Genomic DNA, 48,648 nt, shown 5'->3' on the forward strand with positions numbered 1-48,648 from the left:
GACAGAATTCCACATGGCACGAACCGGATAGTCATTTCGGCCATGTCCACGCCTTTGTTCAAGCGTCCTCATAAGTTCCTCATCCGGCATATATTCGAGTACAAGACGAAGTCTATCCAAATCTCCAAGTTCATCAATTTCTTTCCAGGAAAACAAACTCAGTTGTGGTATAATAGCCATACAGGTGAACCTCCTAACTGGAAATGTTTGTTTGGTTACTTACATTTTAACCCAGTTATGGTGCAGTTTCACCTGCTTTCTTTTTTTGGGGTGGATTTTGCCTTTTTCCGCATTTCCTTTTCCAAAAAGCCCAGTTTTACGCGGTTTTGTTGGGGGAAAATTTTTTTATGCCTTCGTTCTAGCCCTTGGACTGTTTGGATTTACGAGACATCGCAATTAGCTTCTTTACACCTTTGCAAAATCAGCTTATCTTTACCTTCCCCATTAAAAAAGAAAATAAAGAGGACAATCGCCTTCACGGCTTGGTTTTTTATACATAGACTAATGCGAAATGGTAACTGGGAGGTGAAACAATGAGCAAACAAGAAAGACAATTTTACGGACCTTCTTCCATGGGCTTTGGCGGTTATCCCGGTTATGGAGGCTACGCAGGGCCAGGTGGATTTGGAGGCATGGGAGGTTACGGCGGACCATCCGGTATGGGAGGCTATGGCGGATATCCGGGATATACCGGTTATGGTCTACCGGTGCATCAATTTCCTTACCAAGGAGGATACCCTGGAGGCAGCCCTTATGGTTATCGAAAAGAATCTGAATAATTTGGATTTTTCCCCTCTTTAACTTATCCCGCATGAACTTGTCTGCAGACCAGTATCTCCGCTGATATAAATTTTACTTATTTCCAATCAAGGGTTCTTTCGGGTAATATATAGTTACGATATTTTAACAGGGGAAGATCTTATGAAAAGTGTTGGCATTATTGCAGAATATAATCCATTTCATAACGGGCATCTGTATCATTTGCAAAAAACGAAAGAAGTGTCCGCGGCAGATGTGGCAATTTGTGTAATGAGCGGAAATTTTTTGCAGAGGGGTGAGCCTGCGCTCGTTTCAAAATGGTACAGGACAAGAATGGCCCTTGAAGCAGGACTGGATATTGTTGTGGAACTGCCATATGCATTCGCCGTGCAAAAAGCGGAGATTTTTGCTTATGGAGCTGTCTATCTGCTCAATGCGCTAAAATGCGACTCCATTTGTTTTGGCAGTGAATCGGGCGAAGTAAAACCTTTTTTGAATACGCTCGAATATTTAAATAAACATTCTGATACATATGATCATTACATCAAAGCTTACATAAAACAGGGAGTCAGTTATCCGCGTGCCCTCGCCCAGGCATACAGCTCCCTTAAAGACGGATTGCGTGATGGTGTCGATTTATCGAAGCCGAACAACATATTGGGCTACCAATACATACGTGCGGCACATGAGATGAACAGCAAAATCCATTTTTTTACGGTAAAGCGCAGCAAAGCGGGGCATCATGACCAAACCTTCCATCATGAAAAAATTGCGAGTGCCACATCGATTCGGAAATCATTAAGCGAAAATCCGGACCTTGATCAAATTCGTCCCTATGTTCCCGAATCGACACTTTCTGTGCTCGCTTCCTATGTACAAAAATACAAAAAGCTCCATGGATGGGAAGATTATTGGCCTTTTTTCCAATACCGCCTGCTGACAATGAGCGAGGATGAGCTTCAGGAAATATACGATGCCGAGGAAGGACTGCCTTACCGGCTGAAAAAAGCTGCCAAAAGCGCCAAAAGCTTTCACTCTTTTATGCAAAGCGTTAAAACAAAAAGGTATACATGGACAAGATTGCAGCGAATTTGTGTGCACATCTTGACAAATACACCGAAGAGCGTAATGGTTCCTGCTGCCGAAAAGCCGCAATACATCCGTTTGCTCGGAATGAGCCGGACAGGCAGGGATTATTTGAACAAAAGAAAAAAAGAGCTGGAGCTTCCGCTTATTTCGACCGTTTCCTCTTGCCCTGAAGATTGGCTCGTGTTGGACCGAAAATCTTCGCAAGTTTATGCACATGTATTGCCGGAACCCGAAAAAAGCAGCCTGTTTTCGCTTGAATTCGCACAGCCGCCCATTATGATCGGGACCCGTTATTAGATTGGGGCCACCTTTTAATCGCTTCGTTTATTTCGGGCAATTTTAAAAGAGTGGCCTCTTCACCTTTATCAATAATTTCTTCAATATTTTTAAATGCCCTGGCATTTACATGTTCTACAGGAGGTAAAATCATAATATCTGATTCCATTTCCCGTGCGGCAATGATTTCCATTTGTAATATATCAATGCTTTGCATAATCACGTCATAAATCGTTTGAATGTCAGCTCTTGGATTAACCCTTGAAACATCAACGCCAATGACAATATTGGCCCCCATTTCCCTTACTGTCGAGATCGGCACCCGATCTGAAACCCCGCCATCAATCAACAGCCGCCCGTTTATTTTTTCCGGTATGAATATTCCCGGTATTGAAATACTTGCCCTAATGGCTTCTGCCGCCTGCCCCTCCATAAAAACCACTTTCTCCCCCGTATGCAAATCGGTGGCGATCACGGCTACAGGGATATTTAATTGTTCCAGTTGTTTCCCCTGCATAAACAGCCGAATAAAGTTTTTGAGTCGTTTTCCTGAAATAAAGCCCATTTTTGGTACGGTAAAATCCAAATAATGTTTCCTGCGAAATGCCTTTGAAAGTTGGATCAGTTTTTCAACATCATGTCCGAATGCGTAAAAACAGCCTACGAGCGCTCCCATGCTGCTTCCGGCAATCATGTCAACCGGAATGGAATTTTCCGTCAAAGCTTTAATGACCCCCAAATGGGCAAACCCCCTTGCACCGCCCGATCCAAGCGCCAGGCCAATTTTTGGCTTCTCCATTGCCATCCCTCCCCATCCCATTTTATGGTCTAAATGAACAGCCTATGAGTATATTGATTATGTAGGGATGTTGGACAGGGAGGTCAGGAATTGAGCTTATCAAAAATAAAAACAATCTTACTCGCCGCAAGCATATCATGCATGGCTGCTTCCATGATCCTACTGCCGGAAAAGTCGTTTGAAGCTTCCGTTCGGGGGTTAAATATGTGGTGGGAAATTGTCTTTCCATCCCTTTTTCCTTTCTTTGTACTTTCCGAATTACTGATCGGTTTCGGGGTCGTGAAATTTGTGGGAATATTGCTTGAGCCTTTTATGCGCCCGTTATTTAGAGTTCCCGGGGTTGGCGGATTTGCATGGGCAATGGGTATGGCTTCAGGTTTTCCGGCAGGGGCCAAAATCACTGCCAGGCTTCGCCAGGAAGGCCAGTTGACCAGGGACGAAGCCGAGCGGCTCGTATCGTTTACAAATTGTTCCAGTCCCCTTTTTATTTTCGGGGCGGTATCGGTCGGTTTCTTTCACAACCCGAAACTGGGGTTTATGTTAGCGGCTGCCCATTATTTTGGCAATTTCTGCGTTGGGGTCATCATGAGATGGTATGGAAAAAATGAGTCCGGGGAATATAAACGGGCATCCTCCCGCTCCGTTTTTGCCGAGTCATTATCAGCATTGCACCACACAAGGCTTGAAAATAAAAAGCCAATCGGCAAGCTGGTTGGGGACGCAGTGATCACTTCCATCAACACGCTGCTCATGATTGGCGGCTTCATCATCTTATTTTCGGTGATTAATAAGCTTTTGTTTCACCTTCATATTACGTTGCTGCTGGCAAAAATCGCCAAGGGATTATTGACAGTTTTGCAATTGCCGGCGGACTTGAGCATTCCTTCAATCGCCGGACTATTTGAAATCACGATCGGGTGCCAAATGACGAGCCAGACGGATGCAGCCCTGATGCACCAGGCAGTATTGGCCAGTTTTCTTTTGGGTTTCAGCGGCTTTAGTATCCAAGCCCAGGTTGCCAGTGTTCTGGCCGAGACAGATATACGGTTTCTCCCGTTTTTTATTGCCCGCATCTTTCAAGGGTTTATATCCGGGCTGTTTACGTTTCTTTTATGGGTCCCATTTGAACAAAAATTTTTGTTGCGCTCATCAGCCGAACCGGTATTTTTGCAGTTCCAGGTTGATTGGTGGGAAAAAGTGTTGGCCTGGCTTGGCCATATCGGCCCGATTTGTACAATTTTCATATTAATGGTTGGCATCGGTTTTTACGTTCGAAAGATGAGAACAGCCAATTAAGCCTCTTTGTTTTTTTGCAAAAACTTTTCTTTTAGCGCTTTTTCAACTTGTAACGGAACTAAATCCGAAATATTGGCTCCGTATTTGGCCACTTCTTTTACAATGCTTGAACTTAAAAATGAATATTGGTTATTCGTCATCATGAAAAATGTTTCGATGTTTTCATTCAACACCCTGTTCATGGACGTAATTTGCATCTCGTATTCAAAATCAGAAACGGCCCTCAGTCCCCTTACGATCGCGCTTGCACCGATGCTCTTTGCATAATCGACAAGCAGGCCGTTAAAGGAATCGACCTTCGCATTATGTATTTCTTTCGTTACTTTTTTTAGTAAATCTGTTCTTTCATCTGTTGAAAACAACGGGCGTTTGGAAGAATTGCTCAAGACAACGACATATACTTCGTCAAATACCTTCGCCGCCCGGCGAATGATGTCCAAATGCCCGTTTGTTACGGGATCAAAACTTCCCGGGCACACTGCAATGCTCTTCATTCTGTTTCCCCCTCTTTAGAATGTTGAATGTTATATAACGACAAACTGCTCATTCCATAATGAGTTTGTTTTGCTTGTACAAGCTTCCCGACAGAGGCGGGAAGCGTTACTTCCGGAGCGTGTTCACAAACGATGGAGCCCGTCTCCTTCAGCAATGAATGTTTATCGATCTCTTCGAGCAATGCAGCGATTTTTTGCTTTTGGTATGGAGGATCGATAAAAATTACATCAAACTGCAAGCCTCTCTTTCTGACGGCTTTCAAAGCCCTGCCTGCATCGTTTTGATATATTTCGCCTTGATCGTCAAAACCGCATAAAGACACGTTCGCTTTCACCGTTTGGACGGCAAATTTGTCATGATCTATAAAGATTACCCGGTCGAGGCCCCGGCTTAACGCTTCCAAACCGACCCCTCCGCTTCCGGCAAATAAATCAAGGCCAAGTCCCCCGCTAAAATAGGGGCCAATCCAGTTAAAAATGGTTTCTTTCATTTTGTCTGTCGTCGGCCGTGTTGATTTTCCTGGAACCGCTTTTAATTTTCTGCCTTTGCAGCTGCCTGATATGATCCTCATATTCGTCACCATTCGATCTTTTTCATACTTTTTTATACTAACACAAAAAAAAGGGACAAGCCAGCAGGCAAAAACTTTTGCCAAGCAAGAACCTGCGGGTAAAAATATGTATAAAACTCTCCCGGCAGGCGATAATATGGATAACAACATCGCAGCAGATGTTGTTGCCAACCGCGGAGAAGACTTACGTTTCCCCATAAGTTCTTCCTCCGGTTTCTCCTCTCCCTTTGCCTTCTATCCGCCAAGGCGGAAAATAGAAGGACCCTGCAGAAATTCTGCAGGGTTTTTTATTCTTTTAGATGGATTTGGTTGCTTGTTTCATTTATGTTTACCCCCAAGACAGGAAGGAGCAGCTCGGTACGGATATATGTCTCCTCTCCGACTGTGAGAAAAGGATTGCCGGAAAGGCCAAATGGGCGTCCATTTTTATAAAATATTTTCCTTCCATAATAAAAATGGTAAGCGCCGTCTCCCCTTTTGATCATTACCTCATTCGTTCCCGATTGGACTGCAAACCCGAGCTGGGCAACAAGTGGAATGAAGGAAATATACGGATGTTCGCCATGGTACAAGATTGTTATCTCATCCGCCGCCTTCCCATTGACCAGAACAGGCCTTTCATCCAGTACATAATACGGGATAAACGGCTTCTTTTCTTGGGCGTTTATTGTAAAAAAATTCGTCTTTATGCCTGCCGTTTCCCATATATATTCATCCAAGTCCCGTGCCGATATGACCGTTTTGCTGGGCAGAACCTTCGCCAACCAGCGGTTAACACCATCTTTCTGTAATTCACGCTCCAACTCAAGGTACATTTTTTGGGCTTTTTCACTTCCGAAAGGCCGCTCAAAAAACGCTGAAATCATCACATCAAGCAACCATTCTTGCTTTTCTTCCATCAATAAAGTTTTTTTGAGGATCGCCAGCAAAATGGCTTCCTCTCCCTGATTCGGAACAAGGATCAAATCGTCATGATCATGAAATTTTTTTTCTTTTTTCGTCATGACGGCCAGCAGCTTCCCACTTCTATCCAGATCTTTTAACTTTGAAAAATCCGCCGGTACGCTGCTTTCCGAATAAATCGCCACATGCTGATCCTTGTATATTTCCTGCAACCTATTCGCATTCCAATAAAGAGCCGGGCTTTCATGATTCGTCTCAAACACATAATAATCGATGGCATCCATTTTTTTCTTGCCTATGGAATCGGCCGCTGCCAACCATTCTCCTTGCCGCCATTTTTCTTCCGTAAGTTGAATCCGGCTAAAATGACAAGTGACATCCTCCACTTGAAACAGCCAATTGTCCAATACAAAGTGATCACGGTTTTCCGCTGATGAAAGCTGGTAGGTAAAAGTAATCTCTTCTTCTTTTCCAAAAGCGATTCTTGTTTTTTCCTGATTCAGCCACACACACGATTGATGGCGGCTGCTTTCACAAGAAAACGAATCCAGTTTCTTGGGCTTGCGAATTTCGTAGCTTCCTTCCGGCATCTGTTTGATGGATTGCTTTACTTGAAAGTGGTTCTGCATATGCCGGACAGCCACATTTTGTTCAGGCTTTTTCCCGCTGGAAAAGGTGGAAATGGATACAGTGTTCCATTGAAAAAAAAGCAGACCACTTATTAATATCATAAGTATGGAAACGGCCAGCAAGACATTTTTCGACATCGTATCAAATCTCCCTGATCTTCCTTTTGCATGTTCTCTCTATATTTAAAGACGGCCTCTTACCCGGCCGTCTTCTCATTAAAGACCAATTCGATAGTCATATTCTTTTGCTTTATCCGGTTTGGCATTTTCAAACTCGGTCTTTAAAAAAGGCTTGTATGATGGCTCCACTTTGGTTACAAATTGAAGCTGCCGCAGCTTGTCCGAAATCATCCCCAATTCTTCCTGGTTGCAATAAAGAACGGCATACTTCATTCTCTTGGAAACATAATGTATATTGCCGAATCGCCTCAATGTCTTTATGTTTTTCGTATGGGTCATCCATACAATCAATCCCTGCTTTTTTGTAAACATGTATAATCTCCTTTTTTACTTTAGGCAGAACAGCCGCATCCGCCGCCCGTACCGCATCCGCCGCCGCAAGCGGAACCTGCTTCAAAAAAGGGATTGCCCGTTGCCACCTTGATATTGGCGGAGACCGCTTTTCCAATTAACATGCTAATTTCATCTAAAATGGATTGGATTTCATTTTCCGCTTTCCGAAAATTAGCCACATTTTCATCCAAATCCATATCCCTTTTTAATTCGCGAACCTTTTTCATGATCTGTTTATAATCGGGATGGAACCGTCCAAACCGTTGAACTTCTTCATATATTTCTTTCATTTTGACAAAAGCTTCTATTTTTTCTTTTGTCGTTTTATCTTGATGCAATTTATGATAATAAAACCGGTACTTTTCGGCAATATCGGTGGCATTGATCATCTTCCCGAGCATCTCGGCTTTTTCAATAATTTCAACTCTTTCAAGTGTTGCAAGCAAAAGGTTCACCTCCACAACCTATTCTACCATGTTTTTATTTGCCATGCGACTGTGTTAGGGAATTGTGACTGAAAACTGCTCACTTAACCCTACCGGCTCACTATTGAGATTTACAATTTCTATTTTAATGGCATGTACGCCTTTGGGAAGATCCTTGACAATAAAAGCGGCCGTTTCATGCTCGCTATGAAATTTTCCGTTCATATATAATCGGGCTTTCCCCTTATTTTTTACCCCTGACTGATTGGAAAATGAAATGGACGGGACAAAACATTCTATAAATAAGGTGTTTCCTTTTACATTTCGATGAACCGTCAATGTTTTTTGGGTCTGGCTTTCCTCTGAAGCCTTTGCTTTCATTGATTCCGGTTCCGGCAATCTTTGGGCACAGCCGCCGGCAAATAAAAGCACCATGAAACAAATTGCCATGATTTTCAATATAATCACTCCTTGTTCATAGCTTTTCTCCAAACAATATCCTTCATGCAAAAAAATAAAGAACACATGGAATTTCGTTTCCATGTATTCTCTACTTTGCATTCATTGCCTGAAGCATGCCCATAAACATGTTTGCCATTTGCACTCCCTGTGAAAATTTTTCCACTTGATGCGGAATGGTTTTTTTAAAGTAATGAAGGGAGGCTATTTCAAATTGCTCCAATTGTTTTGGATCTCTGGACAATTTTCGATACCATTGGGGCTGTTCCCGGATAAATTGTTTTAGTTCATGATTGGAATAAATGTACTCCAACACATCGGCTCTCATCCATCCTCCTCCTTACGTCAGTCTTTTCTAAAAGCAAAAGGATTGCGGGGTGCCTCTTGGACAGGATTGCTTTGTTGCTGGCTGCTTCCTTGGAATTGGGAGAGAAGGCCTTGGATCGCACCGATTGCCTGGCTTAAATTATCAATATGGTATTGCATTTGATTCACATCCATTTTTTTTAACAGACCGGAAAATTGATGAACCCATTTTTTTACATCATCCTTGTTTTCGTTCGTTTCCGCCGTATTCCCCTTCTTATATTTTTCCCATTTGGGGTCATCCTCGCCAAGCAAGTACCATTCCTCGTACAGTTCTTGCCAAGTGTTTTCCTCGGCCCTGACCAGTTTGACAAGGTTGGGATGTTCCCTTACAAATTGCTTGAATTGTTCGACTGACGGGTGAAGTTTTTTCCTTGTCATCCCTCAATCACCTCAAATGACTCGATTATCCGTCCCTTCATAATATATGTTGAAGAATATATAATGCCACTCGGTTACATTTCATTTTTTCCCCACAAAGTTTTGGGTGTAATTCTTTTTATAAACACCGATCCCGATAAAGGAAAAACCTTTATCCAGCATTGTTTTCCTGTGATTCTCCGAATTAATCCATCCTTCAAACGCTGCCGGCCCGTCAATATATTCGGCTGCAATATTTTCTGCAGCCGACTGAAACTCCACATTTCCTTCCGTCAACCGCTTTTCCAAATCACCGTATTTTGGGGATTCATGGTCAAAGTAATCATTCAAATTCATATCTTTGCTATGACCGTAAGCAACTTCCGAAATCTCCTCATCCCATTTTAATGATTCCAGACCAAACCTGTTTCGAAAAATATTCGTTAAATCATATATTTGACGCTCGCTCCCGCTTTCAATAGCCCTCCATTCCTGATCGCCGGGCTCTTTTGTCTGAATCAAATCTCCCCTATATACAAGTTCGTACGGCCTTTGGGCAACGAGCGTATCCTGATCAAGGAAACGGACACTGAACAACCTGCCGGTAAATTTATCAATGGAAAGTTGTGCGAAAATATCCCCAAGCCGGATCAGAGGCCTGATGTTTAAATCTTCTTCTGAAAGTTCGAGCCGATAAGTTCCTTTTTCTGAAGTGATGACAATTTCTGTCTCCAGCATATTCGCCCGGTATATGTCCTCGACCGGCTGGCCTATTTTATAAGGGGTAACATTCAATTGATCGCCTAAAACGTATAATGTCACAATCATTCCATCCCGGACTCCCGCTTGCATGTATTTGCCGGCGTGCTTATTGTACACCCACCATTCATAATCGTAGGCAGACGGTTCTTTTCTGTCAGGTTTTCCATATTCTTTCAGCAACTGTGCGGCGGATTTTCCGATATAAGAAGCCAATCCGCTTTCAGGCTGGGTTTCATAATCCGGAACATGATCATCAGGAGGGCTTTCTTCGTCATATTTAGGAGGATGTACATACGTATGATCTTTTAAGGGGCCTGGTTGTTCAGGAGAATATGTATAAAAGCTGATAAACAGCAAAATGATTGCCAAAATGATGACTCTGATGAACGTACGCAGATTTTTTCCTCCTCCCCGGAAACTCTTTCTATAATTAGTTTTCATTATACCACTTCCCCCGGCATGTACAATAAACTACAGCAAGAAAAAACCCTGTAATACAGGGTTTTTAAAAAAACATGACTTGTGTTTGTAAAATCAATGAAAGGATTGTTCTTCATCCGGTTCGGATATTTCGGATAATGCCGTTTTTGCCTGACTATCGGTTAAATCGCGGACAGCCAGGTCTCCAAGGGCAACAATTCCGACGAGCTCACCGTTTTCAACAACCGGCAGCCTGCGAATTTGCTCTTTGGCCATTAATCTCGCTGCTTCCTGTGTCGTCGTATCAGGAGTTACAGTAAACAAATTCTCACTCATGATGTCTTCAACCTTGGAAGAAGGAGGGTTTTTCTCCGCAATGCACCTGAGAACAATATCACGATCCGTCAGAATGCCTACAAGCCTTTTTCCTTCTACAATCGGGATCACGCCCACATCCCATTCTTTCATTTTTACCGCAACTTCATAAATATTGTCATTTAATGAACACGTTTCAACTTCATCCGTCATAATATCCCGAATATGCGTCATGATTTTTCCTCCTCCTAAAATATTTCATTTACACGTTTCATATGTTCACCAACAGTCCGCAAATTATACACAATTGTTACATTTGGAGGAGGGCTTTGTTGCAACCAGGTGCTTTTTCGACTATTATAAAACATGGGGAATTATTCATGTAGTATTCGGCCTGTATTATTGAGGAGGGATTGAAGATATGAAATTCGAAAATAGTGGTTTTGAATCGATTAAAATTGATTTAAACCGCCTGAACGAAATCATGAGCAAACACAGAATGGTCCTTGCAGGACAGTGGGATTATGAGCGGGTTACTTATGATCATAAATTCCAAGTAAAAGAAGGTACATACTACTTGCGCATCCCGGGCTATAGCGTTGAAGGGGATGTAGGCAGCCGGAAGGCGCTCATTCAACTGATGGCACCGCTTCTTGGCAAGCATTACTATCCTCACGGGGTAGAGTACGGAGACGATGAATATTTTCCGGAGCATCTTGTGAAGCAATGCCAGAAAATGCTGGAGAACATTAAAAAAGATTTGGAGCTGTATTCTGAATAAAAGGACACGGATTTTCCGTGTTCTTTTTGCTGTTCGCCTGCATATTACTACCGAAAAGGCTATGGACATTATATAATAAATAAATATCATGAAAAAGGAGAACCATTTTGCGAGGAATGTTTAGAAGAAAGCATATGATTTTTGCCGCCCTTATCGTGATTCTCGGCTTGGCCGCCTTTTATATTCTGCCTGTATCTGTCCCGCTGATCGCCGCATTGATTACGGCACTTTTGCTGGAGCCGCTCGTAAGAATGCTGCAATCAAGGGTTAAAATGAAAAGACATTATATCGTTATAATTGTCTTTACTGTATTTACACTGGTTATGGGGACCGGCATTTATTTCACAACCACCAAAGTCATCAGTCAAGGGGTTAAGCTTGTCGAAGATTTGCCGCAATACGTGAACAATGTTTCGAACATTTGGGTTCATTATGAAGAACAATTTAAAAATGCTGCCCAAACGTTTCCGCAAGAAATGGTACATGCCGTTACCGAAGAAATAAATAGTTTTATTAATACAATCGTAACGAGCATTCGCAATTATATCAATATAGAAAATATCAGTACGGTATTATCATACATACCAAATTTTTTAGTGAGCTTTCTCGTATACTTGATCGCGTTATTTTTATTTATGCTGGATTTGCCAAAGATACGAAATGGGATTCACCGCCATTTAACCGATCAAACTTCGGAAAAAGTAAACTTCATGACGAAAAGGATATCAACGGTTGTTTTTGGTTTTTGCAAAGCACAGTTTTTAGTCAGTTTGTTGATTCTCGCTGCATCATTAATTGGCCTGCTAATCATTTCTCCCAAAACAGCCATAATTATGTCCATTATTATTTGGATCATCGATTTAATACCTATCATCGGCTCTATAGTCATACTGGCTCCCTGGTCGCTTTACCACTTGTTATCCGGCAATGTCGTCCTTGGGACAAAGCTGGCGATTCTTGCGGCTGTCTTGCTTATTATTAGAAGAACAATTGAACCAAAAGTAATGGGAACCCATATCGGTCTGTCCCCGCTTGCAACTTTAATTGCCATGTACCTCGGTTTAAAATTATTTGGATTTCTCGGATTTTTTATAGGGCCATTGCTGCTCATCGTTTTCAAAACAGCACGAGAGGCCGGGATTATCAAATTAAACTTTAAAATATAAAAGTTCGGGCACTTTAATCGATGTGCAATGACCCGAAAACCATGTGCACCGGAGCCCACGCGCCGTTGTCTACTATAAACTGCCGAAGCTTCCTTTATACTGTCGCTTCGCCTCTTCAGATTAAAAACAACATGCCAGGAAATACCCGGCATGTTGTTTTTAATTTCCCAATATCGCTTTGATAAGGGAAGTCGTTTCACCCCCCTGGTAAATCACATACAGCAGCAAATATACAATGACACCCGTTATGCCGCTTCCCAGCCATACGACACTCGTGAATGGCCCGATCTTGCGGTGAACTTGCCGCCTGTCTTTATATCCGGTCCATAAGGAAATGATCCCGAGGACAGCCCCTGCAGTTGCCAATGTAATGTGAAAGAATAGGAAAATCGTATAAAATAACTTTAATTCATCCGGACCTCCAAAGGAGGTATTGCCAATAAACACTGTTCTCGTTGAATAAATGGCAAAAAAGATTACGGCAAATACAGCGGCGGCCATCATCGTTTTTCGATGGCTTTCAATTTCTCTTTTTTTGATCTTTCCCCAGCCGATTGCTACGAGGGCGGCGCTAATCACGATACATGCCGTACTGATCGTCGGTAATATTGGAATAGACATTTCTTTCGCTTTCCTTCCTTACTTATAGATTAAACAAATGAAAATCCCCTTGTATCCCCATTAATCTGCATGGCGGGGTTCCTGGTGAACAAGTGATCCTGCCTCATCAACACGTTCCGAATCGCTTTGTTCTTTTTTGTACCAATCAAAAAATACTTTTGCCAAAATGGTGGCAAGGACAATTTCCTGAATAATCTTCATCAATACGCCGCCCAACTGCTGATCTTCCCTTGCCGGAATGTTTGTGAACAGTTCAGGACCGCTTATGTCCAGTCCGGACAATGTTGTACCGGGCACACAAAGGGCCATCGCTTTTAACCACAATTCGCCGTCGGTATATGTGGCATACATGGCTTCCGGGGCAAAAATAATAAGACCGCACGCAGGCGTGAGAAGGACTCCATCCCCGAGTATATAGCCGATCTTTTTCAATCCATGGAGCTGGTATTGATCCGGAAGCGAATTGACTAACGGCCACCATAGAAAGATGGCGAACACGAATAATAATACCGTATAAGATGCATGCAAAAGCAGATGCATTTTAACGAAATCCATTACAAGCGGAATATGATAAACCGAAAATAATCCATTAAACGCAACAAGGGCAATAAGAGGTTTTGTAAAAAAACGGAACATTGAACGGATAACCGGCCATTCAATGATTTCCTGCCAAAGCCAGTTCGGCACGCCGGCAATAAAAAGCGGCGGTATGACAAGGTAAAGAAATGCCATCTGCACCATATGAAAAGAAAACATGATATGTGCTAACAAGTCTACAGGGGATCCTTTAATGATATAAAGGAGGACCATGCTTGTGACAAAGAGGATGCCCTCTTTCTTTGTTAACGGCTCGCTGCCGGCGAACTGATGGCGCTTTTGAATTGTCAGATAAAAAAAGCCGGCAATCAGCAACAGGACAAAAATCATAAAATAAGGGCTCCAAAGCGCCCGAAATCCAAATATGCTTAACGTGCCAAAAGGCATTTGCCTTCACCTCTTTTGAAAAATACGTACCTATCTGCTTTTATTATACGTTTACCCATTATCCCATTCAATGACAGCGATTGACAAGTTCATGACAAAATAAACAAAATCGAAAAGCCAGCCGTAAATTTCGGCTGGCTTTGCATTACAACCAAACAATGGTTACGAAGCATAAAATGGTTACAAAACCAATAATGACTCCGCCGTATATAAATAATTGAACCGCTTCATGCCCTCTTTCACTCATATGCATGAAGTAATATAATTGAAAAATGACTTGAACCAATGCGAGCAAAAGGATGAACGGGATGACAAACCATTTGTCAAACCCGGCTGCCACTGCCCCGAATGCCACTAAAGTAAGAAAAATTGAAATGACAAAAGAAATGACTTGATGGCGCATGGCTTCCTTGTTTCTTCTGCGACGGTATTCATAATCAACACGTGGATTTCCTGAATTTAAGGATTGATCTTCCATCCGTTATCCCACCATTCCCATTAAGTAAACGACAGTGAAGATAAATACCCAGACTACGTCAATAAAGTGCCAATAAATACTGGCCAAATAAAACTTTGGCGCATTGTAAAGACTTAGTCCCCGTTTTGCGTTACGAACAAGCAATGCCGTAATCCAGCCAAGCCCGAACACTACGTGTCCTCCATGGAAGCTTACAAGCGTATAGAAGGCCGAACTGAAAGCACTGCTTTTAAAACCGAATCCCAATTCTGTCGTGTAGTGATGAAACTCATAAATCTCCAATATAAAAAATCCTAAGCCCAATAAAAGTGTGATGATAAACCACAATTGCATCTTTTTATAGTTAAAGTTCCGCAAATGGTAAATGGCATACACACTCGTTACAGAACTTGTAAGTAACAGCATCGTCATGGCAAATGCAAGCGGCAATTCGAATATTTCTGTTGATGTCAGTCCGCCGCTTGCCGGAACCTTATCTTTCAGCGCCAGGTACGTGGCGAAAAAAGATGCAAACAGTACGGTTTCGCCTCCAAGAAAGAACCAGAGGCCCAAAAATTTATTTTTACCCTCCAGAGTGGCCCTTTCCGGCAACTCGGGCCATGTTTCTGGAGTAAACTGCTGTTCAACATGCATTATGCCTTAACCCCCTTCTCATCTTCCAGCAACTCCGCTTTCGGGATATGATAGCCGTGATCGTCTTTCAGGGAGCGCACAAGCATGGACCCAAAGGAAATGGCCAGCCCAATGATTAATACCGGTATTCCCCAAGCGAAATCTTTGTTGTAAATGGCTCCAAAGGAAGCAACGAAGAATCCAAAAGAAATCATGAATGGGATGAATGAACCATTTGGCATATGAATGTCTCCAACAGGCTCAGCCGGCGTCATTTCCGTTTTACCATCCATTTTTTCAAGCCAGAACGCATCAAGCCCGCGAACTAACGGAAGCTGCTTAAAGTTGTAATAAGGTGCTGGTGAAGAAATCGCCCACTCGATCGAGCGTCCGTCACCCCAAGGGTCATTTGCGACAGGTTCGTTTTTGATTGTTGTCAGGACAACGTTAATGAGCAATACAATGACGGCTACAGCCATTGTCAAAGCACCGATGGAGCTTATCATGTTTCCGGTCGACAATCCTTGTCCGTCAAGGAATGTGGCTACTCTTCGCGGCATTCCCATCAAACCAAGGAAATGTTGAACGAAGAATGTTAAATGGAATCCAACCACAAATAAGAACCATGTAATTTTCCCCAATGTCTCATTCAGCATATGTCCAAACATTTTAGGCCAATAGTAATGAACGGCAGCAAAAATACCGAATACGACCCCGCCAACAATGACATAGTGGAAGTGGGCAACAATAAAGTATGTGTCATGATACTGATAGTCGGCAGGTGCTGCCGCCTGCATGATTCCAGTTACGCCGCCCATGACGAATGAAGGAATAAACGCCGCTGCCCAAAGCATCGGAGTGGTAAATTTAATGCTTCCTCCCCACATCGTCAATAGCCAGTTAAAAATTTTAATACCTGTCGGTACGGCAATAGCCATTGTTGCAACAGCAAAAATCGCGTTGGCAATATTACCCAATCCAACTGTAAACATATGGTGAGCCCAAACCATGAAGCCGAGGAATCCGATTAATACGGTAGCGAAAACCATTGATGAATAACCGAATAATCTTTTTCTCGAAAAGGTTGAGATTACCTCGGAGAATATGCCAAAAGCCGGCAAAATCAATATATACACTTCCGGGTGTCCAAAAATCCAAAAGAAGTGTTCCCAAATAATTGTGTTGCCCCCGGCTGCCACGTTGAAGAAGTTGGAGCCGAACATTCTGTCGAAAGTCAGCAGGAACAATGAAACAGTAAGCGGCGGGAAAGCAAATAAAATTAGTGCTGAAGTGACGAATGTTGTCCAGGTAAACATCGGCATTCTCATGTACGTCATTCCCGGAGCCCGCATGTTAATAATGGTTACCAGGAAGTTAATGCCCCCCATGAGCGTTCCGAAACCCGAAATTTGGATACCGGTTGCGTAAAAATCAATCCCATGGGTTGTGGAGTTCATTGCAAGCGACGCGTAAGATGTCCATCCGGCATCAGGAGCACCGCCAAAAAGCCAGGATACGTTTACCAACAATCCCCCAAAGATGAACAGCCATAATCCAAGGGCATTCAAAAACGGGAATGCCACATCCCGCGCTCCGATTTGAAGGGGCATAATCGCGTTCATAAATCCAATCAAAATCGGCATGGCTGCCAAGAAAATCATTGTCGTTCCATGCATCGTCATCATTTCGTTAAACGTACCAGCACTTACAAAGTCATTGTTGGGCACTGCGAGCTGGATCCGAATAATCATGGCTTCGATGCCGCCCAGGAGGAAGAAGAAAAATCCTGCGCCAAAGTATAAGATACCAACTTTTTTATGGTCGACAGTTGTTAAATAGTCCCATAAGGTGGCTCCGAAACCTCTTTTTTGAGCAATAGTACTCACAGTTAAACCTCCCTTGTTTAAATCGTTATTTTTGTACCTTCAACTCCATTAAATATGCAGCCAAAGCGTCCAGATCTTCGTCTGACAATTCAGGATAAGTCCCGGTCATTTTGTTGCCCGGTTTGACTTTTTCCGGATCCTTGAGCCATTTCTTCAATTCACCTTCGTCATGTTTAAGGACGCCGGCAATTCTTTCCCGTTCGGCAAACCCGGCCAGGTTAGGAGCGGTTCTTGCTTGAGCCGGTGTTTCGTTGCTCGGGGAAATGGCATGGCATGTAATGCAGTTTTGTTTGAAAATCTCTTCCCCTTGTTGTGCAAGTTCCGTAGTTGGGGCAGGTTCTTTGGCATTTTGCATGCCTGCCACCCAGCTGTCAAATTCCTGTTTCGGCAATGCCTTTACCTTAAAGTCCATCAATGCATGCGAAGGACCGCACAGCTCGGCGCACTTGCCGTAGAATACATTGCCTGCTTGTTCCGCTTTGTCACTGTCCACCGTTAACCAGAATTTATTCTCACTTTCCGGGTTTGTATCCAGCTTTCCTCCCAATGGCGGAACCCAAAATGAATGTTTGATATCAGCGGATTTAACCTGGAAATAAACCTTCTCATCGGTTGGAATCACCAGGTCCTGGCTCGTTACAATGCCAAGGTCCGGGTATTCAAATTCCCACCAGTACAAGTGGGCGCGTACATTGACAAGCAAATGCTCCCTGTTTCCATCCTTATCTTTCTTGTCAATTGCAGATACATTGCCCTGGCTAAAAGTTATGGCAACCGTAGGTACGGCAAGGATCAGCAAAAGGATGATCGGAATGACAGTCCAGACAATTTCCAATGTATGACTGCCTTCAACCTGTTTGGGGATTTTATTTTCTTCCCCTTTCCGGCGGCGGAAACGAATGATGGCAAAAACCCAAATGATTGCTACAACCACGACTACTAATGTCATAATCCCGATACTTAAAAGAATGAGATCATATTGTTGCTTGGCAACTTTACCCGCCGGTGTCAGCGCGGATAGAAAAGGCTCGCCGCAGCCTGAAAGAACGAGCGCCGACATCGCAAATATTGATAATAGGCGCCACTTATGCAGCCATTGTTTCATAATTCTACAAACCCCTCTTTCGTTAAAAATCATAATGTCAGCCCTATATGGATTTCTTACATGAAGAAAGAATTCCCGAAGTTATATAACTGTAAATATGACCATGGCAGTAAAAAGAATGGTCAAATAGTTTAAGGAATAGACAAACATGGTCGTAGCCCATTTTATATCATTTTTCATCTTATAGCCAGCAATTCCCAATATGAGCCATCCCACGTTCAAAATGGTCGCAAACACCACGAACGGGGTGCCCAGGGAAAACATGAAAAACGGCAACGGCAGCAACAGGGCCACCCACATGACAATGCTTCGCTTTGTAGCCGCAAAGCCTTTTACGACAGGCAGCATCGGAATATTTGCCGCACGGTATTCTTCCACCCTCCTCATTGCCAGCGCATAAAAATGCGGCGGCTGCCATGCGAACATGATGAGAAAGAGCATCCAAGCCATGGCCGGCAAGCTCGGATCAACTGCCGCCCAGCCAATTAAAGGCGGAACCGCACCCGAAATGCTTCCGATCACAGTATTGCTTACATACCGCCGTTTTGACCACATGCTATATAGAACCACGTAACTGAAGACCCCGATTATGCCAATGAGGCCGGCAATTGCATTCGTCATAAAAACCATGAGCAGGCCTGCAGCGATAAAGCTAAAGCCAATCGCAAGCACTTTTCCTCCGCTGATTCTTCCCGTCACTGTCGGTCTTTCTTTCGTCCTTTCCATAATCGGGTCGATGTCGCGGTCAATATAATTATTTAGCGCACATGAACCGGCTATTATAAGAGACGTACCCAGCAATGTTAAAAAGACGGTGTCCAGTGACTGGAAAAAATGTTTTTCAGTCATCATGATCGCTACCCATAGTCCGGTAAAAGTCGTGATCAAGTTCGAGTTCACGATGCCAATCTTGATCAATGACAGAAAGTCTTTCCAGGCAGCAGCAGGAGGGATGGCTTCTTCCACCGCTGATGCAAGCCGACTGTTATCCATTATTCTTCCACCTCTCTCCCTTCTTAAACTTGGCTGCTTTAACATTACTATAGTCCAAAATGATGCAGTTTTCCCCTATTATGTTCATTTTTCAGTATTTGTTCACTTATTTTCCTGTTTTTTCAATATCCATGTTATGTAAAAAACGCCGGTGCACCCCGTATTGTACCATACTGCATCCGAAAATCCGAACTAACGGGTTAAAGCATTTTGGGCTTTCCATATAATATTTAAGCACATTATCAATATATTTATATATTGCTTTCTCCTCAATCTTTGTCAAAAGTGTGTCAACAAAATACTTTTTTTGGCTAAATATGGGGCACCCTATATCATTTCTAGCAAAAAAAAACTGCAATTTCAAGTTTTTCAATAGTGAAAAAGATGTTAACAAATTTGTCGGTTGTTTTTTTTTATGGGATTGGGTAGTATCGTTATTGAAATTGTATTGTTTAAAAATAAAACTCCAACATGTAAGTAGGTGAAATTTTGCACCGGAAATTAAAATGGTTCGCCGTTCTCTCGACGGTGGTCATGGTTTTCGTCCTGCTCGGGGGAGCCTTGGTGACAAAGACGGGTTCTTCGCTCGGCTGCGGAAGATCATGGCCCCTTTGTAACGGTCAGCTGATCCCAACAAATATCAATGCTGAACTGATCATTGAATTAGCCCACAGAATTGTTTCCGGTTCTGCCGCCCTTCTGGTTGTCACCCTTTCCGTTTGGGCTTGGAAAGCGATCGGGGACAAAAGAGAAACAAAAGCGCTCGCTGTTCTTTCTGTCTTCTTTCTCATATTGCAGGCATTAATCGGTGCGGCTGCGGTGATATGGGGACAATCAAAATTTGTTTTGGCACTTCATTTCGGCATTTCTCTCATTTCCTTTGCTTCTGTCTTTTTATTGACACTGCTCATTTTCGAAGTGGATAAAAAGTTCGATGCGACAAAGTTAAAGATTGATAAAAAAATGAAGTACCATACAATCGGGGTTACGGTATACAGTTATATAGTCGTTTACACGGGCGCACTCGTCCGCCACACGGAGGCAAGCCTTGTCTGCAAAGATTGGCCTTTCTGCTCGAACGGGACTCCGCTGTCGCTTCCTTCCAACATGTACGAGTGGATTCAAATGGGCCATCGGGGGATGGCCGGGCTCATTTTTATTTGGATTGGTTATATTGCATGGATGGCAGCCAAACATTATAAAAAGCAAAAAGTTGTTTATGTAGGGTGGATGGCAGCCTTCATTCTCGTTTCCTTGCAAGTAGCGGCCGGTGCGGTCGTCGTATTTTCCCAATTGAATATTTACGTTGCCCTTGCACACGCCCTCTTCATTACCTGCCTTTTCGGGTTGCTTAGCTATTTTATTATGTTATTTACAAGACCCGGCGTCGAGTATGCCCCTGTTCAGGAAACGGATGAAACGCCGGCGGCCGAACTGGAATCATCAAAAATGATTACGCAGCAATGAAAAAAACTTGCACATTGTCATCATGTGCAAGTTTTTTTGTCGTCTTCATTTTCTTTAACATGTAAGTTGAAACAATTTATTTTTCCATCTCGATAAGCAAATCGCCCGTTTGGATGGCCTCTCCGCTTTTGACAAAAATGTCTTTGACGATTCCGGAGAAAGGTGCCTGTACAGTCGTCTCCATTTTCATTGCTTCGGTGATGATAAGATGGTCGCCTTTTTTTACCGGTTCCCCTTTGGCAACAAGCACCTTTAGCACCGTTCCGGGCATGGTGGCCGCGATTTCCGCTTCGTTTTTCGGATCTGCCTTCCTCTTTGCCGCAATGGTCGATTTGATGCTTTCATCCTTTATGACAACCTCACGCGGCTGGCCGTTTAGCTCAAAGTAGACCGTCCGGGTGCCATCCGGCTGTGATTGGCCAAGCGATACGAGCTTGACGATCAGTGTCTTTCCGGTTTCGATCTCCACCTCGATTTCTTCGCCCAGTCTCATTCCGTGAAAAAATGTCGGTGTGTCCAAAACCGAAATGTCTCCAAATTGATTCATTGTCTGCAAATACTCAAGGAACACTTTCGGATACAGGGCGTGAGCCATCACATCGTACTCCGAAACGGCACCACCGGCCTCTTTGGCCAATTTTTCTTTCAGGGCGTCAAAATCGATATCTTCAAGCAATTCTCCAGGACGTACGGTAATCGGCTCCCGGTTCTTTAAGATGACCCGCTGCAAATCTTTCGGAAAACCGCCGTGCGGCTGTCCCAGGTATCCTTCAAACAGTTCAATAACCGAATCCGGAAAGTCGATTTTCATGCCTTTTTCAAGAACATCTTCCTCCGTTAGGTCGTTTTGCACCATAAAGAGGGCCATATCCCCGACCACTTTGGAGGAAGGCGTTACTTTCACGATATCTCCAAACATCAGGTTTACCCTGCGGTACATGTCTTTCACTTCATCCCAACGGTTCCCAAGCCCAACCGCTTTTGCCTGCTGCTGAAGGTTGCTGTACTGCCCGCCGGGCATTTCATGGCGATAAACTTCCGAATGAGGCGCGAGCATGCCGCTTTCAAAGTGCTGATAATATTTACGCACATCCTCCCAGTAATAAGAAAGCTTCTCCACATTATCAATCGGAAAGTCAGGCTGCCTGTCCGTCCCCTCAAGGGCATAGTAAAGTGAATTCAGGCTGGGCTGCGATGTAAGTCCTGCCACAGATCCCAAAGCCGTGTCAATGATATCGACGCCCGCTTCAATGGCTTTCGTATACGCAAAGATGCCGTTCCCGCTCGTATCATGCATGTGCAGGTGTATGGGCAAATCGACCGTATCCTTTAATTCGGAAATGAGGCGGTAAGCCGCTTCGGGTTTTAATAATCCGGCCATATCTTTAATGGCCAAAATGTGTGCGCCCAGCGCTTCCAGTTCTTTGGCAAGCTGTTTATAATAATGGACATCATACTTGGATCTGGCCGGATCGTTGATGTCTCCCGTGTAGCAGATCGCGGCTTCCGCAATTTTTCCCGACGTGCGAACCGAATCGATTGCCACTTCCATTCCCTTAATCCAGTTCAGGCTGTCAAAAATCCGGAAAACGTCAATCCCGGCATCGGCCGACAGCCGGACAAATTCACGGATAACGTTGTCAGGATAGTTTTTGTATCCGACCGCGTTCGATCCCCGGAACAGCATTTGAAAAAGCAGGTTCGGAATCTTTTTCCTGAGTGCAAGAAGCCGCTCCCACGGATCTTCTTTCAGGAACCGGTATGCAACGTCAAATGTGGCCCCTCCCCACATTTCCAGGGAGAACAATCCCGAAAGAAGGTGCGCTGTCGGCTCCGCCACCTGCAGCATGTCACGGCTTCTGACGCGGGTGGCGAGCAGCGACTGGTGTGCATCACGGAAAGTCGTATCGGTTACAAGTACCTTGTCCTGACTTTTCACCCAATCGACGAGGCCTTGCGGACCTTGTTCGTCCAAAATTTGCTTTGTTCCGGACGGAACCGGTTCGCCTCCGGGTATTTTTGGTATGCGTGGATCCGGAAACACAGGCTTTTTCGCCTTTTCAATTCCCGGAAATCCGTTGACCGTAACCGTCCCGATATATGAGAGCATTTTTGTTCCGCGGTCTTTGCTCTCTTCAAAAGAAAACAACTCCGGTGTATCGTCGATAAAGGATGTGTCATATTCACCCGTAATGAATTTTTCATGCTCCATCACATTAATCAAAAATGGAATATTGGTTTTTATTCCCCTAATGCGAAATTCTTTCAGATTTCTGACCATTTTTGAGGCTGCCTGCCTAAAGGTGAGCGCCTGGGTCGATACTTTTACGAGCAGCGAATCGTAAAACGGCGTAATGACCGCTCCCTGGAAACCATTTCCGGCATCAAGGCGAACGCCGAATCCCCCCCCGGAACGATAGGCCATGATTTTACCCGTATCCGGCATAAAGTCGTTAAGCGGGTCTTCGGTTGTCACGCGTGACTGGATGGCAAAGCCGTTCATCTTGATGTCTTCCTGCTTCGGAATCTGGATGGCTTCCCCGTGCAGGGAATGCCCTTCGGCAATCAGGATTTGCGATTGGACGATGTCGATGCCGGTAATCATTTCTGTAATCGTATGTTCCACCTGAATCCTTGGGTTTACTTCTATAAAATAAAATTCGTCGCCTGAAACGAGAAATTCAACGGTTCCGGCATTGATGTATCCGACATTTTTCATGAGAGCGACCGCCGCATCGCAAATTCTTTCCCGCATTGCATCCGAAAGCGAGACGCATGGCGCCGTTTCAACGACCTTTTGATGGCGCCTCTGGACGGAGCAATCCCTTTCAAACAGATGAATGATATTGCCTTGCGGATCCCCCAAAATCTGTACTTCAATATGCTTCGGATTTTCAATTAATTTTTCCACATATACTTCATCATTTCCAAAAGCGGCTTTAGCTTCTGATTTGGCCCGCTCGTACGCTTCTTTCAATTCTCCGCGCGAACGCACAATCCTCATGCCGCGGCCGCCGCCGCCAAGAGCGGCCTTTACCATAACGGGATACCCGTGTTCGTTTCCAAACGCAGCGGCTTCCTCCAAGGTTTCTGCAGGACCGTCGCTTCCCGGGATCACAGGGATCCCCGCCAAAATGGCCTGGTGCTTCGCTTTTACTTTATCCCCGAACATATCAAGGTGTTTGACAGCCGGCCCGATGAAGATAAGGCCCTCTTCTTCGCACCGTCTGGCAAATTCAATGTTTTCGGAAAGGAATCCGTAACCCGGGTGAATGGCATCCGCTTCGGCTCTCTTTGCAATGTCAATGATGCCTTCAATATCCAAATAGGCATCAATCGGCTTTTTCCCTTCGCCAACCAAATAAGCCTCGTCTGCTTTGTAACGATGATAGGAGCCCGAATCTTCGCGGGAGTAGACGGCTACTGTCCGGATGTTCAGCTCGGTGCATGCCCGGAATACCCGGATGGCGATTTCTCCCCTGTTGGCAACTAATACTTTGTTGATGTTCTTCATCCAAAATTCTCCCCTTCTATACCATTTATTTAAATATACCTCTCTGAACATTCAATTTCCGATTGGCAATCGGCTTGAAAGATTCAGAGTGCGGTACAGGAGCAGCTTTTTCAGTTTTGAATTTTTCTTCATATTTGTTAAACATGGCGACATTTGCCAAAATCCCCATCGAAATGGACAATACCAGAATGGATGAACCGCCATAGCTTATAAAAGGAAGCGGAACCCCCGTTATGGGAATCAGGCCTGACATTCCGCCCAAATTAATAAATGACTGAATGCCGATCATGCCCGAAATGCCAATCGCGAGCATTGCGCCAAACGGATCCTTGCTTCTGGTCGCTATAAAAAAGCCTCTCAAAACGATATACCCAAGCCCGGCCAATACAAAAGCCACTCCAAATGCCCCCAGCTCCTCTGCAATGATTGACATAATAAAATCCGTGTGGGCTTCGGGGAGATAACCAAACTTTTGGACGCTTTGGCCGAGCCCCAAACCTTTTAATCCGCCGGAACCGATGGCCAAATACGAGTTTACGAGTTGAAAGCCTTCTTTCTGCCCGGTTCCGAAAGGATCCAAAAATCCTGCAATCCGGCCCATTCGGTTTTCCGTAAAAATTTTTTCGAATTTTAAAATAAGAAAAGGGGTCAGTGCCGCAATCAAAAGCAGACCGAGCATAATGATTTTCAGGATCGTGCGAAAACGCATTCCCGAGCATACGATAATCATCATGCCGATTAAAAAAGTAATAAGCGCGGTTCCGTTGTCCGGCTCCATTGCAATTAAAAAGCAGACAAAAACGAGAAAGAGCAATGGGGGCAAAACCCCTTTATCGAGCTGATTGATATAGGATTGCTTTTTTGAATATACCGCGGATAAATAAATGATGACGCTCAGCTTCGCAAATTCGGATGGCTGTATTTTTCGCGCGCCCAATTGAATCCAGCTTTGTGCATTATTGGTGACATGCCCGAATAAATCAACTGCAAATAATCCCAGCACTGCGGCTAAAGTAATGAAAATGAGAAAGGTTTTATTTTTGTATGCTTTATATGGAAAAATGGCGAAAAACAAAAAAAACGCAAACCCAACCAGCAGATTGATTTTCTGCTTTTGATAAAAATAGTCAGCCGGGTAATCGTACCACTGTACAGCGACCACCATGCTGGCACTATAAATCATGATCAACCCAAATAAACAGAGCAGAAAATAAACAGCGATGATCGAATAATCATATGATTGCAGTATTTTTTTCAGCATATTCTTCATCCAATCTATCGTTCAAATTTCGCCATTTATATATAGAGTGAAAAAGTAATAGACTTTTATCGAAACGTCTATTGGACAAAAAAACCCAAACAATTTCGAATAAACTGTTTGAGTTTTACAGTGCGGCGACAATGATGCTTGTACAAAATGACTCACTTTTCACTTTCTGTAAATGCTTCGTGGAGAGCAGAAAGCCGCCTTTCAAGTGAAACGATCAATTCTTTGCCATCCTTTTCGTCTACAAGTCCGAGGCGGACGGCAAATTCTATTTCACGAGAAAAACCGAACATTTGAGTATCCAGCACTTCCTCGTATAAAGGACATTTTGGCATCGTTAAATTGTCCATTTGCACCTGAATCAAACGCAAAATCTTATCCGCGTCTGCCTTGAGTAGAGCATAGGCTTTTTCCCGATGATCAATCTTCATTTCAGACACCACATTTTATCCCCCTGTCTCCGGACAAATAGACAATACTATCTGTAAATTTTAACCCCTGCATGGGCAAATTGCAAGAGTTAAGCGGAAATATGTGCAAAGCCGGTTTTTAAGAATGGGCCGATTTTTCCTTAGCAAACATTGAAAAAAAGAATCGGATGGGGCAGCTTTTATTTTTGAAAATTTCGCGGTATACTTACTGCAGGATAACAAGGAGGTTAAATGATGAATACGATTCTCCCGATTAAAGGCAAGGTCAAGTTTCCAATCACTCTCGATGCAGGTGTTTGGATTTTTGATGACCGCAAGATCGATTTGAATACATACTTTTCGGAAGGCAGCAAAGAGGAAAATGAGGAGGAATTTACAGTAGCCTCCAAACATTGGGACAGGGTCATAAAAGAAGGCAATGTTTCACCCCCCACCCTTAAATCGGAACGCCAGTTTGAGAAAACAAAACTGTTGACAGGTACTTTCGGCATTTCCATAAAGCCTTTTTTGGAAAATGCCGAACCCAGGGAGGATGCGTCAATTTTCGTCATTGAAGCTGGATCAAATGATATTTCAATTCCGCTTGAAGATGCATATGATTTAATCCTTGCTTTTTCAAAAGAAGGCAAACCGCTTAAAGAAGACGGGCCTGTCCATGTGTTATACCCGGATGGATCCAACAGGAATAATCCGATTACATCTGTAAAAGGTTTCCGTATAGAATAAGAAAAAACGCTACCGGATTCTATCTTAGGCAGTAAGAGGCCAGATTGGTTAAATTTGCGCCATCTTAACCGGCCGAAACGAGCAGGCGCAAAAGCGCCTGTTTTCTCGTTTTCCCCTTATAATATGTCTGCAGCCAGACGGGCCAGGCCGGATCTTTCTCCTTTAATCAACTTAATATGTCCCGCGGCTCCTTCCTGCTTGAAGCTTTCCAGTACGTAAGTCAAGCCATTATTATATTCGTTCAAATAAGGGTGGTCAATTTGCTGCGGATCCCCCATCAAAACAATTTTGCTATTTTCCCCCACCCTGGTTAATATTGTTTTTACTTCATGTTTTGTTAAATTTTGGGCTTCATCTATGATAATAAATTGCTCCGGAATGCTTCTTCCACGGATGTATGTGAGCGCTTCCACCTCGATTGATCCCATTCCGGCGAGGATCGAATCGAGTTCCCCAGGTTTTTTGGTATTAAATAAATATTCGAGGTTATCGTATATCGGCTGCATCCACGGTCTCAGTTTTTCCTGTTTTTCGCCGGGCAAATATCCGATATCTTTTCCCACCGGAACAATCGGGCGGGCGACAAGCAGCTTTTTGTACAGTTTCAGGTCTTCCGTTTGCATTAACCCCGCGGCCAGTGCAAGTAAGGTCTTTCCCGTACCGGCCTTGCCGATCATCGTGACCAGCTGGATATCCTGTCGAAAAAGCAGTTCGGCAGCCATCATTTGCTGGGCGTTCCTCGGCTTGATACCCCAAATGGACTCATAGCCGCTTTTGAGTTTTTTGATTTTCGTTCCGCTATTATCAACGATCCCAATCCCGGATGACGAGCTCCCCAGTTCATCTTTCATGATTAAAAACTCGTTTGGATAAACGGTTGTTTTTTCCGATAAATCCAAACAGGATATTTCGCCCTTTTCGTAAAAAATTCTTAAAGAGTCTATATTGACAAAGATTTCTTTCATCCCGGCATACAGGTGATCCACTTCAACGACCCGGTCGCTCAAAAAGTCTTCTGCCAACAGCCCGAGCGCATCTGCTTTTACCCTTAATAAGGCATCTTTGCTTACGATGATTACTGGCTTGCCATTTTCCTTGGCCTCTTCTTCAATCGCGATATTTTTGGCGACTGCGAGTATGCGGTTATCATTTGTTTTTTCAAGGAAAATTTCCTGCAGCTGATGAAAAGATCGATGATTCAATTCAATTCGAAGCGTGCCGCCATTTTCAAGTCCGATCTTTTCATGAAGTTTTCCCGTCTTTCTGAAGCCGTCTATCAATTTGGCAACATGTCTTGCATTCCGGCCAATCTCACTCATATCCCTTTTTTTGGAATCAAGCTCCTCCAACACCACGGCCGGAATGACGATCTCATTATCCTGGAATGAAAATATGGCATTCGGATCCTGCAGCAAAACATTCGTATCCAACACGTAAATTTTCGTCAAATTGATGCCTCCTGCTCCTTTTTAATATCATATGAAGCGGTAAATGAGCCGGTTCCAGTGAAAATGTTATGAATGGCCAGCACTTTTTCTGAAATATATGCCTGCCCGCATAAAGATAGAAGCTCTTTCACAAGATAAATGACAGAGCCAGGAGTATGCATAAGGAGGCAATCAGAGTGAAGAAAGCTTTAATATCAATATGTATTCTGTTACTTGCAGCTTGCGGGCAAGCGAACAATATGGAAACTAATGAAAACGAGCCCAGACCGCAAGGAGTGAGTACAAGAAATGAAGAGATGGCGGATAACAATCGCAGAGCCGACATTGACAAGGCCAGCCATCTTGCAAAATTGGCTTCGCAAGTTCCCGGTGTAAAGGGCGCCCGGGCAGTCGTTGCCGGAGATTATGCCGTAGTCGGTATTGATGTGGACGAAAACCTGGACAGATCCAAAGTGGGGACACTTAAATATTCAGTGGCTGAAAGTATAAAGCATGATCCGTTGGGAGCCGGCGCAGTTGTTGTAGCTGATCCTGATGTAAATGCCAGGATCGAGGAAATAAACAATGATTTCGCGGCAGGACAGCCGCTTCAGGGCATCCTTAATGAACTGGCAGATATAACTGGCAGGGTGATCCCTGAACTCCCACAGCGGGAAATGAACAAAAACCCTCAGGAAGCTCCGCAAAAACCAAAACAGGAAATGAAGCAAAAAGAGGACAGGCGTTTAAATAGGGAACAGGAACGGCAATCAACGGAGGAATGATGTAAACGGACACCGATTCATGGTATAATCTTTCAAAAGAGAACTTCCATTTTTTTACCTGAGGTGGTCCTTATGAAAGTACAGTGTGTTATTTGCGATGAACAAAATGAACTCGATGATGATACACCTCTTGCAAAAAAGCTGCGGAACAGGCCCATCCACACTTATATGTGCGACAAATGCCATAAAAGAATTGAGGAAAAAACAATGGCCCGGCTTGCAAGCGGACAATTTCACCTGTACAGTTTTAAAAAGAAAAAAAAATAACCTCGAGCATCAAAAAAACACCCAATGCCTGCGCATGGGTGTTTTCTGCCTGCCGGCATCCTGAAGCTAAAGTGCCCCTGATTTCTTTTCTTTGTTTAACCGGATTTTATAAATGATTAAAATTAATGCGGCAACAACAAGCCCTTCAGCAATCGGAAGGAAAATGCCCAAAAAAGTAAGCAAGGTGCAGCCGGCTATCAAGAAAATGTAAATAATAACGGATTTCAGCAAAGGGAGCTTCTTGGCAAACCCCAGTTTATATACCAGGATACTAAGAGCTATTATCGTTAAATATAAAAGCCAGTTTGCTGCTGACAGACTTGGAGTCATTTCATAATAAAACCTATAAATCGGAGAAAATTTGTCAATAGCAGCCAAGTCCGCTTTTGTCATCCCGATTGCGAAAACTTGGCTTCCGAAGAAATCCATCCCCCTACCTCCTCATGCAATCCTTTTAAAAGGGATTCCCCGGTATGGGGGAATCCCAAATAAGCATACCATATTTACCTTGTTTTATAACCTGTTCAGGCGTATTTTTTCTTTTTCGCCACTTTTTCCCGTTCATTTTTATTTAAAATTTTCTTCCGCAAACGGATCGATTCAGGGGTGACTTCACATAATTCATCATCATTTAAATACTCGAGCGACTCTTCCAGGGACATGATCCTTGGCCTTTTTATAACGGATGTTTGATCCTTCGTAGCCGACCGGACGTTTGTTGCATGCTTAGTTTTAGTAATATTGACTGCAAGATCATTTTCCCGGGTATGCTCTCCGACAATCATTCCTTCATATATTTCGGTTCCGGGTTCAACAAAAATGGTTCCGCGGTCTTCAACGTGCATAATGCCATAGGATGTCGCTTTTCCGCTTTCCATGGAAACAAGCACCCCTTGGTGCCTTCCGCCAATCTGTCCCTGGATCATTGGCTGGTAACTGTCAAAGGTGTGATTTAATATGCCATACCCTCTTGTAATCGACATAAATTCGGTTGTGTAGCCGATCAGGCCGCGCGCTGGCACTTGGAAGATCAACCTTGCCTGTCCCTTTCCGTTGTTGATCATGTCCAGCATCGTTCCTTTCCGGGATCCAAGCGACTCAATGATGCTTCCGGTGTATTCCTCCGGAGTATCAATTTGCACGTGCTCAATCGGTTCACAAAGGATACCGTCGATTTCTTTTACGATGACTTTGGGCTTGGAAACCTGGAGCTCGAAACCTTCCCTTCTCATATTTTCAATCAAAATGGACAGATGGAGTTCACCGCGGCCGGAGACGATCCAGGAGTCCGGGGAATCGGCATTCTCCACCCGCAAGCTAACATCCGTTTCAAGCTGCGTCAAGAGCCTTTCTTCAATTTTTCTGGCTGTAACAAATTTGCCTTCCCTTCCTGCAAAGGGGCTGTTGTTGACAAGAAAAGTCATCTGTAGAGTCGGCTCGTCGATTTTTAAAACAGGAAGGGGCTCTTGATGGTCTACCGGGCAAAGGGTCTCACCCACGTTTATGTCTTCCATTCCGGAAACGGCAACGATGTCGCCGGAAAACGCTTCTTCAATTTCAACCTTTTTTAAACCAAAGAATCCGAACAGCTTGGTCACCCGGAATTGTTTAACTGTTCCATCCTGTTTTAACAGGGCGACCTGCTGGCCGACTTTAACGGTGCCGCGAAAAATGCGGCCAATCCCGATTCTGCCGACATATTTGTCATAATCCAATAAGGAAACTTGAAATTGGAGCGGTTCTTCCCGGTTTTCAACGGGAGCCGGAATATGTTTCAAAATCGTTTCATAGAGCACTTCCATCGTTTCATCCTGGCGGTCCGGCTCTGTACTTGCCGTCCCGTTAATTCCGGACGTGTAAATAACCGGAAATTCAAGCTGCTCATCGTTCGCATCCAATTCGATAAACAATTCCAATATTTCGTCCACAACTTCTTCGGGACGGGCAAAATCACGGTCAATTTTATTGACAACAACGATCGGGGTTAAATTTTGTTCCAGTGCCTTTTTCAATACAAACCGCGTTTGGGGCATGCAGCCTTCGTAAGCATCAACGACAAGCAGGACGCCGTCAACCATCCTTAGGATCCGTTCTACTTCTCCGCCAAAATCGGCATGTCCCGGGGTATCCATTATATTGATTTTTGCATCTTTATATTGAATGGCTGTATTTTTAGCCAATATCGTTATGCCTCGCTCACGTTCCAGTTCATTGGAATCCATCATGCGATCTGCGATATGCTCGTTCGTGCGGAAAATGCCGGATTGCTTTAAAAGCTGGTCCACCAAAGTCGTTTTCCCATGGTCAACATGGGCAATGATCGCTATATTCCTAATATCATTTCTGTTTTTCAAAGTTGTTCCTCCTGCCTATTGTCTTGCTAGAGCTTGAACCCGACAATTATATCATAAATAGTGGCTAAACGGATAACTTTTTTGTACAATGGACTGGATGAGGAGGCGAATTTTTGTGAGTGGCATTAAGTGGAACTTTTTATTTCTTGCCGTATTGGCGGCATTTTCCATTGTAGGTATGGGCATCTCGCTTGGAGAAAGAAGTCTGCCGGGAATGCTCATTTGTTTTGTTGTTTTAGTATCCGTCATGGGTTACGGTTTTAAAACGAAAAAAAAACTTCGGGAATCCGGAAAGCTTAACCAATAACGGTTGATTAGCCTGTCATGCAAATCATCCAAAAAACGGCGCCCACTCAATGAATGGCGCGCCGTTTGGCTATTGAAAGCCTCTTTTTAAATATTTCTCAATCATTTTTTCGTGCAATCCCGGTTTGGCTGCCAAAATGGGGGTTTTTTCAAGCAAATTTAACGGCTCGCCCCTTAAATTGGTTACTTTGCCGCCCACCTCTTCCACAATAATCTTTCCTCCGGCGAAATCCCACGGTGAAAGACGCATCGTTATGTAGGCATCGAGCCTTCCCGCCGCTACGTAAGCAAACTCCAGGGCGGCCGACCCGTAAGACCGGGTTCCGCGCACATCATTGACGAGCGGAATGAGTGTGATGGCAGGGTCCAAAAGTTTGTTTGAAGTCAGCCATGTGGAATTGATGCCGACAATCGCCCTTTCAACGGCCGTTTCTTTCAAACGGGGAAGCTGTTCGCCATTCCAATAAGCTCCCTCTCCGGCAGCGGCAAAATACAATTCGTTCAATACGACATCATATATGTAGCCGAGGCGGGATTCCCCGTTTTCAAATATTCCGATGGAGATCATAAAATTCCGTTTTTGATGGATAAAATTTGTCGTTCCATCAATGGGATCGACAACCCACACAATACCGGAAAGATCTTCCAGCTTATCGCCAAAACCTTCCTCGCCCATCATCCGGTGTCCGGGAAATCTCTGTCTAATGTGTTCGGCAAAAAACCGTTCTGTTTCCTGATCAATATTCGTAACAAGGTCATTCGGGTTGGATTTTTCCGTTATTTGAAGAGCCGTTTGAAACGATAAGATGATTTTATCACCGGCTTCCTTCAGCCAGCCCCGGACACATTCATCAATTTCCGTCCAATTTGTCATTGTTTACCTCCAAAAAGTCATTCGTTGTTGCCTTGTTACAAGCTTAGATAATTAGGGGAACGTTTTCAAGTAGCCGGACAAAAAAACGAACTCCTATGTTAAACATGGCAAAAAGGGAGTTCGTTTTTTCATGTTTTTATTTTCCTTTAGGACTCTTTTCATTTGCCAAAATCTCACAACGCTTCCATTTTCACTAGTTCTGCGCGAATTCTTTCCAATTTGCGCTTTGCTTTCATTTTCTTCTCTTCATTTTCTTCTTGCATGGCATCAAACAATACGGCTAATTCATAATTCAATTCAAGGTGAAGGACAGCAAGTTTTTGTTTATCCACTGACTTTTTGCGATAAGCATGCATTACTTGCTTCATGAAAAACACCCCTTCCAAAATTAATCTCCAATGCTTCCCTCAATTCACAATTTACTTATTATATCGTATGTGATCGGTATTATGCCGGTAACTAAATTGTGCACTCACCTATGAAAATGTTGCATGAGTCCTTCAGCTTACTAGTTTAGTACCCTTTTCTCCAAAAAAATAAACGCATTGTTTCAATGCGTTATAAGGACGACTGACTCTTCATAAAAATCATTTTGTTGTCTTCTGCCTGTTGCGCTTTTTGAAAAACAAGGTAGGCAGAATATCCGCTCAGCTCTTCAAACTCCTTCGCAACCTTTTTTTCTTCTGCTTTTCCCGGGACAATTTTCTTGAAACGGCGGTATTGGCTCATAAATTCATCACGCGCAATGCCTTTTTCATAGGCTTTTTCAACGGCCTGAAAAAAATCAATGACCGCAATGATTTCTTCTGTCGTCCAATGCTGCGAACAAGGATATTGATACTCCACTATTTTCCACTCCATTTCGCGCGAATTGATGCTGCCTCCGTGATCATCGACCGGATCAACTCTTTCACACTTACCTCTTTATGTATTAATCCAATTGCCTGGCCCGCCCATCCATATCCTTGATCAACGAGCCCTTCATGAATATATTTTTTGTTTGCTGTCCCGCTGATATACTCTTTCAGTTCTTCGTAACCGCCGCCCGCGCGTTCGATTTCCAGAATTTTTTCGGCCCATCCGTTTACAATCACCCGGCCTGGGGCATTTAACGTTTGTTTGATGACAACAGTATCCGTTACATCTCCTTTGAGAATAGCCTGTTTGTATTCATCGGCAGCATGTACACATTCTCTCGTTGCAATAAACCGTGTCCCCATCTCAATACCTTCGGCACCGAGTGCAAGCGCAGCCATCAATCCTCTGCCATCGGCGATGCCGCCCGAAGCAATGACAGGTATTTCAACACTGTCCACAACACGCGGGATGAGGACGAAGGTTCCGATGTCATCCTTGCCGATATGTCCGCCGCCTTCCTGGCCCACAACCATGACGGCATCAGCTCCAAGCTGTTCTGCTTTGACCGCCTGTCTTTTCGCCGCTACCAGCACAAGCTTTTTGACATCCACTCCTTCGAGCATCCGGAAAAATGGGGCGGGGTTTCCGCCGGTCACGGAAACAACACTGACGTTTTCTTCAATGGCTGCTTCGACCATATGTTCAAAGGGACGGCCATGCTGGCCGATTGCAAAATTGACGCCGAAAGGCTTGTCTGTCAATTCCTTCGTTTTTCTAATTTCTTCCTTTAGTCTTTCCGGGCTTTCCAATGACATTGCCGTAATCTGACCGAGTCCTCCTGCGTTTGAAACGGCTGCAGCCAGTTCGGAATAGGCCAAATAAGCAAGCCCCCCCTGAATGATCGGATATTGAATATGTAATAATTCAGTCACCCTTGTTTTCCATTGTTCCACTGCACATCTTCTCCTTTTTTCCTTTTACTGTATTCATTCTTCATCCATGCAGGAAAAACCTTTTACAAACAAAAAAAGAAGCAAACCGGGGTCCGCTTCTTACACTGCAGTAATTGTTGCTGCTGTTTCTTCCTTTTTGCCGCAGTCACAGCAGCAGGAATATAGTGTCGTGACTTTCTCATCTTCAACGTAATCAATCGTTGCATTGCATAACTGGCAGACAAGGATACCCATTTATTCCATTCCTTCCGTCAGAAAATGAAATCTTAATTCTATAATAGGGTATCACATATCTGATTTCAAGCCCAAATTGTATGACACATATAACAAATCGACATCCTGAAGCTATTCAGTTGCAATGAGGTGGGGATCCGCCATGTCGTAGCCTTTTTCACGCAGACCCCGAATCATTTTTTCCAAACCGTCCCTTGTCCACTCTCTGTCATGCATTAGCAAATTGGCCCCATTTTGAAGCAATGGTGTATTCACCATAATGTCGGCTATGGCATCCCCGGTCATGTATGCTTTTTCCCAGTCATAACCGTACGTCCAATTCATCAGGAGCATGCCTTCTTTAGCAGCGATCTCCCTGCTCTTGTCCGTATTTTGTCCAAATGGAGCGCGGAAAAATTTTGGCCGCTCCCCCGTTACCTTTTCCACGATATCATTGACTGAAACGATTTCCTCGATTTGTTCCTTTTCCGACAGCGTTGTCAAATCACTATGGGAATACGTATGGTTGCCGATGACAAATCCGAGATCATATATTTCTTTTAACATCTTTTCCTTTTCGGGTGTGTTGATAAAGTGTCCATTAACAAAAAAGATGGCTGGAACATGAAGCTTCTTTAATGTTTGCGCCATGTCCAGCGCATATTTATCTGGAGCGTCATCAATGGTCACGAGGACAACTTTCGGGTTTGCACCGTCAATCGGTTCAAGGGAATAGGTTGATTCGTTCATTTTGTACTGGGGTTTTTCCTCTTGTTCTTTTTCCTTTGCCTCAGTCGATTCTGCAGCTTTCTCATCATCCTTGTTTTTCATTTCTGTGTTTTCTTTTTGCTGTGCAGAATGGTTTGCCCCGGCTTTTTCCGTTCCCATTCCTGCCTCACTGGAACAGCCCAGCAGGAACAATGCACATAACATGATGTAACACCATTTCATAAAACCATTTCACCCTCTATTAATCTACTATTTTTATCCGAACAAAATTCATTATACCCGTTTTTTGTCCGGTCGTTATATAGGAAAAAGGTCACGCCGGAAAAATAAACTGCAATAGCAAATGCAGGGCCAAATAGGCAGAAAGGCTCATTGCTGTTATGACAAAAGTGATTTTGTTGGACTTGACAATGATTCTGCCAAGCATAAAGGCCAGATAAAAAAATACACCAAACAAAATGACCTTGAAGAAAAGACGATCTCCTCCGGACAGCCACTCCGCCAACGTAAACCCGCTCCAAATCATCAGCTGCAAAATAAGGGCAATATACTTATTCATCCAGATCGCCACCGTCTCTTTAGAGAAATGCACCTTACTGATTATATGCACGTCTGGCCGTCATTTAAAACATGAATTTTCTTTGAAGAGTTTACACTGTGTCCGACTTCATATTGCATCTTGGGTGTATTTTAAAATCTTGATTTTCGTTTAGTCGTTTTGTACGGTTGGCGAGTACACGATTTTTTTTGATTTAAATCATATGCTGCCGAATTGACAAAACCATATATAAAGGGCCGTCCAAAAGTCGAGATATCAACTTTTTGAACGGCCCGCGTGTTTTTTATATGTTTTTTATTTGACAATATGAATGGGCGTTCCCAGAGCCACTTCCGCAGCTTCCATCGTGATTTCTCCCAAAGTGGGATGGGCGTGGATTGTCATCGCAATGTCCTCGGCTGTCATGCCGGCTTCAATGGCGAGTCCGATTTCGGCGATCATATCGGATGCGCTAGCTCCGGCAATTTGGCCGCCGATGACGAGACCGTCCTCCTTGCGTGTAATTAATTTTACAAAGCCGTCTGTTGCATCAAGTGCAAGTGCCCGGCCGTTTGCTGCAAACGGAAATCTTCCTACGGAAATGTCAATGCCTTCTTCCTTCGCCTGCTGCTCCGTATAACCGACAGATGCAAGCTCAGGCTCGGAAAACACGACAGCCGGAATGCCGAGATAATCAACCTGTGAAGCATGACCCGAAATGACTTCAGCGGCGATTTTTCCTTCGTAGGAGGCTTTATGGGCAAGCTTTGGTCCATCGACGATATCACCGATGGCAAAGATGTTCGGGATATTCGTTCTTAATTGCTTGTCTACTTCAATCAAACCCTGGTCGTTTACTTTAATGCCGACTTGCTCAAGTCCTAGCTCGTCCGTGTTCGGTTTTCTTCCGACCGTGACGAGGACATAATCCGCTTCAACGGTATGTTCTTCCCCTTTAGCCTCATAGGTGACTTTGACACCTTCGTCCGTTTCTTCGACGCCTTTTGCCGATGCGTTGGTCACGACCGTTACATTTTTCTTCTTCAAGTTTCTTTTGACCAAAGCGGTCATTTGTTTTTCAAATCCGCCTAAAATTTCTTTCATGCCTTCAATAATCGTTACTTCAGTTCCAAAGTTGGCATAAGCCGTTCCGAGCTCAACCCCAATATATCCCCCGCCGACAATCACGAGTTTTTTCGGCAGTTCATCAAGATTAAGGGCGCCTGTTGAATCAATCACCCGTTTGGAATATTTAAAACCGGGAATTTCTACAGGACGGGAGCCGGTCGCAATAATGGCATGCTTGAACGTATACGTTTGCGCTGAATTTTCGTCCATGACGCGGACGCTGTTTTCATCGACGAAGTAGGCTTCACCTTGGACGATGTCGACCTTGTTCCCTTTTAAAAGGCCTTCGACTCCTCCTGTCAGCTTGTTCACTACGCCTGACTTCCATTCCTGGACCTTGGAAAAATCCAATGTAACGTTTTCGGCGTTAATGCCGATGGCATCGGAATGTTTCGCCTCGTCATAGCGGTGCGAAGCAGAGATGAGTGCTTTGGACGGAATGCATCCGACATTTAAACAAACGCCTCCAAGGCTGCCTTTTTCCACGATTGTCACTTTTTGGCCGAGCTGAGCGGCACGAATGGCCGCAACATATCCTCCCGGCCCTGCCCCTATCACAATCGTATCGGTTTCAATTGGGAAATCTCCTACTACCATTCTCTACGCCTCCATTAGTAAAAGTTCCGGGTCACTTAACAGGCGTTTTATTTGATTTAATGCCTGCTGTGCGGTAACTCCATCAATAACCCGATGATCAAAGCTCAAGGATAATGCTAACATAGGAGCGGCCACAATTTCACCATTTTTGACTACCGGTTTTTCAGCAATTCTGCCAACGCCGAGAATCGCTGTTTCCGGATGGTTGATAACAGGCGTAAACCATTGGCCGCCGGCAGAACCGATGTTGGTGATGGTGCATGAACCCCCGCTCATTTCATTCGGACTGAGTTTTCCGTTTCTCGCTTTATCCGCCAACTCGTTGATTTCCTTTGAAATCGCAAAAACAGATTTGGCGTCTGCACGTTTTACGACGGGAACGAGCAAGCCTCTTTCCGTGTCGGCCGCAATGCCAATATTATAGTAATGCTTCTGGATGATTTCTTCTTTTTCGTCATCAACGGACGTATTAAGTGCCGGATATTCGCGCAACGCACTGACGAGCGCTTTTACAACATAAGGAAGATACGTCAATTTGATGTCTTTCTCGGCGGCAACAGCTTTAAACTTCTTGCGGTGGGCAACAAGCTCCGTAACATCTACTTCATCCATAAACGTCACATGGGGAGCGGTATGTTTTGAATTGACCATCGCTTTGGCAATCGCTCTGCGGATGCCGCTCATTTTTTCCCGTGTTTCGGGGTATTCCCCTTCAGGAATAACAGGCGCTTTTGGTGTTTTTTCTTGTTTTGCTTCTGCTGCCTGCGGCGCTTCCTGTACGTCGGGAGCTTCTTTTGTTTTCTCCGGCGAACTTAAATAATGATCAATATCTTCTTTCAATATTCTTCCGTTTTTGCCTGTACCGGTAATCTTTTGGATATCAACTTTATTTTCACGGGCATATTTGCGTACGGACGGCATCGCGATAACCCGTTTGTTCGCTTCTTCACCATCAGCCGGCTGCTTTCCGGCTCCGGTGCTCTCGGCTTGTTTTTTCTGTTCTTCTTCGGTTTTCACTTCTTCTTTTGGAATCTCCTGGCCGGACTCGGCCGTTGATTGCACATCCGCTTCGGTTTCTTCTTCCTCATGCTCTCCTTTAAACTGGAGATTTTCGTATCCCGGAGCATCGAATGTAACGAGCACATCCCCGACAACAGCCGTCTCGCCTTCCTTAACGAGTATTTCCTCCACCGTGCCGGTTACCGGAGACGGTATTTCCACCACGGCTTTGTCATTTTGCACTTCACATAATACGTCATCTTCTTCCACTTTTTTGCCGGGTTCCACAAACCATTTAACAATCTCGCCTTCATGGATTCCTTCCCCGATGTCAGGCAGCCTAAATTGGAATGACAATCTTTTCACCCTCCTGTTGTAAATTCGTTCAGACCTCAGGTTAATTAAAATTCGAGCACTTTTTTTGCAGTTTCGACAATATCTTTATGGTTGGGCAGCCAAACCGGTTCAGCTTGAGAAAATGGATACACTGTATCCGGGGCAGTCACCCGCAGGACAGGCGCGTCCAGGCTTAAAATGGCGCGGTCATTAATTTCCGCAACAACGTTCGCTGCAACGCCGGCCTGTTTTTGTGCCTCCTGCACGACAATGGCCCGATTCGTTTTTTCAACGGATTGGATGATCGTTTCAATATCAAGCGGGCTGACGGTGCGCAAATCAATTACTTCCACAGAATGGCCGTCTTTTTCCAGCAATTCGGCAGCTTTTAAAGAATCGTGAACCATGGCCCCATACGTAATGATGGAAAGGTCCTTTCCTTCCCGCTTAATATCCGCTTTTCCAAGAGGTATCGTATACTCTTCTTCCGGAACCTCTTGGCGGAAAGAGCGGTACAACTTCATGTGCTCCAAAAAAATAACCGGATCGTTGTCCCGAATGGCAGAAATGAGCAACCCTTTGGCATCATATGGAGTAGAAGGAATGACGACCTTTAATCCAGGCTGCTGGGCTACAAGGCCTTCAAGACTGTCTGCATGCAGCTCGGGTGTATGTACACCGCCGCCGAATGGAGAACGGACCGTAATCGGCGCATGGTACGAACCGCCCGTTCGATAGCGCCAGCGGGCCATTTGGCCATTGATGGAATCCATCACCTCATAGACAAAGCCGAAAAATTGAATTTCCGGGACGGGACGATACCCTTGTGTCGCCAATCCGATCGCCAGCCCTCCAATTCCGGATTCAGCAAGCGGCGTGTCGAATACCCGTTCTTCCCCGAATTCTTTTTGCAATCCTTCCGTCGCGCGGAAAACGCCTCCGTTGACCCCTACGTCTTCCCCAAATACAAGGACGTTTTCATCATTGCGCAATTCCGTGCGGAGCGCATCTGTGATGGCCTGTATCATTGTCATTTGCGCCATGGCTTACTTCGACTCCTTCTCTTTATATATTTCATATTGCTCTTTTAAATTGAATGGAAGTTCTTCATACATATTTGAAATCAAGTCCGTCACTTTTTGTTTTGGTGTTTCGTCCGCTTTTTTAATGGCGTCTCTTATTTCATCTTTCGCTTTTTCAATTACTTCGTTTTCCTTATCTTCATTCCACAGCCCTTTTCCTTCCAAATACTTTCTGAAACGGACAAGCGGGTCTTTTTTCTCCCATTCGCTGTCAGTATCCGAAGTTCTGTATCGTGTCGGGTCATCTCCCGCCATCGTGTGCGGGCCGTATCTGTAACAGATCGTTTCGATCAGTGAAGGACCTTCTCCATTTATCGCACGTTCACGTGCTTCCCGCACCACCGCATATACGGCAAGCGGATCCATGCCGTCCACCACGATACCCGGAATTCCGGCTGCTACCGCTTTTTGGGCAATTGTCACTGCGGCCGTCTGTTTTTCCCGTGGTGTAGAAATGGCAAATTGGTTGTTTTGGACGATAAACACGGCCGGGGCGCCAAATGCACCGGCAAAGTTGATTCCTTCATAAAAGTCCCCCTGGGAAGATCCGCCGTCGCCCGTATAAGTGGCAGCTACCGCTTTTTTACCCCGTTTTTTAAGGCCGAGGGCAACGCCGGCCGCTTGTACATATTGCGCACCGATAATGATCTGCGGAGGAGTGACGTTTACTTCTTCCGGAATCTGGTTCCCAACATAGTGTCCTCTTGAAAATAAGAATGCTTTATAGAGCGGAAGGCCATGCCATACAATTTGGGGAACATCCCTGTATCCCGGCAAGATAAAGTCTTCTTTTTCCAATGCAAAATGAGAAGCAATTGCGGATGCTTCCTGGCCGGCAGTCGGTGCGTAAAAGCCGAGCCGCCCTTGTCTGTTCAAAGAAATGGAACGCTGGTCAAGTATGCGCGTATAAACCATCCGGCTCATGAGCTCGACCAGTTCTTCATCGGATAAATCCGGCATCCGTTTTTCGTTGACCACTTCACCTTTTTCATTCAACACTTGCACCATTTCAAATTTCTTTTCGATATTCCCGAGCGTTTCGACCGCATCGAAATCCGCTGTCTTTGCTTTTGAAGCCATCGAAATCACCAACCCTTTCCATTTTAAATGTGTTATTTGTAGCGTGCCCTAAAAAAAGCATGTCAATAGGAGAAAAAACCGTCTCTATAGTTTTTCCACAATGGGATCCGGAAAAACAAATATCGCCCTCCCTTGTAACACCAAAATCTGTATCAGTTATTTTATTAAGTACGATAACACAACGCGATTTCTTCTTCGTTTTTTAGATTACATGAGAAATCCTCTTTCGTCAACGAATATATCAGCCCTGTATTATTATTTATTAAAAAACTGTACTATATAAAACCCGAATTTTTATTACTGTTATAGTACATAATTGAAGCGCTTTCACCATCCGTTTTTGACGAAATTCCCGGATACACGCCCAGGGCGTCCTGCACTTTGGAGCAGCAGATTTATTTCAGATGAAAATTCATGAGGTGAAACTTCAATCAGCGGGGCCTTCATCCCCCACTCCTAAAAAAACTTATACTTTAACAGTAAAAAAAGAAACGGTTGGCCCCCGTTTCCGTGAATCACGATTCATTTTGAATGCCTGCCGCTTTATAAAAGGCCGACTTTTCTTCATTAAACTTCTTCGTGAATTGGTTGAACTGCTTATTTGCTTCAATGACCCTTTCCTGCGCCTTGTTGGCCGCAGCAATTTGCTGTTCTACTTCTTCCAGCTTTAAATCTTTATTTTTCATCATTTCATATAATTTTCGATCTTCCTTGATCGCTTCTTTATAGGCTTTGGACAGCTGGGCATGGGCATCGTACCGTTCAGTCATGAGTTTCTCCAGCTCTTTTGCTTTTTCCATCAGCTTTTCATCTTTTAATTTTGGAATGGTTTCTTTTACTTTTTCAAACTCCTTGTTGGAAGCCGCAATTGCGCTTTCTTCTTTTTCAAGATATTCTTCACGTTTTTCCAGATTTTTCAATGCCTCATCGGAGAGTTTTGTAATTTTGTCCATTTGCTTCATTCCAAGCTTCATCATTTCACGAAAGATTTGGTTTTCCCTTTCCTCAAGCTCCGTCATCGGTTTTTGTTGATTTTCAAAATCCTTCTCTATTGCTACTGTTTCTTCGATGGTTTTATATATTTTGTTTTCCGGGCTTCCGCAACTTGCCATCAAAAAAGCGGATGCACATATGACAAAAGCCAACTTCCTTTTTTTCACCGATATTCCTCCCATCGTTTCTACATTTCTACTATAAAGGGAGAAAATAAGTTTTACAACTTTGGCGTTTTATGTAAGCCAGCCGATTTTATTGGCTGATTTTTTTTGGTAAACTGGTTATATAGTATTACTTACAGGAGGATGTACATGATTTTAATGAAGGATATTGTCCGGGACGGGCACCCCGTGCTTAGGAAAAAAGCAGAAGAAGTGCCATTGCCGCCCTCCCGCGAAGATATGGAAACCATAAAAAAAATGGAAGAATTTTTAATAAACAGCCAGGATCCCGTAACAAGCGAAAGGTACGGGCTCCGGGCGGGCGTCGGGCTTGCGGCCCCGCAAATCAATGTCTCAAAAAGAATGTTCGTCATGAGGGTCACAGATGAAAAAGGTCAAGAATACAATTATTGCTTTATCAATCCAAAAATTATAAGCCATTCGGTGGAGAAAGCCTATTTGACTTCCGGCGAAGGGTGTTTATCCGTTGATCGTGATATACCCGGCTATGTTCTTCGCCACGCGCGAATCAAAGTAAAAGGGTATGATGAAAACGGCCGTGAGATCAGGCTGCGTTTGCGGGGACTTCCTGCCATCGTCTTCCAGCATGAGCTTGATCATTTAAACGGCGTCATGTTTTACGATCATATCAACAAGGAAAACCCGTTCCATGTTCCAAAAGATGCTGTTCCGGTTGATCGATAACCGGGGGGGGCGGCCTTTGCCCCCCTGCCTTACTTTAGTTTTTGACCGTTTCAAACCCGCGGGAAAGAAGGCCGATTTCTTTCAATCCATTGACGATTCCATCTTTTTCAACATTCGTTGTCACCAAGTCTGCATGATCTTTTACAATTTGGCGGGCATTCCCCATCGCAACTCCTGTTCCGGCCTCCTGAAGCATTTCAATGTCATTCATTCCATCACCAAAAGCAATGACATCTTCCATTGTAAAGCCAAGCCTGCCAACTATTTGTTTGATCCCCTCCGCTTTCGATCCTCCCTTCGGCACGATATCCAGGGAATATTCATGCCAGCGGATGAAATTGACATCATCACACCCCGTCAAATATCTCTCTTCCTCTTTCCTTATAAAAATGAGCGCTTGGTAAATGTCCCTGTTTTTATAGAAAACCGGATCAAATGCCGGGTGGGCAAATTTCAATGAAGCCAGGCTTTCTTTAATCAAATCATCATGTTGAACATTCGCTTTCATCGTCGTTTCATTCATGTATACGAGCGGGTAGTCACGCTCCCTTGCTGTGTCGGTCATTTTGTGAAGGACATCGGGATCGATTGGATTTTTGTAAATCACCTCATTTTCAAAAACGACATATTGCCCGTTGAAACATATGTAGGAATGCATATTTAATTCTTCCAGCAAGGGAGATATCATAAACGGCGCCCTTCCTGTGGCAATGGCCGTATAAATACCTTGTTTCTGCAATTGCCGGACAGCCGCCTTGGCTGATGCAGGCAGTTCTTTTTGACCATCGAGCAAAGTACCGTCAATATCGAAAAATACAATCTTCGTCATAATGATCCCTCTTTTTTTCTAATTTTCCAGCGTTCCCCATGAGAGCCGCTCTATATTTGAGCATATAATAAAAACAAAAACGGCGCATAAAAAACGGCTCCGGTTTATCCCAAAACTCCTATTAAACGTTGGGCGGGAGTTGCAATTGGATGAAAGAAAACTTTATGGCACTTTTACTTTTTACGAAAATCGGTTAAAATAGTGATAAGGAGTGATCCACCATGTTTAAGAAGCTGCGGAAAAAGCTTTTAAAACAGTGGAAAGACTTGCTCAGAAAGAAAACAATTGCTTAAATGATTATATCGCCATTTCAAAACCCTCTGATTCAAGGAGGGCTTATTCTTTTTGTGACAGGTATGTTGCCCGGCATTTTCACCAACCAAAAAACATGCATTCACCCGGGCTTTCTAATATAATAAAGAAAATTAATATTGACAACGGAGTTAAGGAGAGAAGTACATGATTTTTAAAGTATACTACCAGGACAGCATCCATGAGATGCCGGTCCGGGAAAAAACAAAGGTTTTATTCGTTGAAGCCGAAAGCGAACGAGAAGTACGCCATTATTTGAAAGACCGCCCATTAAATATCGAATATATTCAATTACTTGAAGGAAAATACCTTGAGTATGAGAAAAAAAACTCGAATTTCAGTCTGGAGAATGCATAACAAATGAAGTTTGTAAAAAATGACCAGACAGCTATTTTCGCCTTGGGCGGTTTGGGCGAAATTGGCAAAAACACATACGGGGTTCAATTTCAGGACGAAATCATTTTGATTGATGCGGGAATTAAGTTTCCGGAAGACGAATTGCTCGGCATTGATTACGTCATTCCTGATTATACCTATTTGGTGAAAAATGAAGACAAAATCAAAGGATTATTTGTCACACATGGGCATGAAGACCATATCGGCGGCATTCCTTACTTGTTGCGACAAGTGAACGTTCCCATTTATGCCGGAAAATTAGCACTCGGCTTGATCAAAAATAAACTGGAAGAACACGGCCTCCTTCGAAAAACAAAGCTCATTGAAATCAAAGAAGATGATATCATCAAGTTTCGCAAAACTTCCGTCACGTTTTTCAGGACAACCCACAGCATCCCCGATTCTTACGGGATTGTCGTGAAAACTCCCCCGGGCAATATCGTCCATACGGGGGATTTCAAGTTTGACTTTACTCCGGTAGGCGAACCGGCCAATCTAACCAAAATGGCGGAAATCGGAAAAGAAGGCGTGCTTTGCCTGCTTTCCGACAGTACGAATGCGGAAGTCCCCCATTTTACAATGTCGGAACGCAAAGTCGGCGAAAGCATTAAAGATATTTTTCGCAAAGTGGAAGGAAGGGTCATATTTGCCACTTTTGCATCCAATATTCACCGTTTGCAGCAAGTAACCGATGCCGCGATTGCCAACAACCGAAAAATAGCTGTATTCGGACGCAGCATGGAGGCAGCGATTGAAATTGGACAAGAACTGGGTTATATCCGGGCGCCAAAAGATACGTTCATCAATACCCAGCAACTAAACAGGATGCCGGCAAATAAAGTAACGATTCTTTGTACCGGAAGCCAGGGTGAACCGATGGCGGCGCTTTCGAGAATTGCCAACGGAACCCACCGGCAAATCCAGATTCAGCCGGGGGATACAGTTGTCTTTTCTTCATCCCCGATTCCCGGAAATACAAACAGCGTGAACCGGACGATTAACTTGCTCTACCGTGCAGGTGCTGAAGTGATAGCGGGTCCCTTGAATGATATCCATACTTCCGGGCACGGCGGACAGGAAGAACAAAAACTCATGCTTCGGCTAATTCAACCCAAATTCTTTATGCCGATACACGGAGAGTTTCGCATGCAAAAAATGCATGCCCAGCTCGCTGTCGACTGTGGCATCCCTGAAGAAAATTGCTTTATTATGGATAACGGCGAGGTGCTTGCCCTCAGTGCCGACCATGCTGAAGTTGCCGGCAGAATTCCCTTCGGTTCCGTCTATATAGACGGAAGCGGCATTGGTGACATCGGAAATATCGTGCTGCGCGACCGGAGAATCTTATCCGAAGAAGGGCTTGTCATTGTCGTTGTTTCCATTGATATGGATGAATATAAAATTGCTGCCGGCCCCGACATCATATCGAGGGGATTTGTTTACATGAGAGAGTCAGGCGACTTGATCAACGAGGCGCAAAAGATGATCTCCAAACATCTCAACAAAGTCATGGAACGAAAAACGACCCAGTGGTCCGAAATTAAAAACGAAATTGTCGATACGCTCATGCCGTTCTTATATGAACGGACAAAAAGAAAGCCGATGATCCTTCCAATCATTATGGAGGTATAGCAAAAATCCTCTTGTCCGCCCTTGGGGGCGTGCAAGAGGATTTTCTTATTCAAGCATTTTCTTTTCAAACCGGTTAATATCGGTATCAGCTCCGATAATAATTAAAATATCTCCGAGCTGCAACGGATCATTCGCTTTTGGTGACACAATGATTTCTTGTCCCCGTTTAATGGCGACAATATTCAAACCGTATTTCGCCCTTACGTCCAGTTGGACAAGGGATTGGCTGGCCAATAATTCATTTACTTTGATTTCAACAATGCTGTATTCCTCAGACAATTCCAGATAGTCGAGCACATTGTTGGATACAATATAATGGGCAATTCTTCGTCCCATGTCCCTTTCGGGATGAACGACATGATCCGCTCCTATTTTACGAAGCACTTTTTCATGGTAATCGTTTTGGGCTTTAACCGTAATATGATTGACACCGAGTTCTTTCAAAATCAAAGTCGTCAATATGCTCGACTGGATATTATCTCCAATGGCCACAATGACGTGGTCGAAGTTGCGTATACCCAAGCTTTTTAAAACTTGCTCATCCGTTGTATCGGCTACAACAGCCTGTGTAACGATGGAGGCAAATTCATTGACCCGCTCCTCATCCATATCGATCGCCATGACTTCCATTCCCTGCTCGGTCAGTGAGCGGCACATGCTGCCTCCAAACCTGCCCAGTCCGATGACGGCAAATTCTTTTTTCACTTTCATTCCTCCACTTTCACTGTTATTCTATTCTATCACAACCAAGTGGAGTGTCCATCATGATACCTTTGGGACCTATTCATGCGAAAATTTAAATTAATTCATGAGGGGCATCCCCCCAGTAACCTGCATAAAAACTCTTGGCTGCAGGTAGAAACAGTTAAACATTTTCTTCCCCCATTACGTCTTCAGCATTATGAGTGCCAAACTAACTTTACAAAAAACCACTCAACTATGGAAAGCGAAGGTAAATTACATCTTAAATCCAGATTTTCTGAGAATAAATAATGATGTAATGAAAATAGTTGGAATAGCAATTAATAAATATAAAATACCCTTAGACATAAACATGTTATAAAAGTAGAAGAATAACGTTACCCAAATAAATGTCATGAAAATTCCAATTGTTTTTTTCATATTGGAAATAAACCCTCCAGAAAACGGAAGTTACCGCAGATTTTTCATTTTGGAAGACAGCCTGGAACCACAGCGCTCCATGAGCCCTGTTTAATCTTCATCGCTTTGATCCGTAATGTGGGTCCAGCCTTCCTTTTGAATAACTTTTCCCTCCTTCATGAGTTTTCCCAACGCTCTTTTAAAAGAGGATTTACTTATGAAAAATCGTTTTTTAATATCCTCGGCCCCGCTTTTATCTGTATAAGGCATCGATCCCCCGCGGCCCATCATGTAGTTGTAAATCCGTTCGGCATGTTCGTCGATTACTTCATGGGATCTCGGCAAAAGCGAAACATTGATCGTTCCATCCTCTTTAACGGCAACAACCCTCCCTTCCACTTGCTGGCCAAGCCGGGGTTCTTCTTTTCTTTCCGATTGATGGATAAACCCGATATATCCTTCTTCCGACATAAACAAGGAGCCCTCAAGAAGGAGCCGGTATACGGTGCCTTTCACGTTTTTATTGAAAACACTTTGGCCAGCGCGGACGGAAAGCTCCCTCATTACTTCCTCATTCGCCAATTTCCCAAATAGCCTGTTTTTCTTATCCGTTTTCATTGAACAATATAGCTTATCCCCTTTTTGGGGCCATAACCGAAATAGCTCCGGCAAATCATCTTTTGAAACAAGCAGATCCTTTTTAAGCCCGATATGAATAAATACGCCCAATCCTTTTTTGACGTCCACTACTTCGGCCCAGCCGTATTGCCCCTTCCTGATTTGGGGAATTGTAAGAGTGGCCGCAAGGCGCCCTTGATGATCCTGATATAAAAAGACGGTTTGCTTTTGATCCGGCTGAAAACTTTCCGGAACTTCCGTATGGTGAAGCAAGACATCTTCCTCACCGTTTGTCAAAAAATATCCGAACGGGGCTTCCCGGGCAACTGTCAAATCAACTACTGTACCTGGTTCAAGCATGTTTGTCTCCTCTGCTTTCTCTATAGTTTAAACAAAAAATCAATCCAATTATATCATGACCGTTTAACCCTTCCTATTGTAGCCCAAAAAAGCAATGATCATAAGTCATAAACGTATCCCTCTACGCAACTTATTGACGGGTTTTCACCATGTATGAAACTATATAAAATGAACTTTTGAATGCAACGTTAAAATCTGACAAAAAGCCACTGCGTCCAGTCATTGATCTCCCATCCTTTTTTGACTATTAGTATTCTATACCCGAAAAGATCGGTAATGGGGGCACGTTCCTTTGACCGGTTTCGGCGAAATAACGCCTGCGAGGGCAATGGGGGCCGCTTCCTTTGACCGGTTTCGCCAAAATAACGCCTGTGCGGGCAATGGCATTGGCCTGCCGCGCCAATTTATAATGAATACCGATCGTCTAGAATGATTGCGTGTCAAACTCTTACATTCATTGTATATACTCAAAACCACCAGTGTGAACTGGTGGTTTGCTCTGCGGCTGAAAGCCTCTCTTACCGGCCTCGGCCTAAAAGGCCCA

At 44.0% G+C, this 48,648-nt stretch carries 53 protein-coding genes and 1 pseudogene; 14 read left to right on the forward strand and 40 right to left on the reverse strand.

Features of this window, described 5'->3' with window-relative positions; all coding sequences use genetic code 11:
- Positions 1–180 (reverse strand): annotated as a pseudogene (locus tag AB1L08_RS08935) (DDE transposase); the annotation flags it as partial.
- Between the two features lie 353 nt (positions 181–533).
- On the opposite strand from AB1L08_RS08935, the gene AB1L08_RS08940 reads away from it, so the two are divergent.
- Positions 534–779 carry a hypothetical protein gene (locus AB1L08_RS08940; protein WP_413064317.1) on the forward strand — a complete coding sequence of 82 codons (246 nt, stop codon included), beginning with the start codon at positions 534–536 and terminating at the stop codon, positions 777–779.
- A gap of 142 nt (positions 780–921) precedes the next feature.
- On the forward strand, positions 922–2,145 hold the full coding sequence (locus AB1L08_RS08945; RefSeq protein ID WP_413064318.1) for a nucleotidyltransferase: 1,224 nt from the start codon (positions 922–924) through the stop codon (positions 2,143–2,145).
- On the opposite strand, the gene AB1L08_RS08950 is transcribed toward AB1L08_RS08945, so the two are convergent.
- The gene (locus tag AB1L08_RS08950; RefSeq protein ID WP_413064319.1) at positions 2,123–2,923 is read right to left on the reverse strand and encodes a patatin-like phospholipase family protein; all 801 of its coding nucleotides are present in this window, start codon (positions 2,921–2,923) and stop codon (positions 2,123–2,125) included. The genes AB1L08_RS08945 and AB1L08_RS08950 overlap by 23 nt on opposite strands.
- Positions 2,924–3,013: 90 nt before the next feature.
- Between AB1L08_RS08950 and ylbJ the strand changes: the two genes are divergently transcribed.
- Positions 3,014–4,219 (forward strand): sporulation integral membrane protein YlbJ, encoded by a 1,206-nt coding sequence (gene ylbJ / locus AB1L08_RS08955; RefSeq protein ID WP_413064320.1) that lies wholly within the window; start codon positions 3,014–3,016, stop codon positions 4,217–4,219.
- On the opposite strand, the gene coaD is transcribed toward ylbJ, so the two are convergent.
- The 10 genes from coaD to AB1L08_RS09005 all read right to left on the reverse strand — a co-directional run bounded on the left by coaD (position 4,216) and on the right by AB1L08_RS09005 (position 10,671).
- Positions 4,216–4,713 (reverse strand): pantetheine-phosphate adenylyltransferase, encoded by a 498-nt coding sequence (coaD, locus tag AB1L08_RS08960; protein ID WP_413064321.1) that lies wholly within the window; start codon positions 4,711–4,713, stop codon positions 4,216–4,218. The genes ylbJ and coaD overlap by 4 nt on opposite strands.
- Complete coding sequence (gene rsmD, locus AB1L08_RS08965) at positions 4,710–5,483, reverse strand: 16S rRNA (guanine(966)-N(2))-methyltransferase RsmD (protein ID WP_413064322.1); 774 nt, start codon at positions 5,481–5,483, stop codon at positions 4,710–4,712. Before rsmD ends, coaD begins: the two co-directional genes overlap by 4 nt.
- Before the next feature lie 89 nt (positions 5,484–5,572).
- Positions 5,573–6,955, reverse strand: a complete 1,383-nt coding sequence (locus AB1L08_RS08970) for a hypothetical protein (RefSeq protein ID WP_413064323.1) — start codon at positions 6,953–6,955, stop codon at positions 5,573–5,575.
- 78 nt (positions 6,956–7,033) lie between these two features.
- Positions 7,034–7,309: a YlbG family protein gene (locus AB1L08_RS08975; protein ID WP_413064324.1), complete on the reverse strand. Its 276-nt coding sequence runs from the start codon at positions 7,307–7,309 to the stop codon at positions 7,034–7,036.
- A gap of 20 nt (positions 7,310–7,329) precedes the next feature.
- Complete coding sequence (locus AB1L08_RS08980; RefSeq protein ID WP_413064325.1) at positions 7,330–7,776, reverse strand: YlbF/YmcA family competence regulator; 447 nt, start codon at positions 7,774–7,776, stop codon at positions 7,330–7,332.
- Between the two features lie 54 nt (positions 7,777–7,830).
- Positions 7,831–8,214 carry a hypothetical protein gene (locus AB1L08_RS08985; protein ID WP_413064326.1) on the reverse strand — a complete coding sequence of 128 codons (384 nt, stop codon included), beginning with the start codon at positions 8,212–8,214 and terminating at the stop codon, positions 7,831–7,833.
- A 91-nt stretch (positions 8,215–8,305) separates the two neighbouring features.
- Positions 8,306–8,542, reverse strand: a complete 237-nt coding sequence (locus tag AB1L08_RS08990) for a YlbE-like family protein (RefSeq protein WP_413064327.1) — start codon at positions 8,540–8,542, stop codon at positions 8,306–8,308.
- A 17-nt stretch (positions 8,543–8,559) separates the two neighbouring features.
- Complete coding sequence (ylbD, locus tag AB1L08_RS08995; protein ID WP_413064328.1) at positions 8,560–8,961, reverse strand: spore coat protein YlbD; 402 nt, start codon at positions 8,959–8,961, stop codon at positions 8,560–8,562.
- Between the two features lie 81 nt (positions 8,962–9,042).
- Complete coding sequence (locus AB1L08_RS09000) at positions 9,043–10,143, reverse strand: CAP domain-containing protein (RefSeq protein ID WP_413064329.1); 1,101 nt, start codon at positions 10,141–10,143, stop codon at positions 9,043–9,045.
- Positions 10,144–10,236: 93 nt separating this feature from the next.
- Positions 10,237–10,671, reverse strand: coding sequence for a CBS domain-containing protein (locus AB1L08_RS09005; RefSeq protein ID WP_413064330.1), 435 nt, complete (start codon positions 10,669–10,671; stop codon positions 10,237–10,239).
- A gap of 187 nt (positions 10,672–10,858) precedes the next feature.
- Here AB1L08_RS09005 and AB1L08_RS09010 point away from each other — a divergent pair, with 187 nt between their 5' ends.
- Together AB1L08_RS09010 and ytvI are read left to right on the forward strand one after the other, a co-directional pair.
- Positions 10,859–11,218 (forward strand): YugN family protein, encoded by a 360-nt coding sequence (locus tag AB1L08_RS09010; RefSeq protein WP_413064331.1) that lies wholly within the window; start codon positions 10,859–10,861, stop codon positions 11,216–11,218.
- A 107-nt stretch (positions 11,219–11,325) separates the two neighbouring features.
- The gene (gene ytvI / locus AB1L08_RS09015) at positions 11,326–12,384 is read left to right on the forward strand and encodes a sporulation integral membrane protein YtvI (RefSeq protein WP_413064332.1); all 1,059 of its coding nucleotides are present in this window, start codon (positions 11,326–11,328) and stop codon (positions 12,382–12,384) included.
- 159 nt (positions 12,385–12,543) lie between these two features.
- Here ytvI and AB1L08_RS09020 read toward each other — a convergent pair whose 3' ends face one another.
- The 7 genes from AB1L08_RS09020 to cyoE all read right to left on the reverse strand — a co-directional run bounded on the left by AB1L08_RS09020 (position 12,544) and on the right by cyoE (position 19,063).
- A complete protein-coding gene (locus AB1L08_RS09020) occupies positions 12,544–13,005 on the reverse strand; it encodes a DUF420 domain-containing protein (RefSeq protein WP_413064333.1) in 462 nt (153 codons plus the stop codon).
- 60 nt (positions 13,006–13,065) lie between these two features.
- Entirely contained in the window at positions 13,066–13,989 is a 924-nt protein-coding gene (gene ctaG, locus AB1L08_RS09025; RefSeq protein WP_413064334.1) for a cytochrome c oxidase assembly factor CtaG, read from the reverse strand.
- Between the two features lie 145 nt (positions 13,990–14,134).
- Positions 14,135–14,467: a cytochrome c oxidase subunit IVB gene (gene ctaF / locus AB1L08_RS09030; RefSeq protein ID WP_413064335.1), complete on the reverse strand. Its 333-nt coding sequence runs from the start codon at positions 14,465–14,467 to the stop codon at positions 14,135–14,137.
- Between the two features lie 3 nt (positions 14,468–14,470).
- A complete protein-coding gene (locus tag AB1L08_RS09035) occupies positions 14,471–15,100 on the reverse strand; it encodes a cytochrome c oxidase subunit 3 (protein WP_413064336.1) in 630 nt (209 codons plus the stop codon).
- Positions 15,100–16,965, reverse strand: coding sequence for a cytochrome c oxidase subunit I (gene ctaD, locus AB1L08_RS09040; protein WP_413064337.1), 1,866 nt, complete (start codon positions 16,963–16,965; stop codon positions 15,100–15,102). Before ctaD ends, AB1L08_RS09035 begins: the two co-directional genes overlap by 1 nt.
- Before the next feature lie 25 nt (positions 16,966–16,990).
- Positions 16,991–18,070, reverse strand: coding sequence for a cytochrome c oxidase subunit II (gene coxB / locus AB1L08_RS09045; protein WP_413064338.1), 1,080 nt, complete (start codon positions 18,068–18,070; stop codon positions 16,991–16,993).
- A gap of 81 nt (positions 18,071–18,151) precedes the next feature.
- Positions 18,152–19,063: a heme o synthase gene (gene cyoE / locus AB1L08_RS09050; protein WP_413064339.1), complete on the reverse strand. Its 912-nt coding sequence runs from the start codon at positions 19,061–19,063 to the stop codon at positions 18,152–18,154.
- A 489-nt stretch (positions 19,064–19,552) separates the two neighbouring features.
- Between cyoE and AB1L08_RS09055 the strand changes: the two genes are divergently transcribed.
- Entirely contained in the window at positions 19,553–20,530 is a 978-nt protein-coding gene (locus tag AB1L08_RS09055) for a COX15/CtaA family protein (protein ID WP_413064340.1), read from the forward strand.
- Between the two features lie 76 nt (positions 20,531–20,606).
- Here AB1L08_RS09055 and pyc read toward each other — a convergent pair whose 3' ends face one another.
- From pyc to AB1L08_RS09070, 3 genes are all read right to left on the reverse strand, one after another.
- The gene (gene pyc / locus AB1L08_RS09060; protein ID WP_413064341.1) at positions 20,607–24,044 is read right to left on the reverse strand and encodes a pyruvate carboxylase; all 3,438 of its coding nucleotides are present in this window, start codon (positions 24,042–24,044) and stop codon (positions 20,607–20,609) included.
- Positions 24,045–24,069: 25 nt separating this feature from the next.
- Positions 24,070–25,305 (reverse strand): FtsW/RodA/SpoVE family cell cycle protein, encoded by a 1,236-nt coding sequence (locus tag AB1L08_RS09065; protein ID WP_413064342.1) that lies wholly within the window; start codon positions 25,303–25,305, stop codon positions 24,070–24,072.
- 161 nt (positions 25,306–25,466) lie between these two features.
- The gene (locus tag AB1L08_RS09070) at positions 25,467–25,754 is read right to left on the reverse strand and encodes an Fpa/YlaN family protein (RefSeq protein ID WP_413064343.1); all 288 of its coding nucleotides are present in this window, start codon (positions 25,752–25,754) and stop codon (positions 25,467–25,469) included.
- A gap of 222 nt (positions 25,755–25,976) precedes the next feature.
- On the opposite strand from AB1L08_RS09070, the gene AB1L08_RS09075 reads away from it, so the two are divergent.
- Entirely contained in the window at positions 25,977–26,468 is a 492-nt protein-coding gene (locus tag AB1L08_RS09075; RefSeq protein WP_413064344.1) for a molybdopterin-binding protein, read from the forward strand.
- Positions 26,469–26,584: 116 nt separating this feature from the next.
- On the opposite strand, the gene AB1L08_RS09080 is transcribed toward AB1L08_RS09075, so the two are convergent.
- A complete protein-coding gene (locus AB1L08_RS09080) occupies positions 26,585–27,916 on the reverse strand; it encodes a PhoH family protein (RefSeq protein ID WP_413064345.1) in 1,332 nt (443 codons plus the stop codon).
- 176 nt (positions 27,917–28,092) lie between these two features.
- On the opposite strand from AB1L08_RS09080, the gene AB1L08_RS09085 reads away from it, so the two are divergent.
- Positions 28,093–28,680: a YhcN/YlaJ family sporulation lipoprotein gene (locus AB1L08_RS09085; protein ID WP_413064346.1), complete on the forward strand. Its 588-nt coding sequence runs from the start codon at positions 28,093–28,095 to the stop codon at positions 28,678–28,680.
- A gap of 72 nt (positions 28,681–28,752) precedes the next feature.
- Positions 28,753–28,947, forward strand: a complete 195-nt coding sequence (locus tag AB1L08_RS09090) for a YlaI family protein (protein ID WP_413064347.1) — start codon at positions 28,753–28,755, stop codon at positions 28,945–28,947.
- Between the two features lie 66 nt (positions 28,948–29,013).
- Here the strand turns inward: AB1L08_RS09090 and AB1L08_RS09095 are convergent, their stop codons facing one another.
- Together AB1L08_RS09095 and typA are read right to left on the reverse strand one after the other, a co-directional pair.
- Positions 29,014–29,277 carry a YlaH-like family protein gene (locus AB1L08_RS09095; RefSeq protein WP_413064368.1) on the reverse strand — a complete coding sequence of 88 codons (264 nt, stop codon included), beginning with the start codon at positions 29,275–29,277 and terminating at the stop codon, positions 29,014–29,016.
- Between the two features lie 194 nt (positions 29,278–29,471).
- The gene (typA, locus tag AB1L08_RS09100) at positions 29,472–31,301 is read right to left on the reverse strand and encodes a translational GTPase TypA (protein ID WP_413064348.1); all 1,830 of its coding nucleotides are present in this window, start codon (positions 31,299–31,301) and stop codon (positions 29,472–29,474) included.
- 115 nt (positions 31,302–31,416) lie between these two features.
- On the opposite strand from typA, the gene AB1L08_RS09105 reads away from it, so the two are divergent.
- Positions 31,417–31,608: a YlaF family protein gene (locus AB1L08_RS09105; protein WP_413064349.1), complete on the forward strand. Its 192-nt coding sequence runs from the start codon at positions 31,417–31,419 to the stop codon at positions 31,606–31,608.
- A gap of 69 nt (positions 31,609–31,677) precedes the next feature.
- Here AB1L08_RS09105 and AB1L08_RS09110 read toward each other — a convergent pair whose 3' ends face one another.
- The 12 genes from AB1L08_RS09110 to AB1L08_RS09165 all read right to left on the reverse strand — a co-directional run bounded on the left by AB1L08_RS09110 (position 31,678) and on the right by AB1L08_RS09165 (position 42,154).
- A complete protein-coding gene (locus tag AB1L08_RS09110) occupies positions 31,678–32,481 on the reverse strand; it encodes an inositol monophosphatase family protein (RefSeq protein WP_413064350.1) in 804 nt (267 codons plus the stop codon).
- A gap of 173 nt (positions 32,482–32,654) precedes the next feature.
- Complete coding sequence (locus tag AB1L08_RS09115; protein ID WP_413064351.1) at positions 32,655–32,849, reverse strand: hypothetical protein; 195 nt, start codon at positions 32,847–32,849, stop codon at positions 32,655–32,657.
- Between the two features lie 190 nt (positions 32,850–33,039).
- Positions 33,040–33,327, reverse strand: coding sequence for a UPF0223 family protein (locus AB1L08_RS09120; protein WP_413064352.1), 288 nt, complete (start codon positions 33,325–33,327; stop codon positions 33,040–33,042).
- Complete coding sequence (locus AB1L08_RS09125; protein ID WP_413064353.1) at positions 33,327–34,292, reverse strand: NAD(P)H-dependent flavin oxidoreductase; 966 nt, start codon at positions 34,290–34,292, stop codon at positions 33,327–33,329. Before AB1L08_RS09125 ends, AB1L08_RS09120 begins: the two co-directional genes overlap by 1 nt.
- A 99-nt stretch (positions 34,293–34,391) precedes the next feature.
- The gene (locus AB1L08_RS09130; RefSeq protein WP_413064354.1) at positions 34,392–34,526 is read right to left on the reverse strand and encodes a GapA-binding peptide SR1P; all 135 of its coding nucleotides are present in this window, start codon (positions 34,524–34,526) and stop codon (positions 34,392–34,394) included.
- A 111-nt stretch (positions 34,527–34,637) separates the two neighbouring features.
- Complete coding sequence (locus AB1L08_RS09135) at positions 34,638–35,456, reverse strand: polysaccharide deacetylase family protein (RefSeq protein ID WP_413064355.1); 819 nt, start codon at positions 35,454–35,456, stop codon at positions 34,638–34,640.
- A gap of 91 nt (positions 35,457–35,547) precedes the next feature.
- Positions 35,548–35,793, reverse strand: coding sequence for a hypothetical protein (locus tag AB1L08_RS09140; RefSeq protein WP_413064356.1), 246 nt, complete (start codon positions 35,791–35,793; stop codon positions 35,548–35,550).
- A gap of 294 nt (positions 35,794–36,087) precedes the next feature.
- Positions 36,088–37,497 (reverse strand): dihydrolipoyl dehydrogenase, encoded by a 1,410-nt coding sequence (lpdA, locus tag AB1L08_RS09145; protein WP_413064357.1) that lies wholly within the window; start codon positions 37,495–37,497, stop codon positions 36,088–36,090.
- A gap of 3 nt (positions 37,498–37,500) precedes the next feature.
- Positions 37,501–38,853: a dihydrolipoamide acetyltransferase family protein gene (locus tag AB1L08_RS09150; protein WP_413064358.1), complete on the reverse strand. Its 1,353-nt coding sequence runs from the start codon at positions 38,851–38,853 to the stop codon at positions 37,501–37,503.
- 44 nt (positions 38,854–38,897) lie between these two features.
- Complete coding sequence (locus AB1L08_RS09155) at positions 38,898–39,875, reverse strand: alpha-ketoacid dehydrogenase subunit beta (protein ID WP_413064359.1); 978 nt, start codon at positions 39,873–39,875, stop codon at positions 38,898–38,900.
- 3 nt (positions 39,876–39,878) lie between these two features.
- Positions 39,879–40,994 carry a pyruvate dehydrogenase (acetyl-transferring) E1 component subunit alpha gene (gene pdhA / locus AB1L08_RS09160; RefSeq protein WP_413064360.1) on the reverse strand — a complete coding sequence of 372 codons (1,116 nt, stop codon included), beginning with the start codon at positions 40,992–40,994 and terminating at the stop codon, positions 39,879–39,881.
- Positions 40,995–41,509: 515 nt separating this feature from the next.
- Entirely contained in the window at positions 41,510–42,154 is a 645-nt protein-coding gene (locus AB1L08_RS09165; protein WP_413064361.1) for a YkyA family protein, read from the reverse strand.
- 147 nt (positions 42,155–42,301) lie between these two features.
- On the opposite strand from AB1L08_RS09165, the gene def reads away from it, so the two are divergent.
- Positions 42,302–42,856: a peptide deformylase gene (gene def / locus AB1L08_RS09170; RefSeq protein WP_413064362.1), complete on the forward strand. Its 555-nt coding sequence runs from the start codon at positions 42,302–42,304 to the stop codon at positions 42,854–42,856.
- A gap of 34 nt (positions 42,857–42,890) precedes the next feature.
- On the opposite strand, the gene AB1L08_RS09175 is transcribed toward def, so the two are convergent.
- A complete protein-coding gene (locus AB1L08_RS09175; protein WP_413064369.1) occupies positions 42,891–43,688 on the reverse strand; it encodes a Cof-type HAD-IIB family hydrolase in 798 nt (265 codons plus the stop codon).
- A 456-nt stretch (positions 43,689–44,144) separates the two neighbouring features.
- Here AB1L08_RS09175 and AB1L08_RS09180 point away from each other — a divergent pair, with 456 nt between their 5' ends.
- Positions 44,145–44,354 carry a DNA-dependent RNA polymerase subunit epsilon gene (locus AB1L08_RS09180; RefSeq protein WP_413064363.1) on the forward strand — a complete coding sequence of 70 codons (210 nt, stop codon included), beginning with the start codon at positions 44,145–44,147 and terminating at the stop codon, positions 44,352–44,354.
- 3 nt (positions 44,355–44,357) lie between these two features.
- The gene (gene rnjA, locus AB1L08_RS09185; protein ID WP_413064364.1) at positions 44,358–46,025 is read left to right on the forward strand and encodes a ribonuclease J1; all 1,668 of its coding nucleotides are present in this window, start codon (positions 44,358–44,360) and stop codon (positions 46,023–46,025) included.
- Between the two features lie 45 nt (positions 46,026–46,070).
- On the opposite strand, the gene AB1L08_RS09190 is transcribed toward rnjA, so the two are convergent.
- Both AB1L08_RS09190 and AB1L08_RS09195 read right to left on the reverse strand, forming a co-directional pair.
- Positions 46,071–46,736, reverse strand: a complete 666-nt coding sequence (locus AB1L08_RS09190; protein ID WP_413064365.1) for a potassium channel family protein — start codon at positions 46,734–46,736, stop codon at positions 46,071–46,073.
- A 501-nt stretch (positions 46,737–47,237) separates the two neighbouring features.
- Positions 47,238–48,104, reverse strand: coding sequence for a CvfB family protein (locus AB1L08_RS09195; RefSeq protein ID WP_413064366.1), 867 nt, complete (start codon positions 48,102–48,104; stop codon positions 47,238–47,240).
- A 292-nt stretch (positions 48,105–48,396) separates the two neighbouring features.
- Here AB1L08_RS09195 and AB1L08_RS09200 point away from each other — a divergent pair, with 292 nt between their 5' ends.
- Complete coding sequence (locus AB1L08_RS09200; protein WP_413064367.1) at positions 48,397–48,537, forward strand: hypothetical protein; 141 nt, start codon at positions 48,397–48,399, stop codon at positions 48,535–48,537.
- Positions 48,538–48,648 lie beyond the last annotated feature (111 nt).

It is taken from the genome of Siminovitchia jepli (genome assembly GCF_047228825.1).
Classification (GTDB): Bacteria; Bacillota; Bacilli; order Bacillales; family Bacillaceae_C; genus Siminovitchia.

Bases quoted from the DNA above. Each gene is read 5' to 3' on its own strand.
- AB1L08_RS08940 (WP_413064317.1), top strand. From the start codon at position 534: ATGAGCAAACAAGAAAGACAATTTTACGGACCTTCTTCCATGGGCTTT.
- AB1L08_RS08945 (WP_413064318.1), top strand. From the start codon at position 922: ATGAAAAGTGTTGGCATTATTGCAGAATATAATCCATTTCATAACGGG.
- AB1L08_RS08950 (WP_413064319.1), bottom strand. From the start codon at position 2,923: ATGGAGAAGCCAAAAATTGGCCTGGCGCTTGGATCGGGCGGTGCAAGG.
- coaD (WP_413064321.1), bottom strand. From the start codon at position 4,713: ATGAAGAGCATTGCAGTGTGCCCGGGAAGTTTTGATCCCGTAACAAAC.
- rsmD (WP_413064322.1), bottom strand. From the start codon at position 5,483: ATGGGGAAACGTAAGTCTTCTCCGCGGTTGGCAACAACATCTGCTGCG.
- AB1L08_RS08970 (WP_413064323.1), bottom strand. From the start codon at position 6,955: ATGTCGAAAAATGTCTTGCTGGCCGTTTCCATACTTATGATATTAATA.
- AB1L08_RS08975 (WP_413064324.1), bottom strand. From the start codon at position 7,309: ATGTTTACAAAAAAGCAGGGATTGATTGTATGGATGACCCATACGAAA.
- AB1L08_RS08990 (WP_413064327.1), bottom strand. From the start codon at position 8,542: ATGAGAGCCGATGTGTTGGAGTACATTTATTCCAATCATGAACTAAAA.
- ylbD (WP_413064328.1), bottom strand. From the start codon at position 8,961: ATGACAAGGAAAAAACTTCACCCGTCAGTCGAACAATTCAAGCAATTT.
- AB1L08_RS09000 (WP_413064329.1), bottom strand. From the start codon at position 10,143: ATGAAAACTAATTATAGAAAGAGTTTCCGGGGAGGAGGAAAAAATCTG.
- AB1L08_RS09005 (WP_413064330.1), bottom strand. From the start codon at position 10,671: ATGACGCATATTCGGGATATTATGACGGATGAAGTTGAAACGTGTTCA.
- AB1L08_RS09010 (WP_413064331.1), top strand. From the start codon at position 10,859: ATGAAATTCGAAAATAGTGGTTTTGAATCGATTAAAATTGATTTAAAC.
- AB1L08_RS09020 (WP_413064333.1), bottom strand. From the start codon at position 13,005: ATGTCTATTCCAATATTACCGACGATCAGTACGGCATGTATCGTGATT.
- ctaG (WP_413064334.1), bottom strand. From the start codon at position 13,989: ATGCCTTTTGGCACGTTAAGCATATTTGGATTTCGGGCGCTTTGGAGC.
- ctaF (WP_413064335.1), bottom strand. From the start codon at position 14,467: ATGGAAGATCAATCCTTAAATTCAGGAAATCCACGTGTTGATTATGAA.
- AB1L08_RS09035 (WP_413064336.1), bottom strand. From the start codon at position 15,100: ATGCATGTTGAACAGCAGTTTACTCCAGAAACATGGCCCGAGTTGCCG.
- coxB (WP_413064338.1), bottom strand. From the start codon at position 18,070: ATGAAACAATGGCTGCATAAGTGGCGCCTATTATCAATATTTGCGATG.
- cyoE (WP_413064339.1), bottom strand. From the start codon at position 19,063: ATGGATAACAGTCGGCTTGCATCAGCGGTGGAAGAAGCCATCCCTCCT.
- pyc (WP_413064341.1), bottom strand. From the start codon at position 24,044: ATGAAGAACATCAACAAAGTATTAGTTGCCAACAGGGGAGAAATCGCC.
- AB1L08_RS09065 (WP_413064342.1), bottom strand. From the start codon at position 25,305: ATGCTGAAAAAAATACTGCAATCATATGATTATTCGATCATCGCTGTT.
- AB1L08_RS09075 (WP_413064344.1), top strand. From the start codon at position 25,977: ATGAATACGATTCTCCCGATTAAAGGCAAGGTCAAGTTTCCAATCACT.
- AB1L08_RS09090 (WP_413064347.1), top strand. From the start codon at position 28,753: ATGAAAGTACAGTGTGTTATTTGCGATGAACAAAATGAACTCGATGAT.
- AB1L08_RS09095 (WP_413064368.1), bottom strand. From the start codon at position 29,277: ATGACTCCAAGTCTGTCAGCAGCAAACTGGCTTTTATATTTAACGATA.
- AB1L08_RS09110 (WP_413064350.1), bottom strand. From the start codon at position 32,481: ATGACAAATTGGACGGAAATTGATGAATGTGTCCGGGGCTGGCTGAAG.
- AB1L08_RS09115 (WP_413064351.1), bottom strand. From the start codon at position 32,849: ATGAAGCAAGTAATGCATGCTTATCGCAAAAAGTCAGTGGATAAACAA.
- AB1L08_RS09130 (WP_413064354.1), bottom strand. From the start codon at position 34,526: ATGGGTATCCTTGTCTGCCAGTTATGCAATGCAACGATTGATTACGTT.
- AB1L08_RS09135 (WP_413064355.1), bottom strand. From the start codon at position 35,456: ATGAAATGGTGTTACATCATGTTATGTGCATTGTTCCTGCTGGGCTGT.
- AB1L08_RS09140 (WP_413064356.1), bottom strand. From the start codon at position 35,793: ATGAATAAGTATATTGCCCTTATTTTGCAGCTGATGATTTGGAGCGGG.
- lpdA (WP_413064357.1), bottom strand. From the start codon at position 37,497: ATGGTAGTAGGAGATTTCCCAATTGAAACCGATACGATTGTGATAGGG.
- AB1L08_RS09155 (WP_413064359.1), bottom strand. From the start codon at position 39,875: ATGGCGCAAATGACAATGATACAGGCCATCACAGATGCGCTCCGCACG.
- pdhA (WP_413064360.1), bottom strand. From the start codon at position 40,994: ATGGCTTCAAAAGCAAAGACAGCGGATTTCGATGCGGTCGAAACGCTC.
- def (WP_413064362.1), top strand. From the start codon at position 42,302: ATGATTTTAATGAAGGATATTGTCCGGGACGGGCACCCCGTGCTTAGG.
- AB1L08_RS09180 (WP_413064363.1), top strand. From the start codon at position 44,145: ATGATTTTTAAAGTATACTACCAGGACAGCATCCATGAGATGCCGGTC.
- rnjA (WP_413064364.1), top strand. From the start codon at position 44,358: ATGAAGTTTGTAAAAAATGACCAGACAGCTATTTTCGCCTTGGGCGGT.
- AB1L08_RS09190 (WP_413064365.1), bottom strand. From the start codon at position 46,736: ATGAAAGTGAAAAAAGAATTTGCCGTCATCGGACTGGGCAGGTTTGGA.
- AB1L08_RS09195 (WP_413064366.1), bottom strand. From the start codon at position 48,104: ATGCTTGAACCAGGTACAGTAGTTGATTTGACAGTTGCCCGGGAAGCC.